The organism is Paraglaciecola sp. (assembly GCF_051252315.1).
Taxonomy (GTDB): Bacteria; Pseudomonadota; Gammaproteobacteria; order Enterobacterales; family Alteromonadaceae; genus Paraglaciecola.
This window is the reverse complement of the sequence record NZ_JBPOFP010000028.1, coordinates 1-45,640: the sequence shown is the minus strand read 5'-3', so window position 1 is coordinate 45,640 and position 45,640 is coordinate 1. Positions and strand designations below refer to the sequence as shown.

Genomic DNA, 45,640 nt, shown 5'->3' with positions numbered 1-45,640 from the left:
AAGCTCTTCCCTTAAACATGCCTCTAACATTGACATTTCAACCATATTATCCATTTTAGTCACGCCAATTCTTTGACAAAACTCTTTTATGGAATCAGGGGTGTAACCTCTTCTACGTAAACCAGAAATAGTCGGCATCCTTGGATCATCCCATCCAGAAACATGTTTTTCATCGACCAATTGAATAAGTTTACGTTTACTGAGCACTGTGTATTCTAAGTTAAGCCTTGAGAACTCATACTGATGAGGTTGTACATCTATAGTAATATTTTCAATGACCCAATCGTATAATCTACGATTGTCTTGAAACTCTAGAGTACACAAAGAATGTGTAATGCCTTCTATGGCATCAGATATACAATGCGTAAAATCGTACATTGGGTAAATGCACCATTTATCACCAGTTTGATGATGATGAGCAAAACGAACCCTATACAAAGCAGGATCACGCATACACATGAACGCTGACGTCATGTCTATCTTAGCTCGTAATAAACACTCTCCTTCTTTGAATTCACCCGACTTCATCTTTTCAAATAGAGCTAAGTTTTCTTCGGCACTTGTGTCACGGTAAGGGCTATTTACACCAGGCTTGGTCAAAGTCCCACGCATTTCACGCATTTCTTCTTGGCTTGAAAAATCGACATAAGCCAAACCTTTATTAATTAACTCAACAGCAAAGCCATGGAGCTGGTCAAAATAGTTTGAGGAATAACGTTCTTCACCCGCCCATTTAAAACCTAACCAAGCCACGTCTTGCTGAATAGCGTTAACGTAGTCAATATCTTCTCTTTCTGGGTTTGTATCATCAAATCGTAAATTACATTGCCCTTCATAGTCTTTAGCAATTCCAAAGTTTAGGCAAATAGACTTAGCATGGCCTATATGTAAATAGCCATTAGGTTCAGGTGGAAAACGAGTTTGAATATTAGTATGTTTTCCATCTTGTATGTCTTTATCAATAATTTGACGAATAAAATTGGTCGGACGACTTTCAGTCTCGGCCATTCAGAAACCCTCTTAGTTAAGCAAAATATTATTTGAAAGTATTATATCAGTATCAAGCCTGAAGCTAATATGTTTTTAGATGTAATTGACAAATTAAAGGTTAGTGAAGTTTGTTATTAAAGGTATTTTTAGACTCTTTGCTGCGTTCGTACAAATTTCCATCAATTTCCCATTCCTGATCAATATCTTCTTCCTCACCTTCCCATTCATACTTTTTTTCAACTGGCTTAGGATCAACATCCCGCCAAATTAACGCAGATATAATGCCAACTAAAGCACCAAAAAAATGATACTCAAAAGAGATTTCTTCCTCTCTTGGAAATATGCTCATGGTCATCCCGCCATACATTAAAAATGCAATCATCATGATACCTACTGAACTCTTATCGCGCCGAAATAAACTCACAACAAACAGGTAGAAAAAAAGTCCATGCGTTAAGCCACTCGCACCAATGTGTGACGCTTGTCTTGCAAATATCCAAACACCAATACCCGAGGCAACCCAAACCACCGAAACTACTTTTAACCATGTTTTTGGGTACCCGTAGTACAAAACACTTCCCAGGATTAACATAGCCAAGGTGTTATTGAATAAGTGTTCTAGTGATCCATGAATTATAGGTGCGGTAAATATGCCAATAAGTCCGTAAAAGGTATGTGGGGTAACGCCTAAAAATGATAAATCGACGGAGAATAATATTTCAGCCGATTTCAAACACCACAAACAAACTATGAAAGTAAGTGCGCCTAAAATGCCTTTGCGTAACCGTATGTTTTCGTTCATACAATTAATATGAGGGGATTAAAAATATTTTAAACAGCTAATCTAAAAAAATAAAAAAGCAGTAAACCAATGACAACTTACCGCTTTTACATTTAATGAGTCGTTTGAGGACTAGACTTTAAGATGTTTATTTATCGGCAGATCTCTAATTCGTTTGCCACACGCTCTAAAAATAGCATTACATACACTTGCAGCAACCGGTGGCACACCTGGCTCACCAACCCCAGCAGCTAACTCATCAGATTCAACAATGTACGAATATATTTCAGGACTTTGATGCATTCTTAACATAGGGTAATCATGATAATTTGATTGGACGACAGCACCTTCTTTTACATCGATTTGCCCCATTAGCGCTATCGACAAACCAAATATCATGGCTCCTTCCATTTGTGACTTAACCCTATCTGGATTAATTATTCGACCAGCATCGATCACATTGTACATCTCTAATACTTTTACCTTATCGTTAAACACACGAACTTTAGTTGCCACCGCTACGTAACTTAAAAAGCTCCTATGCACACTAATACCCCATGCTTCATTCTCTGCTGTCGTTTGATTAGCATTTGACTTTTCAACAACTAAATTTAAAACATTCTTTAATCTAGATGTATCGATTGGGTAATCTTCAATGGGCATATCATAGTTTTTATAGTCAAAACCTTGAGCCTTAACATCTAACAATTTATCTTCGCCCAGTAAATCTAACCACGTTTGCTGTGTTGATTTGCCACTGACTAAAGCTAGCTCGTCAACAAACGATCCTAACGCAAAGCCATGTTGAATGTTCGATACAGAACGGATCCAACCAATACGTAAATGTGCAGGTGCTTGATGTTTCTCACAAGACAAGTTATCGATTGTAAAAGGCATATCACCAAATCCTAGTGATAGCTCCATATCAGAGGGTTCAGTTACTTTGTCATTGAAAGTCCAAATGATACTAGGAAAAGCTGAACGTTGGATCCAAGCAGAAACTTGGTTTGATTCTGTCAAACCAGCTTCATAGTGCTGGGCACTAATGGCATGGTAATAGCCAGATTGAATGTCGTCTTCTCTGCTCCAAACTACTTTTACCGGATTACCTGTTTGTTTTGCTAAAATAGCTGCTTCAACAGAAAAATCATGTTTCGATTTTCGTCCAAAGCCACCGCCAAGTAGTGTGATATTAACTTTAACTTGTTCTTGTTTTAAGCCCAAAGCTTGAGCAACAGTTTGTTGAACTCCTTGTGGTGCTTGAGTACATGCCCAAACTTCACAGCCTTCTTGTGTGACTACAGCAGTAGCAGCAGGCGGTTCCATAGGTGCGTGAACTAAGTATGGAACTGTATAACTCGCACTGACAGTTTGTTTGGATTCTTTTATCGCTTTATAAGCGTCACCTGTGTGCCTTACGACTTTGCCTTTGGTGACTATATTTTTACTTAACTCTTCTAAATACTCCTCAGAATTATGAGATTGATTTTCTCCAAGCTCCCAATCTATTTCCAAGGCTTTACGACCTTTAAGTGCTGACCATGTGTTTTTTGCAATCACAGCTACACCATTTAAAGGTTTGAATACCACAGGGAAAGATTGTTCTGGCATAACTATAACATCTACCACTCCGGGTATTTTTAGCGCCGCACTTTTGTTAACTGATTTAACTTTCCCGCCAATCACAGGGCAGCGTTCGATACTGGCAAAAACCATATCGTCTAACAAAACATCTTGGCCAAACTCTGTTGTACCATTCACTATTTTAGGTAAATCAACTATTGGTATAGGCTGACCTATAATTTTAAAGTTTTCAGGTTTTTTAAAGCTAAGTGATTTTACGTCTGGGGAAGGTTGCTCTGAAGCTAAGTCTGCTAGGTAACCAAAACTCAATTTCTGGCCACTTACTTTGTTGATGATGTAGCCATTTTCGGCATAGACGTCTTTGATTGAGGCTTGCCAGAATTTAGCACCAGCACCTTCTAACATTGTTCTAGCTGCAGCCCCCATTTGGCGCATTGCCGAATAGAAATTACGAATAGACCGTGAACCATCGGTGTTTTGACTGCCGTAGGCACTATTCGCCAGTCCTTGAACAACATTTACCTTAGACCAGTCTGCACAAAGCTCTTCAGCTACAATTTGTGGGATACTTGTTCTAATTCCCTGCCCCATTTCACTGCGGTGACAAACAATATTAACCGTATTGTCTTTTTCTATGCTTACAAATAAGTTAAGTGTATTTGAGTCATGATTATTTTCGGCCCAAGCTAGATGGGATGGAACAACAGCGCCCAAAATTAAACCTGAACTGGCAACACCCGTATATTTAAGAAAATTACGACGACTAACGCTCTGTAAACTGTGAGAGTTTTTCATAGATTTTCTCCAACATTTACCGCCAGATCATAATTTAAATCTTGTCCAACTAAACTTAGATTAGATTTAGCTACTGATTTAATCGCCGCTTTAATTCTGGGATAAGTTCCACATCGACAAATGTTGCCTTGCATCGCATTGTCGATTGCTTGGTCATCTGGATTTGGATTCGTTTCCAACAAGGCAACTGCACTCATGATTTGTCCAGATTGGCAATACCCACATTGCGGTACATTGTGATCTATCCACGCTTGTTGAACCGCATGACTATTATCTGAACTAATTCCTTCAATAGTGGTAATCGATTTACCTTCGATAGCTGAAACAGGCATTACACAAGATCGAATTGGTTGACCATCTAGATGTACCGTGCAGGCGCCGCATTGCGCCATTCCACAACCAAACTTTGTCCCTGTTAATTGTAATATATCTCTTAATACCCATAAAAGTGGCGTATCTAATTCAGCGTCCACTTCCGTTACTTGATTGTTCAATGTAAAACGGACCATTTTACCGCTCCTGTATGCAATGCGTGTTTGAATTTATATAACCCATTAGGTCTTCCTGTGTATCAATATCCAATTTAGCTTCGGGGATATTTAAACTTATTACCTCATTAAGGTTGTTGCGGATAATACTTCGTGCACCTTTATCCCCAGACAAGCTTAGTAGTTGGTTCATATATGTCGAAGGAAATATCGCAGGTACACCTATATGTTCTCCGTATTTAGCGGCTATTATATTCGAAGGACGCTCGGATAAAGTCAACAGTAACTTGTTAACAATAGAAGTGTTAATGCCAACTTGATCAGCAAGTGCTATAAATACATGTTCGAAACCATGCTCTAACTGCTCTATTGCATCCCCTAAACTGTGACCCATTCCTTGATCCCAGTTTTTAGCCGTTATTATATTCACACCAGCCGGGACAAGAGACTTAATTTTATCTTTATTACATCCCAAAACAATATTGACCTGACTAATACCAGGCAGTGGTTGTCCGTTTGAGAAGAATGATTGAATACTTTTTAAAATTAGAGGGGTACCGTTAATATCAGCTAATTGTTTAATACCACCAAAGCGTCTCCCTTTTCCAGCGGCCAATATAACGACAGCTAAGGACATGTGTTGAATATCCCACTAATAGACTCCGCATTACCTTTCTCTATCACAGCGTGAGCCTCAGACAGCATAGACAAGGCAATAGATTCAGGCAATTCTCCACCGAGCCTCAAACCAACCGGGTTGGCTAATCTGGTAGTTAAACCTTTTAATTCTAAATTTGCTGTTTCTAGAACTCTTTGTGTTCTATGTACAGGTCCCAATAATCCAATATACTGGGCATTACTATTTTGCAAAAGTTTAAGCGCACTCGCATCAAGCTTTACGTTATGAGTTAACACAAGTGCTGCATCGATATTGAATAGAAACTCCTCATTGACCAATTCTTCAAATTCCCTTCTTTCAATTCTATCAGCACCGTTAAAATATCCTTCTTTGGCATAACCCACTCTAGGATCGACTAATAAAGTTTTCCATCCTAACTCTGCAGCAATCGCCACCACAGGTTTAGCATCTAACCCACCACCAAATATTGCTATGTATGGAGCGGGCTTTAATTTATGAATAAAACAAGCTGTTTCTGCAGTATCTGTTAGCCCAAATTCTAAGGGATCAATTTGTTCCTCGGTTAACACAAGGTTTTTAGGTACAGATAAATCTATATTTTGTTTATAAACAACTGTATGTCTTTCATTCAATGCTTGATTTAACCTGGTTAGCATAAGGTATTGGTTTTCATTATTTACAGGTTGCAATAAAATCTTAACCATTCCGCCGCAACCAATACCGAGTTTCCAAGCGAGGTCCTCCTCTTCTCGCATGTCATATTCAACAATCCTATTGAATCCATTATCCCAGCACCGCCGCGCTTGTCGCATGATGTCAGACTCTAAACATCCACCGCTCAACATACCGTAATATTGACCTAAGTCATTAATCATCATCATGGCACCAGCTTTACGATAAGATGAACCGTCTGTTTGAATAATAGTTGCCAATACCCACTGTTGAGAATCTTTGTGAAGGTTCCAATAATCTAATAATTGGTTAATTCTATTTGCCATTTTTTCTTATCTTTATTGTTACTTTGGTGGATATGTTTGTTTTTCTTTACGTATATCTATAACTAAAGTTTCTGATATTTTATCTTGTATCGCCCGCCTATTGGGATCCCAGAAAACTTGTAAAAAACCCATTAACCCTGTCGCAAATCCAGCTCCGTAACCACCATAACGGCCAAAACTTTCCCATAAATTTAATTCACTGTTATCAAGTTTTAGTACTTTAATTCCAACAAATTTTTTACCGGGTGTTTGACCTTTCCACCAGGCAGTAGAAACACTAAAATAAAATGCAGCCCACCCAAATCCTAAACCTAAATCATCCAAGGTACCTTTTATCCAATCAACTATACTTGTCGAATTCGGCTTGTCGGTACCTATATGAATTTCGGCTGATTGAGAGTTTGGGGTACTTAAGTTTACTTCTTGGCTATTTTTAGTAGTACTTTGCTGTTTTGATTTAAGTTCATATAATTCCATGAGTTTCGGTTTTAGTAGTTCCGCCTTTGTGTTTGGGTATATTTCACTTTGCATTTCAACTACAACATCCATAATACCGGTTGCTTTTTCATGCTCCATTTCAAGTTTAACTAAATCACTAGTTAACTCTTCGGCTAATTTGCCCCAACAATCTTCAGGGTTTAGACATTTCTCATCATCTATTCTTTGTTGAGTATTATTAATCTGAAAAATATACTTTCCGGTTAGGCCTATTGAGGCTATTCCTTCAACTGCACTAAATTCATTAGAGCTTTGAGCATTGCCATCTGTTCCGTAATTTATTTCATCAACAATCCCCATGACAAATACAAACAATAAAATAGCCGTTAAAAATCGTAACGTAATTCTGACGCCGTTAAATCGTTTTTTTTGTTTCAATCTATTTCCAGCACGAAAGAATGTAGCCGCAGCAACTCCCGCTAAAAAGAATCCACTTGCTTGGGTTAACATCCATAGCAACATTCCATCAATACCAATTGCCAGAGCTCTTTTAAAAGGACTCGCTAACGGTGTTCCAAATAACTCTGGGGACACATGAAAAGCATAAGGTGTAACTATTTGGCGGGTTTCTTTTGAGCTATTTGATGTGGAGGACGATTCAATAATCAGTTCATCTGATAAACTTTCAGATTCTATAATCGATTTATTTTCCAACTTATATCCCTAATACAATTTTTAGAACGACATTTATGTCTATTTTTAAAGTTTCACATAGCGGCTAACCATAAGATATAGCTAAATAACACTTTGAATTAATTTACTACGGCCTAATCTAATACAAGATTATAAGAATTAACAATGTTAACTAGTATAACCTTACTGTCTGATTAACAGGTTTTAGTATCCTAGGGATAAGAAAACATGATTAATATTTGTATATCAGTTATAAATATAAAAACTTCAACATTAAGTAAATAGAACTAATAGAAACTATTACCCCGTAGGATTAGTTTTTTAATATAAGAACAATACTTTAAAAAGGATATAAAATGCAGATTTTTGACGACAACTCTTTATCTATTGGCCAAACTCCTCTAGTAAAATTAAACCGAGTCACTTCTGGCAATGTTTACGCTAAAATCGAAGCAAGAAACCCTAGCTTCAGTGTTAAATGTCGTATCGGCGCCAATATGATTTGGGATGCTGAGAAAAAAGGCATTTTGAAACCAGGTAACGAATTAGTTGAGGCTACAAGTGGAAACACAGGTATTGCATTAGCTTTTGTTGCAGCGTCTAGAGGTTACAAATTAACGTTAACCATGCCAAGTTCAATGAGTTTAGAGCGTCGTAAATTACTTAAAGCTATGGGAGCCAACTTAGTATTAACAGAAGCGCCTAAAGGCATGAAAGGTGCAATTAATGCAGCAGAAGAAATTGTAGCTTCTGATCCAGAAAAGTATATCCCTCTGCATCAATTTGAGAATCCGGCTAACCCAGAGATCCATGAAAAAACAACAGGTCCTGAAATCTGGAATGACACAGACGGTGAAATAGATTTCTTTGTTGCTGGCGTAGGTACTGGTGGAACCATTACAGGTGTTAGCCGATACATTAAAAATACACAAGGTAAAGCAATCACTTCTGTTGCTGTAGAGCCAACTGATTCACCTGTAATTACACAAGCAAAAGCAGGTGAAGAATTAACGCCAGGACCTCATAAAATTCAAGGTATTGGTGCGGGCTTCATTCCAGGTAACTTGGATTTAGACTTAGTAGATGAAGTTGAGCAAGTTAGTAATGAAGATGCAATTGCCATGGCCCATCGTTTAATGAAAGAAGAAGGTATGCTGGTAGGTATTTCTTCTGGTGCTGCTGTTGTTGCTGCAAAACGTGTTGCTGAAAGGCCAGAGAATGCTGATAAGAAAATTGTTGTGTTACTAGCTAGTGCCGCTGAGCGTTATTTAAGTAGCCCATTATTTGCTGGTGAATTTTCCGATTCAGAAAATGTTCAGTAAATAAACCATTTATTTATACGTATATTTTGGGAAGCTTAGGCTTCCCTTTTTTGTTACATACGCATAACATATCGATCAATTTCATTTCTTGTGGGTCTTAAAATGCTTAAAAATATGTCGTGGTTGCTGCTGGTTGTAGCCATTTTTAGTGCGTGCGAAAAAGCTGAGCCTAAACGTGGTGGTGGGAAATTTGGCATGTTAGATTCTGACGTACCTGAATTTGCAGCAATTGAATTTTTTAACCAGATATACCACACAAAGGATTTGTCAGGTGCAATTAAATACAGTACACCGAAGATGGAGCGTTTGTTACGTTCTTACCACACAAATAAGGCAGTCCAAAAACACGTATTAAATATGCGTTTTGACAAGGTTAAAATACAACCAAGTACACGTAGTGCGGGTAGAAATGAGTTCGCTCAAGAAGCAAAAATATCTTTGTTTTTTGAAGGAACCCTAGATGATAATGTACTTAAAGATTTACGTATTATAAGCCTAGTTCGATTGAACAAAGAGTGGAAGGTCGATAAAGTCAGCGCCGAATAATTGATTTGTCGCTTTTTAAACTAAGAGCGGCCCACATCATCAATTTCGTAAGATTAATTGGGTGAGTAACAGCCTTTAATTTCGATATAATCACTCACCAACCGCAACCCCTTCTCTCCTCGGGTCAGCTCCTCCAATTATCGTTCCGTTATTTATTTGAAAACCATGTAAGCCACTATTTAATTCTCTTACTTTAACTTTATGCCCGCGCTTTTCTAAATCTGTTTTTAGTTGCGCTATTTGCGTATTTACTTCTAGGGCGGTGTAATCGTTACGGTTTGTAATTTTAGGTAAATTTATCGCTTGCTGGATATCTAAATCCCAATCCAACATGCCAATAATCGTTTGCGCCACATAACTAATTATTCTGCTTCCTCCTGGAGAGCCTAACGCCATGACCAACTCGCCGTCTTCGTTAAACACCATAGTTGGGCTCATAGCACTTCGTGGTCTTTTATTAGGCTCTACACGATTCAATACAGCCCGACTATTTCGATATGGATTAAAAGAAAAATCTGTCAGTTGGTTGTTGAGTAAAAATCCTTCCACCATCAGTCCAGATCCAAATGCAAATTCAACACTTGAGGTCACAGATATTGCATTACCTTGTTTATCTATAATTGAAAAGTGGCTAGTGTTTGGTAATTCATAGGAAGATGTCTTAACAAAATTCATTGAAGGAAAAGGTTTACCAGCACGGGTACGCCCCATATCCTTATTTAGATCTATCTTTTTAGATCTATCTTGTAAATATCGATAGCTCACCATTGCGCTAAAGGGTAAATGAGTAAAGTCCATATCCGCTATGTATAGATCTCTATCGGCATATGCTAACCGAGATGCTTGAGTAAATAAATGAGCAGCATCAATCGAATTAGGTTTATATTGTGCAAGGTTAAACGGCTCCAGTATACGCAGTATTTGTAATACGTTTATCCCTCCAGAACTGGGTGGAGCCATACCACATACTTGATGTTTCTTATACTTGCCACACACCGGACTACGTTTAATAGCTTTGTATTTTGCTAAATCCCTTTTTCGCAACAAACCAGGATTAACACTTGAAAACTCGACTGCTTTTACAATTTTTTCTGCTAGTGGCCCTGTATAGAAAGACTCTACGCCATTCTTAGCTATATCGGTTAACACCCTTGCCAACCCACTATTTTTTTTAACTTGACCTTCTTTTAGAGCTTGTCCTTCAGGATAAAAATACACTGAAGATGTTCTAAATTTATTTAAACCAGGATGTATTCTCTTAGCTACTAGAGCCGCTAATCTTTTGGATACGGTAAATCCCTTATGTGACATGTTAATACTGTCGTCAAACAAATCAGACCAAGCCATATTCCCAAATTCTTTGTGGGCCATATCTAAGGCTTTAAGCGTACCTGGAACACCAACAGAACGTCCTCCAACAACTGCATCCATCCACTTTATTGGTTTATTGTCTTTTAAAAATAAATCTATATTTACTTTGCTAGGCGCAGTCTCTCTACCATCATAGGTATGTAACTTCTTAGCTTTATTATCCCAGTATAAAATAAAGCTACCACCACCTATCCCGGACGATTGAGGTTCAACCAAAGTTAGCATAGCTTGTACAGCCACAGCAGCATCTATGGCACTGCCGCCATTTTTTAAAATGTTTTTACCTGCCCAAGACGCATAAGGATTAGCCGCCACCACCATATACTCATCAGCCTTAAAAGCTTTTTTATGTTGGTATCCAGTTGCCGCTTCGGGCTCACGATCTTCTCTTATATTTTTGGCATGCGCTAACTGAGTCGAGAATACGACTAAACTAATTGAAAGGTATATAAATCTAGAAACCACTAATATCTCATTCAAGAATCTTATATTTAAACTAAACACTATCTGTGAGCGCTCCAATATGCAAATACAAATAACTAATATAGAATAATTTAGTTATCATACGGTTACCGACACAAACTCTTATCTTTCATGTCCAAATTACCTTTCACTAAACAACATTGTTTTATGCCTACTATTGTAGGTCTTGTAGCAATTATTTGTTGGATTTTTGAGCCCTCTTCTCACGAGTATTTACCTTATGAACTAAACCCAATACTTGAAGGTGAATGGTGGAGAGTTATTACTGGACACTTTTTACATACTAATTCAGTTCACTTAGCTCTCAATTTGTTAGGAGTAATACTATTGTGGGCATTGCATGGACAATATTATGGTTATCAATCTTTGTGGACAGTTATCATTTTATGTTTAGGAACCAGTTTTGGCATTTTTATGTTTTCAAAACATTTGGTCTGGTATGTGGGCTTATCTGGCATTTTACATGGACTGTTTATCGTAGGAGCCTATAAAGATGTCATGTACCGTATAAAAACAGGTTGGTTATTACTCATCGCTGTTTGGTTAAAAGTAATCCATGAACAGATAATGGGTCCGAGTAAGGATGTTTCTAGCCTGATTGAAGCTAATGTTGCAATTGATGCTCATCTTTCTGGAACCGTCAGTGGTAGCGTAATTGTAATGGGACTTTTTATTTTTAAACATATCTTAAAGCGCTGGATAAATTCGCCTAATTAACTCATCCAAAATCGCATACGTATAAAATATATTTATTCCACCGGTTAGACAAATCAACTCACATTCTTCTAAATGATTATCAGGTTGCAACTTACAAGCCCATTCCACAAGATTCTTGTCACACTCTTTGGCAGGTATAATATGAATTTCAATTTCATATTTTAGGAATGATTAGCGATTTATGCCGTTGATTCTGTTATTAGCAAGGACAAAATGAGTCATTTCCACAAACAAATTAATATTTTTCATTTAAACTGCAATTTTAAATGTTAATCAATTTCGTTCTACTGCCTTTTACTCACGCACCTAATTTATTGGGCTTGCGGGCTTCTTACCGCATCCTTTGTAAATGTATTGTTACTTAAAATTCACCTGACATCTGACTGCAACAAATCATTAAAGAAGCTGCAATAAATGTCACATTTATACAACAAAAAAGAGGTTAATAAATGGTCAGACACAGTGCTAATATGTGTTTACTCGGCCTAAACAGTAGTTTTGAAAAAGCTTTAAAAACCGGGAAATTTAAAAGTTTAATCATGTAACTGGAGAAATAATCATGGCGTTTAAAAAACAATATTTAAAGTCTAAGTCTGTTTGTAAAGTGACTTTCAAACTAACTAAAGAAGAAGCACAGCAAGCTAGCAAGGTATCTTTGGTTGGCGAGTTTAACGACTGGGATCAAACATCTTTGCCAATGAAAAAGTTAAAAAATGGTGGTTTTACGACTACCGTTGATTTGCCTAAGGATTCAACATATCAATTCAGATACTTGTTGGATAATGAATTATGGGAAAACGACTGGCAAGCCGACAGCTATGCTCCATCCCCTGTTTCGCTCGAAGAGAATTCAGTAGTTACTGTTTAACACTTCTTTTGAACTACAAAACTTAGCTAACAAATTTAAACCTAAGTTTTGTAGTTCAACATATCTAGTTAATCTCAATTCAATAATTATGTGTAATCCCTCTTCACAAATATGCAATATGGCGTTAACCTTAACTTCTGTTTAATTTTAAATACAAAGCGCCAATATTAATGATAAATAAGAAATTAATGACAATCGTCTTTTCTGTTGCCTGTTTAGGGTTTAGTTTACCAACTATAGCTAAAGACGAATCACCAAACATTGTGTTAATCATTGCTGATGACCTTAGTTGGAATGACATTGGAGCATATGGACATCCAAATGTTCACACCCCTAATCTAGATAAAATGGCTAAAGAAGGTATGCGATTTGACAGCGCTTATCTCACCGCTAGCTCATGTAGTCCGAGTCGGGCAAGTATATTAACGGGTCGCTATCCACACAATACTGATGCAGAGCAACTTCATTGGGATTTACCTTTAGCGCAAACAACCTTTTCAGAAAAGCTAAAAGAAGCGGGATATTGGACTGGAGCTTCTGGTAAATGGCATATGGGCGAAGCTATTAAAGAACGTTTCGACATGGTTCGAGAAATTTATTACGGCAATGGTTCGCTGTCTGGTGCGAGTGAATGGTCAGCACTAATGGATTATCGTGATAAAGATAAGCCATTTTTTTTATGGTTAGCCTCTTGGGATGCCCACCGACCGTGGAGACCTGGTTTAAACTTACCTCATCAACACACCCAAGCTGATGTTACTCTTCCTCCCTACTATCCACCTACAGAGTTATATTATAATGACTTTGCAAACTACTATGATGAAATTAGCCGTTTTGATGCAGATGTAGGTAAAGTTATTGCAAAACTAGAACAACAAGGGGTTGCCGATAATACCCTGGTTATTGTGATCGCCGATAATGGACGACCCTACGCTCGCGATAAAACCACACTGTTTGATTCTGGCATAAAAACTCCATTTATTGTGCATTGGCCAAAAGGTATCAAGAAAAAAGGTTCCACTACTGACAGCATTGTTAGTTCGATTGATTTATCTGCAACCTTTCTTGACCTAGCAGGTGCCAAAACGCCTGACACAATTGAAGGCAAGAGTTTCAAACAATTGTTTAGCAACCCTAAAAAGTCATTTAGAAAATACGCTTTCTCAGAACGTAACTTCCATGATTTTGAAGACCATGGACGTACTGTTCGTTCACAGCGTTATCGTTACATTCGTAATAACTATAATGATTTACCAGCAACCCCTAGTGGCGATACTATGTATCATGAGACATGGGCTGAATTAGTTAGATTACATAACGCAGGTATGTTGAATAAACACCAATCACGCCCATTTATTGCTCCAAGAGCAAAGCACGAGTTATATGACCTAAAAAATGATCCCTATGAATTAAAGAATTTAGCTGCTGATCCCAAATACAAAAAAATCCTTAATGAACATAGTGCAGCACTAGAGGATTGGATTAAAGAATCTGCAGACTATATCCCAAGTTTCCGTACGCTGGATGATTTCGATCGGGTTACAGGTGAAAGAACACCTGCTCGAAAACGTCCTCGTCCCACTAAGATGGAAATGTATAAAGCTTCTGGGGCTTATTAAGTTTACTAAAGACCGTATCCTATATGGAGCAAAAATGCGTACAATAGCAACTAGTATGTTTTTATGCATTTTTGGCTCTATATATGAAAAATATTCATTATCAAATTCACTCTGACAATATCAGTAAACCTTGGATTGTATTAATTCACGGTTTATTCGGTAGCCTAGATAACCTATCGGGCTTACGTCGTTTGTTTTCTAACGACTTTCAAGTTTTATCCATTGACCTGCCTGATCATGGAAAATCTACAACCACTCAAGGTTTCAGTTTTGATGGATATGCTCAACTTATCTATCAGCAAATCACCGAGCTAAATATCGATTCACTGGTACTACTGGGACACTCTTTAGGTGGAAAAGTCGCCATGAAAATGGCTCTAGAACATCCAACACTGGTCAAACAATTAGTCGTCATTGATATTGCTCCAGTAGCTTACCCGCCAAGGCATCAACAGGTGATTATGGGGCTTACAAATATCAAGCTGGATCAAATTGTTAGTCGAAAACAAGCTGACGAAGCATTGCAACAATATGTGGCAGAACCTGGTGTTAGGATGTTTTTATTAAAGAGCCTTTATCAAGGTGAATCAGGTTGGGAGTGGCGATTTAACCTTCCTTTATTAAAGAGAGATTATTCAATTCTTTCCGGTGCTATCGAATCCAATAATACCTTTGAAAAACCGGTATTATTTATTAAAGGCGGAGACTCTGATTACTTGCTCGCAGAACATCGCTCTCTCATACTTAGTCTATTTCCTAAAAGCCAGTCAAAAGTAGTCGGAAATACCGGACATTGGTTACATGCAGAAAAACCAGACTTATGTCACAAAATAGTTTGTGATTTCTTGCGATATGGTAGTAAGGTTTGATTTACCGTTTAAAATTTAGATTACATTATGTACTTTAATAGATTCTTAATCTTAGCACTAAGCTTATTGACTAGTCTTCCATCGTATAGTCAAGAAACGATTAAGTTTGCAGTAAATAGCCCTGGCTCTCCCCCCTATCTATATTTTAATTCCAAGACCAAGCAATACCAGGGGTTTGTTGTTGATATTATGGAACAAGTGCAGATTGATTTTAACATCTCCAGCCAATTTGTTGATTCCCATAGAACAAGAATAGAATCATTAGTTCGTACAGGTAAAGCAGATGCACTTCTGTCGTCTTCAACATGGTTAACAACGCCTAAATCACTGTTAAATACTATTCCACTAAGTACTCATAAAAGTTATTTTTATAAACTAGATGCGTTTAATAAAAACTTCGATATCAACCACATTCAACCATCAACTATTTGTACTCGTACTGGTTTTGTATACCCCTCAATAAGCAAATTGCTAACTACTAAACAGTTAGACAGGTTTGATGTATCAAATCAAAAACTAATGATGCAAATGTTACGAAAAGGCCGTTGCCAGTTAGTTTTAATGAACGAATATAATGCCAACACATTATTACTTTCATCGGAATTCAAAGACTCCAACATTCATCAGTCTGCTTTGCCAAGTAACGTGGTAGATATCGTAATATTTATAACGAAACAACGTGAGGTACTTAAACCCATATTGGATAAAACAATCTCCAAAATGAAGAAAAGTGGTGAATTAATGAAATCCTTAAAACGCCATAGTCAAGCACAGAACTAAGGGTAATATTATCTTTAACTAAATTTGAACTATGACTAAGGCACGACAAAGGCTAAATTTCTGGGTCTATGCCAAGGGAATATATGGACTTTTGATGAAAATTGGTTTGCACGCTTGTAAGCCTTGATAGTAAAGTAAATTACAGTACATTAGGGTAAGGTTAAAAAGGAGTATTAATCTAATGGGAACACGTCAATCTCTAATTGGTTTCGCTTGCTTTGTGATTTGTAACGTCTGCTTGGCAAAGGAACAAATTAAGTTTGCCGTTAATAGTCCAGGTGCAAAACCTTATTTTTATACTGATAGGCAATCGACGCAATACAAAGGCTTGATAGTCGATTTATTATTCAAGGTTTCGTCCGAATTCAACATGGGCATCCAATATGTAGACTCAGACAAAAACCGAGCTGAATACCTACTTCATATGGGCGAGGTTGATGCAATAATGTCCAGTTCTGCATGGCTAAAAGGGCCGGATAAGCTACTAGCAAGTGTCCCAATCCTAAAACACAGGGACTATTTTTATCAACTTTCACCCTTTTCACAACATTTTAAAATAGAAGATCTAGAACAATCTTTAATTTGTACACGTAAAGACTTTGTTTACACATCTGTACACCGCCAATTTTTACTAAGAAAATTACAAAGAGTAGATGTGTCTAAACAAAAACTAATGTTTGATATGTTGATAAATAAAAGATGTAATTTGGCATTGTTAGGTGAGTTTAAAGCCAACGAATTAATGGATTTAGGTAAATATAAAGATACAACAATATACCGCTCTCCTTATCCTGTTGAATCTGCCGAGATCAAAATATTTTTAAGTCCAAAACTTGCTCATATAAAGAGTGCCATAGACAAAGTCATTACTAAAATGCGTAATGAAAATTTTATGCAATCTCTTATTCTTAAGCACAGCAAAATGAGATAATTAAACTAGATCCAATTTTATTGAATGTAACTCTGTGTTAGAGTACGGCCGTTTTTTTATAGGGTTTACCGAATAAATGATAAGTGATAATTTCGAATTGATTGAAGCCATAGGATTAAACCTCTGTCTGGCTGGATTGTTCATTTTAATGACTTACGCCGTGCATGATATTTTAAAAAAGAACAATGTGCCTATGATTGGTAAAATTGTAGTGTATTTTGTTTTATTTTTGGGCGCGGCTGGATTCATTTTTAAAGGTGTAATGCAGTTATTTATTGGTGAATAAACCTAAGTACAATTTATTTATAGTGTGAGGAAGTGTTAATAATGGCAAGTGTGGGGCTTTTTTTCGGCAGCGATACTGGCAATACTGAACATATTGCTAAAATGATTCAGAAAGAATTGGGCAAAAACTTAATCGCGGTCCAAGACATTGCAAAAAGCAGTAAAGAACAAATTGCAGAGTTCGACCTTTTATTGTTTGGCATTCCAACTTGGTATTATGGTGAAGCTCAATGCGACTGGGATGATTTCTTTCCAGAACTAGAACAAATCGACTTCGAAGATAAGTTAGTTGCTATATTCGGCTGCGGTGACCAAGAAGACTACGCAGAATATTTTCTGGATGCCATGGGAATGGTGCGAGACATAGTTGAAGCAAAAGGTGCAATCTTAGTTGGGCAATGGTCTACTGATGGATATGACTTTGAAGCGTCAAAAGGCATGGCCGATGACGATCATTTTGTTGGACTAGGGATTGACGAAGATCGACAACCTGAATTGACAGAAGAAAGAGTAAAAGCTTGGTGTAAACAAATACATGAGGAAATGTGTTTGGCCGAGCTGGGTTAATATTAGACAAAAAAGGGAGTTAAGCTCCCTTTTCATTTACTAATTTGTTAACTTTCCTTCCAATAGTCATTAACTCCCCTATAATGGCTTCATCAATTATTTGTAAGTAAGTCAATGGAACATAATAAAGAATTAAAAAAAGCTGGATTAAAAGTCACGTTACCGCGCTTAAAAATATTGGAAATACTTCAACTACCTGAAAATCAGCATATTAGCGCTGAAGACGTCTACAAAATCTTAATTGAACAAGATGAAGATATTGGATTGGCGACAGTTTACCGAGTATTAAACCAATTTGACGATGCGGGTATTCTTAACCGCCATCATTTCGAAGGCGGTAAATCGGTTTTTGAAATTAGTCATAAGAAACACCATGACCATTTAGTATGTTTGAACTGTGGAAAAGTGATTGAATTTGAAGATGAGATAATTGAAAAGAGACAAGAAGAAGTAGCTGAGCGTCATAATATGAGCCTCACACACCATAGTCTTTACCTATATGGTCATTGCAAAGAAAACTGTGATGAAGATTAAATATCTGAATTAGAATCATAAAACGCCGCTTACAACAGCGGCGTTTTGCTATTTAACAATATTATTTGCACTCAACCCGGCATTTTGGAATAGTCATGTAATTAGGTCCCGCTCGGTACAAACGGGGACAAATACATTATAAATTTAATAAGGTATGTATGTTAAGTCTTCATAAATATTTCCTAGTCATAGCTATTTTATCAATTCATAAATACTCCATTGCCAACACACTCGCTGTTGACGTAGTTATCGCTAACGAAAAGGCCGGTAAACTAGAAATAGAACTAAGTGGTTCAGTTAGTGCGCTAAATGATGCAAAACTGACGAGCCTAGAATCAGGGGTAGTAAAAACAATAAACTTTGAAGCCGGTGACAAAGTCATTAAGGGGCAAGAACTAATTAAATTAGATGACACATTAGCCCTTATTCAATTAGAGCAAGCGAATGCGGCCAAACTTACAGCAAATGTTGCGTACCAAGAAGATTTACGCCTATTTGAGGAAATAGTACGGCTTGCAAAACAAAAAGTGGTCGCTAAGACCTTACTTGCCGAAAGAAAAGCTAATGCAGCTAATAGTAAAGCTAAATTATCTGAAGCCTCGGCTAAAGTAAAGCTACAACAAGAGATTGTTAATCGACACATCATCATTGCGCCATTTACAGGGATTATTGCCAATAGAAACATAGACTTAGGTGAATGGGTGAACTCCCAGAGTCGAGTATTACAGTTAGTATCAGATAACGTGCTACGAATATTTATCGATATTCCACAGGAGTACTTTAAAGATATCCAAAACACATCTGACATAAAAGTATTGGTCACCCCAGACACAGCACCCACTGAATCTATGGCTCTAACCATAAACCGATATATTCAAGTTTCTAACCCAATTAGTCGTACATTCAAAGCGCAAATTGACTTACCAACGAATTCCCATTTGGTTTCTGGAATGTCTGCTCGAGTTCGCTTGTTAATGCCAATGGAAAATACCACACAAGTAAATTTACCTAAGACCTCACTGAAAAAACACCCAGATGGAAGTTACAGCGTTTATTCCGTCAACAACGGAAAAGTGAAAAGGCTCCCGATAACGTTACTTAACAGCAGCTTTAACACTGTGACAGTTGAAGGAGTTATGGACGGTACAGCCGTCATAGTGTCTGGAAATGATTTACTTATCGAAGGCCAAACAGTTACGACTAAAACTGTTGAAGGGGTAAATTAGTGTTTAAGGCAGTTATAAACAAAGGGACTTTAGTCTCGGTCGTAGTCACCATCATTTGTATTTTAGGTATTGTTGGAGCACTGAAAATACCAGTTCAAATGATTCCAGATCTGGAAGTTCGAACCATTACCGTACGAACAGGATGGTCCGGCGCCACACCACAGGATGTAGAGAAAGAAATCCTAATTGAACAAGAACGATATTTACGTAGTTTACCTAATTTAAAGCGTATGACGTCGTACGCCTCAATGGGAAGCGCTTCTATTGAGTTGGAATTTCCCTTTGGTGTAAATGTTAACGATGCCATGATAAACGTTAATAATGCACTTAGCCAAGTATCATCTTACCCAGAAAACGTCGATCAGCCTCGCTTGATATCCAGCTCCTTTTCAAGCAATGCATTTATGTATTTTTCTCTAAAACCAGAAAAAGGAAATCCTCTAAACTTAGATATGGATCTCATTAGAGATTATGCTGATGAATATGTCAGACCTAGAATGGAAAGTGTCCCTGGTGTTTCTGAGGTTTCAGTTAATGGTGGTGCGGCAAGACAAGTACAAATTAAGGTGGACCCATCTAAACTTGCTCAAAGAGGTATTAGTTTAAATGACGTCAGAAGCGCTATTCGAAACCGAAATAAAGACGCATCAGCTGGCGATATAGAAAGTGAAAAAGAACGTTATCTAATCAGAGTTATTGGCCGTTTTAAAAACGTATTTGAATTAGAAGGTTTGATAATAAAGCGCCAAAACAATGTAAATATTTACCTAAAAGATGTGGCGCAAGTTGTACTAGATCATTACGAAACCCGTAGTCTGTCCTACTCTGATGGTGAACGTACTATTCGTCTATCAGTCAGAAGAGAAAGTGGCTCCAATGTTCTGGCAATAAAAGAAAAAATGCTGGTTGCGGTTGAAAGAATAAATGACGAGTTATTAAAATATGAAGGCTTAGAATTAAACTTATTAAGTGATGATGTTGAATATGTCAGTAGCTCTTTATCTAATGTTTGGTTTAACTTAATACTAGGTGGGTTATTGGCCACCATAGTGATGTATTACTTCTTACGCTCGGCCAAAGTGACGCTCATTGGGATATTAGGAATACCCATGTGCACAATCGCAGCATTTTTATCTTTGATGTTGTTTGATCGAACTATCAATGTCATATCTCTGGCTGGAGTTGCGTTCGCTATTGGCATGACAGTAGATAACACTATTGTGGTGCTAGAGAGCATTATGCAAGCCAGCAAAAAATACAAAAACAGTTTTGAAGCAGCAATTGCCGGTGTTGTTGATGTGTGGCCTGCGGTATTAGCCTCTACAGCCACTACAATACTCGTATTTGCCCCTATTCTCTTTGTCCAAGAAGAAGCAGGGCAACTATACTCTGACATTGCCATCGCGATATCAGGGGCAATAATAGCTTCTATGTTAGTCGCGATACTTGTTGTACCTGTCGCAATCGCCAACTTTAACAGGCTCAAGCCACATAATGTTGATAAGCAACTGCAACTATCAGCTAAATGGCTCACTTTCGTTGATTATTTTATTACCACTAAGTCGAAAGCTAGGATCACTGTATTAGCATTTTCAATTTTGACTTTAGGTGCTGCTTATACTTTTATGCCTGCCGCCGAATATTTACCAGAAGGTGAAGAACCTAAAGCATTCTCATTGATGATTGCGCCACCAAGTTATAACTTGAGTGAAATGAAACGTATTGGAGAAGAATTAAGAGTACATTTTGATTCTTACCTGAATGATCAAAGTGATAGGTTTGAAAACGGCACAACAGATATGCCGCCTTTAAGTTATTACACTATGTCTGTGTCTGCAGGAAGAGTTTGGTTTTTAAGTCGCCCCGTCGACCCAAATCATATTCAAGCCATGATGGATTCTATTACCAAAAAGTTTGAAAGCTATCCAAATATGCGGGCCTTTTCTTCTCGAGGCTCCATCATCTCGAGTAATGATGGGGGAACCCGTGCGGTAGCGGTCGATATTTCGGGACCAAACTTAATAGAGTTATATCAAACAGCAGAAGCGGTTTATAAAGAAGCTGAAGTTGTGTTTGAAGATCCTCAAATAAACTCGCAACCCAGTTCATTGAGTTTGAATCAACCTCTCATAGAAGTTACCCCAAGATGGGATAGATTATCAGAACTAGGTTTAAGTAACAGTGAACTAGGGTATGCCATTTCAGCCTTTAGTGACGGAGCCTATGTTGATGAGTTTATTTTGGATGACGACAAAGTTGACATCTTTATCTTTAGCCACGCAGGTAATCAACAAAACCTCGAACAATTAGCAAACTCCCCAATCATGACTCCAACGGGGCAAGTTATGCCTTTGAATGCTTTAGCAGATATGCGTGCTAGTTATAGTAGTGATAGTTTAAGACGAGTAGATGGAAACAGAACAGTTTCTGTATACATAATTCCGCCCAAAAGTGTGGCGCTTGAAACAGCTGAAGAATTAGTGAGAACAAAGTTATTAACCAGTCTTTTGCAGCAAGGAAAAGTAGTGCAAGGCATTAACCTCACAATCAGTGGAGCAGCCGACCAACTTGAAGCGACTCAAGCTTCATTATCATCAAACTTTTTGATTTCGATTGTATTAAGTTATTTACTATTAGTGGCAATTTTTACCCACTGGCGATATCCACTTTTCATTCTGACCACTATACCTTTAGGTATGGCAGGTGGTTTATTGGGGTTAATTACGGTGAATGGTGTGAATACCACTTTACAACATATTGGTTTGTCTGAGTTTCACCAACCGTTAGACATGATCACCATGTTAGGCTTTTTAATCCTGCTAGGTACAGTGGTTAACAACCCTATTTTGATTGTTGATCAAACTCGCAAAAACATGCAGCAAAAAGGTGTTGAAGTTCTAGAAGCTGTGCGCGGAGCAGTTAAGAAAAGGCTGATGCCAATACTAATGTCAACTTCAACTACAGTGTTTGGATTAGCGCCACTGGTACTCATTCCAGGAGATGGTACAGAATTATATCGAGGCGTTGGGATTATTGTGTTGTGCGGTATTTTGTTTTCAACATTGTTAACGCTGACATTTTTACCAGCTCTGTTGGTCACAATTCTAAAAATGCCAAAGGTTAACGCTTAATTGCTTAACCTTGGCGTTTATTAATGACTAACTTTCAGTCATTTTCCTTTACCAAGTTTGGGCTTTAGAAACGTCACTTTGTTTAGCCTCAACCCAAACATCTCCCTTAGGAGAGGTTTCTTTTTTCCAAAATGGCGCTTGGGTTTTCAGGAAATCCATAATAAATTCATTGGCACTAAAAGCTGCTTGCCTATGTTGACTAGACACACCAACAAATACTATTTGATCAGACACTTCCAAATGCCCTACTCTATGAATTACAGTGACTCTGCCTATTGGCCATTTCTGTCTTGCTTGTTCAACAATGGCAAGTAAGGATTTCTCTGTCATTTCTGGGTAATGCTCTAAAAATAACCCTGAAACATTACCATCTTGATTAAAATCTCGTACTAGTCCCACAAAAGTCACAATAGCACCATCTGTAGAGTTGTTTTCTCGAAGCTGGTTATATTCAGTTGCTAAATCAAAATCTTCAGTTTGTACTACTATGGAAGTCACTAACTCCTGGTTTTTGGCTATAGATTTGGGCATAAGTTTACCCACCTGTAACCGGAGGAAAAAAAGCGACTTCGTCTGAGTCAGTTATAGGATGGTCTTCTTGGACTAACTCTTGATTGACTGCTACCAACACTTTGCCAGCCTGTAAATATTCTAGCCAATTTTCATCTTTGTTTTGTAAGAATTGTCTCAAATGACTAACTGTGTCTAATTTTGTGTCGATATCTTTAACATCAAGTTCTAAACGAACGGTTTTAAGTACTTCCTTTAACTGTCCAAAAAATAATACCCTTAACATTTTTCAGCCTCTACTTGCCAATCTCCGCTTTTTCCACCTTGTTTCTTTAGTACTCTGATGCCGTCTATTTCCATGAGAGGATCAACCGCTTTGCACATATCAAATAATGTTAATGCAGCAACACTCACGGCCGTCAATGCTTCCATCTCTACACCAGTTTGTCCGGCTAATTTACATAAAGCCTGAATTCGTACCTGGCGACTGTCATCTATGGTTTCAAAGTCTATTTGTACTTTAGACAACATCAAAGGGTGGCAAAGAGGAATTAAATCACTACACTTTTTAGCCGCTTGGATCCCTGCAATTCTTGCTATAGACAACACATCACCTTTAGCGTGCTGATTATCTCTTAGCTTTTTATAGGCTAAATCAGACATGCGAATGTACCCTTCCGCCACAGCTTGTCGTTGAGTAATCTGTTTTTCCGTTACATCCACCATGTTAGCTTTGCCATGTTCATTGATGTGGGTAAACTCAGTTTCACTTGTCATGTTTTAGCCTCTAGTTTCACAAATTTCATCAACATTTTTTAAATGTATCGCAAAGTTACATGGCTTGTGTGTTGAATTAAGTTGTTCCTTTAGAATCCCTGTCCATGCTGTTTTACACGCCCCCGTAGAACCAGGCATACAAAAGATTGCCGTACCATTCGCCATGCCACCTAACGCTCGTGACTGCACTGTAGACGTGCCAATTTCTGTATAAGAGATATGTCTAAACAACTCACCAAAACCTTCAATACTTTTGTCAAATAGAGGGAGCATAGCTTCAGGAGTTGTGTCTCTTGCGGTAAACCCGGTACCACCAGTAATGAGAACAACTTGCACATCATCAGAGGCTATCCAATTAGACACTACGGCACGTATTTTAAATTTATCGTCAATTACGATTTCTTTATGAATGACCTTGTGATCTTCTTCAATGGCCGCTGTATAAAGGTAACGTCCAGATGTATCTGTGTCTTCGTTTCTGGTATCCGATACGGTTAACACTGCAATATTTAATGCTTGTTTAGCACTTGAGTTTAATGAGCTCATTTATACCTTACCCTTTAATTATTTGTTCTTGTGGTATTTGTCGCTTTTGATTTATTGACATAAGCACAATGCTGTTGCCATTCTTGTTGCGTATTAATATTAACCAAATTAGATTGCGTTAATGGTTTGATTTGCGCAGCATCAAACTTTTGTAATACGTTACGAATAGACAAGGATTTATTCTTACCCTTCTTCTTTGTATCTCCCGCCCTTTTTAACTGAATCGCTAAATACTCGATCAAAGCAATTGATAAAGGCACATACAAAGGAAACATATGATCTTGATAACAACACAAAGTTTGATGTTTTCTGCCCTGCTCTAGCAAATGTCTTAGATCACTTTCAGTCACCCGAGGCATATCAACCGGCATAAACAAAACTTCTGTAATGGATTGCTGATTGTTTTGGAAATAACTTAATGCACTGTGAATACCAGACAAAGGACCGCAAGCCTTAAAAATATCCGGTATACCTTGATGATGTTGTTCTCCACTTACCCATACGCTCTCACCGACAAGTTTGGCCATGGTTTGTTGGCTTAATATGAGCAGACTTAACTGTTGATCAGGCGCAATAAGTAGCCCTTTATCTTGGCCCATACGACTGGAACGGCCACCCGCTAGAATCACCCCGGCTAACATCGATAAATCACTAAATTTAACATGCTAGCCACCTAACATTGCCAAATGTTTAGTGCCGCCTGTATATCCATCCTGCAACCAATGCGTGGCCTCTTTATCACCCAATAATTCGTGTAGTTGTGTTTCTAGCAATAAACTATCAACATCTTGTAACGAAGGACGAATATCTAACCCTTGATCAGCAAATAAACATAAATGTAATTTGCCCGTTGCAGAAACTCTTAAACGATTACAAGTGTTACAAAAGTCCTTGCTATAGGGCATGATCAGTCCAATACGCCCATCAAAGTCTGGGTGATAAAATTCTTGTGCAGGACCCGCCGCTTTATCACGAATGAGTTGACTCCATCCCTGATCAAGCAATTGCTCTTTAATGGGTATACCAGAGACATGATTTTGATTGAAAAATGTTTGGTTATCGCCAGTTTGCATAAGCTCTATTAAACGAAAACTAATTGGTGTTTTTTTAACCCAATTTAAAAATTGATTAAGTTCAGATGCATTATATTGTTTTAGTAAAACCGCGTTAACCTTTACCTTCACACCTAGTGCTAAGGCTTTATCGATTCCACGTAAAATTGACGTTAATTTATCATGGCCAGTAATCGCCTCAAACATTCTGGGATCTAAACTGTCGATACTAATATTGAGAGAGTTAAGGCCTGCATCTACCCATTGCTGAATATCCGATTCAAGCCTATAACCATTGGTAGTCATAGCCACATGCTCAATACCATGTGTATTGGCACAAGCAGCTAAAATCTCAGGCAGGTCTTTACGTAGAGTCGGTTCACCGCCAGTAACACGCACCTTACTGGTACCCAAAGCAGCAAAACCTTTTACTAAAGTTTGTATTTCGTTTAACGAAAGAAAGTCTCTATCACTATCACAGGTGTAACCATCTGGCAGACAATAGTCGCATTTGAAATTACACACGTCAGTAATAGACAGCCGCAAATAGTGGAAACGGCGTCCAAATTTATCTTCTAACATGTTTTAATTAACACCTTTCCAAATTTAAACACCTAATAAAAAGGTGTTTACGGGAGGCTGTTCGATTTCTCTCGCAACCCTGGCGAGTTTTACTGATTAGTATTAATCTAAAAAGTAAAATTCACGGCCACAGTAACTTGTCTTATGATTTAGCTAAAATGGCTCGGAGCTATAAATAATCATTCTTAGTTACCATCTGATATCTAAGAACAACGTATAAGTGTATTTGTACCATATTATAGGGCATGAGTAATGTTAAACACCTTAAATACACTACAAATAAACGCACATGTTATGCATATTGATAAAAACTTAACCTTAAATTGACCTATTCATTTGTTTAACGTAAATAACCTGAGTACTCGATAAGAAGTATCGACCAAGTTAACTTTAACATTATAATTCAATACCTTAGTGACACCCGACCAAATAACCTCAGCTAAATTCTTACTCGGTGACGAAATTATTCGTGTATAGCAAGGCGGATTGTCGTACGTAATAACATGTTATTGCTAGACAATCCAACGCCGATAGGCACAAAAATAGCGTTATTGAAAGGTTCGGCTTATCCAATATTCAGGTTAATTAGTCCCCTTTAGATATTCGGTTTCTGCCTTCAGCTTTAGAGGTATACAAGGCTGAATCTGCAGCACAGATCAAGGATTCCGAAGTTTGATACTTCCCCCCTTGTTCACAAGCGATACCTTGACTAACGGTGATCCTAAATGAGGCTGGCAAACCAATGTCAGCAAAGCTTAAGGAACTAATCTTTTGTTGAATAAGCCCCGCTATACCAGAGGCATTATAAATATCACAACGAGGTAAGATCACGGCAAACTCTTCACCTCCGTAGCGTGCAGCAATACATTCTCGAGTGGGTAAATAATCTTCAATAACTTTGGCAATTTTCTGTAAACACTTATCACCTTTTACATGACCAAATTCATCGTTAAAACACTTAAAATAATCAACATCAATTATAATTAGACTTAAAGGCTGTCTATCTCTAAGACTATCATGCCAGTTAGAACGGAGCTTTTTATCTAACGCATACCTATTTGATAATCCTGTTAGATGGTCGGTATAAGCTTTACGTTTTAACTCGCCATATTCTTTTTTGTGTTCAGTTAAATTATGTAATACGCCTACAATTAAATTTCCCGTAGCAGAACATAACCCTGCTAAACTCGACAAAGACAAATCCGCCTCTAACCAAGTTCCATCGGCTCGAGTAATAAGTACTTCTTTAGGCCCATTATTTACATAACCATTGGACTTATTCTGTGACCACGTAGACAAAATGTATTCATAGTCTTCACGACATCCATCATGTAGATACGAAAACCAATTGTGACCTATAAGGTTTTCCTTAGAGTCACCAAAAAATTTAGCCGCCAATGGATTTAAGGCTTCGATCACCCCTTGTTGGTTTATCACAAAAATACCCTCTGCAATAAAATTTATCATGTTCAAAATTGAACTGATATTTTTGTTGTAGATAGGTTTAGATAAAGTCTGAAACAACAAGTGTTGTTTATTTGAGAGGTTGTTATTATTTTTTACTGATGCTGGATCTGGCATTTTATATTCTCAACAAGTTAACATCGCTAATTCGATGTAAAGCAGTATATTGAGAATTATTTATTTGTACCTTCTGGTAACCTTCCGGTCGTATCTCATTGTTTTATAATAAATATCTAATTTTAAAAAAGAATAAATTTGCCCCAGTAAATTTAATTACTGAGGCATTAATAAGGCAGCTTAGTAAACTGTCTTATCTAATGAAACATATTACTCACTAAAGCTTGGAGAAATAGTTGGAGGTTTTTGATGTACAACCTTTTTATTTACGCTTTTACTTTTTTCATCGTCAAAAGCATTACCAATATGCCATGAAAAATCATAGGCAAAGTTTTGGTTAGTTAAACAACTGTTATCACGAGGAACATAACCGTTACCATAATATCCAAAACCTTGAGGCTCATTACACTTAGTAGTGACCATATTTGTATTCACGGCGCCGTTATAACTTGCTTGACCATGACAAGACATACAGTTTGAATTCAGGCCTGTTTTCGAAAAATGTCCATCAAGGGTATCAAAAGCTGTTTCTAACCATGGGTTAAAACAAATTTGAGGATAGGTATTATCATTAGTTCCGCCGTTGTCAGGCTGTACGGGATAAACTTGGCTATATGCAGTACACATCGCATAGTTTTTAGCCCAGCCTGGAATATTAGTAGAGGAAGATGTGGTATTTTGATATGGATTGTCAAATGACGAACCTGGATAATTTTCTCCTGCAACATAACTCTTTGTTTTAGGCGGAAATACAGGATAGTCAGTATTCATTTTTACCTGTTGTAAATTCGTTGGGCTCCAATACATGGTTTGCCATACCCAATCTTTACTCTCTCGCACGGTAACATGCATTCCTACTAATACAGCAACATCACCCACTTCAGCTTTAGCTGTTTCTGTATATCCCAAAGATAAAATACTCGATGCTTGCAGAGGTGAATTATTTTTGGCGTAAATCAACTCATCTAAAATTTCTTGGGTTAAAGGGATAGCCAAAAACTCAGACAGCTCAACCTGTTGCCATCCACCAATAGGAGCTGTTGCATTGGCATGCCCAACACCTGGGTTACACACTTTAGGTACTGGTGAATTTGTTTTCCCTACTGTTACTGCTACACATTGATTCCAGGTGTTTGGGGTAGGAGAGTGTCGTTTACTTGTTGTATTGGCCTGCATTCCGCCCCAATAAGGCAATAAATTGTGGGCGTTATTTTTAAGTAAGTAATAAACAGGTTTTAATGAAAACGAGACATTATCCACAGTGTTGTTTGAAAACTTGCTCCCGTTAAATGGTGGTAGATCTAATGGCTGAGGATTGTTATTTACTCTTTGTGTTAGGGTTGAGAGGTTATTGTAACTCTGGTCAATAACATATTTTGATTCAATCAAAGAGAACTTATTAAAATCCAATAAAGACCCTCCCCTACATCGTTTTATACCGTGTTTATCTGCTACTCCAGCACGATTGGATGTACATAAGTTTTTAGCATCACTATTTACACCATAAACCTCATAACTGGAATACCAAGTCATAAATGCAGGTAAGCGACTAGTGCCAATTTGCGCATTGTATGGGTTATCAATGTTGTAAGGCGTTAAGCTGGTTAGGCTACCCCATATGCTCCAACTATGGGAACGCACAGCGGCATTGTTATCTATTTCTTGTTGTATCCAACCTTGTATTTCATTCATTTGGCTTGGAAAACTAGTATCAAGCTCAGCTATCTGAAGTTTTCCTGAAGGAGCAGAGCTTTGTATGTTTGATGGTGCTACAAAATCATACTGGTACTGTGACAAAACGCTGTTTGGCTTGCTGTCACTCTCAGGTTGATGACTACAAGCACTTAACAAAAGTAAGGTTAGTGAGGTGAATCTAATGATATTCATATGGTTTTCCTTATGTGGTGTACTCTACAAATAATTTTGCACAATTCACTTACACTAAACCTCAAGATTTATAATTGCGCGTTCTCCTTAAATATTCTATTTATGCATAATCAGCACAACTTTATCGATAGCTAAAATAGAAGTACACAGCTTAGCTTTAGGTTCATAATTTTACCTTCCGGTAACCTTCTGAAGACAAAAAACTGATTTTTATGGAATATTCGCCCCTCAAATCCACACACATAGCTGAATCAGATACATTGAGTAATTCAATAGACCTGTGGGGCCAGGTTCGTCGTGACCTGTGGGGGCAGGTTCGTTGATGACCTGTGGGGGCAGGTTCGTTGAAACCAACTCCCTTTTAGCCTTTTTAAACATTAAACGTTTTAGACCTCCTATCCCCGCCTTGCGGTAATGGCTTGCATCTTCTGGATAAATTTTTCGAAACCTGTTCAATAAATTGTTCATTACCTAGTACCCAAGACTTATTTGTCGCATCTCGAATAGCTTGAATTGTATAATCGGATAAATTTGAAACAAAAAGGCTTCGATAAGCAGATTTTCTTTCTACTTCAGTATTTCCTAATCCCAAATACAATGTATGAGGAGTCAATAACGAGATAGCCCTATCTCCGGCATTAGCATGAAAGCTTGACCACGGATATTGGGCAGGATGCTCAACCATTCCAGCTCTTATACCATTCCGTAGTAATAAGTGATCTCTCAGAATGCATCCAGCGGTTTTTGAACAAGGCGTCGGTGTACAGGAATGGTTGTTCCCTTTCAAATACCGACAACGCAGGTCAAAATCCGCTGGGGCATTCCTTTTAGGCGAGTTTTAAATGAACTTACTCTGTGTTGATCGAACTCAAAAGAGCACCACTATTCTTTCATTCAAGCGTCTTGATTAAGCTCATTTAAACTCTCGCTGAGTGGCCACTTATTATTACGGATTGGTATTACAGGGTTCAATTCAATAGCGATAGAGTGTTAACAGATAAGGCTCAGTGTCTACTAATGTAGATTTAAAACGGCCTTCCCATAATGTGCCCGTTCTTTGATAAGTTTGATTGATATACCTAACGTAATACCTTCCCAAGTTCTGCATAACTTGGCTGACACCATCGATTGAATATGCGGTCATTAATAAATGAACATGATTAGTCATAAGCACAAACGCATGAATATCAACATTGTGCTTCATGGCAGATTCTTTCAGTTTATCCAAGTAAACCCTGTAATCTTGTTGTGCAAAAAAACAGGCTTGGCGATTATTACCTCGCTGAATAACGTGTTGAGGGCAACTTGCAATTGAAAGTCGAGGTAAGCGAGCCATCTTGTATTCCTTTACATTTAACCGGAATACAAAGTGTAATTGATAGTTTCATTTAATCAATTAACTCGCTTTCAACGAACCTGACCCCGCTGGTCTCGCACTGTTGACTTGTGAGTGACCCCGCAGGTTTATTTACATGGGTGAATTTCTAATCTTAGGATCAGCACTTATGATGGCATCGGTAATATTATTATCACCTTGTGGGATCAAGGTCAGTTTAATGGATATATTCTGTGCGTTTTTACAATCATTATTAAAAGAGATTATGTTACCTGCCCCATTAATAGTGAAATCCCAGTTAGTATCTGGGGCACAACCTTCTTCAGTATTTTGTACTGCCCCAAAAAAGATATAGGCGTCTTGTTCTACGTCTGTATCTAAAGTAAAAATAGCCAGGCCAGAACGGGTAAAGTCTAGAGTAACTTCCTGTTGCCAGATAGCTTGTTTGGCATCATAAAACTCGACTACCGGTTTAGCGCCAGAACAATTAACGCGGGTTTTAGTTCTTATTATTTTAGGGAACATATGTTTTCCTTTTGTGGGTTAAGATATTGATAAAATTAAAATAAACATATTAAAATCGATAGTTAGTGATTTGCATATTTTCTAATCGTTGTACAAAATTTTCAACTTCATTAATCTTGCCCAAACAATCATAAGCTTTTACATAGGGCTGCGATAATTCATAACTCGTTTGAATATTTATGTTGGGTTGCAAGATATTGATAGCTTTCGCACAGTTAGAAACAGTTTGGTTATCCTTGGTTTGATTAAGTTTCCCTTGTTTGGCTTTTGTAAGGTAAATATTACTCAAAGACGAAACTAAAATACTGTTATCAGGTTGTTGTTTGACTAAGTTTTCTAATATGGGCTTAGCCAAATTAAGCGCTTTTTCAGCTAACCCCCAATTTCCAGAATGTTGATATGTATTTATTATAAATACCAAAGAAAATGGAAATTTTTCAGCCCTATCTAATAACTTGTTAAAATCGTCAAGACTTACAATTGACTGAGAATCACCATTTTCGATAATCGTTAGCATTAAGTAGTGAAAAGCTTGCGCACTGAGTAACTCCAACTGCCATATTTTATTTGATGAATCTTGAGCTAACATATCGTTAAAATGTTTTATTGAGACTAAGATTGCTTGACTAGCCGCCTTATACTCACTCAAATAATATAAAACATTTGCTGCATTAAAGTATGAATAAGCGAGATTTTCTAATAAATCAGCACTACCTTTATGGGCAATAAGTAAGTCATTGACTATATCTTGGGCTTTTATTCTGGTTTTCACAGCGTCCTGTAAATCGCCAAGTTGCTCTTGGCTTTCAGCTAACCATTCTAAGGTATCTGCAAGATCTATAATTGAAACATAATCTTTGGAAAGATTTTCAACCAGCATAATTTGAATATCAAGTGCTCGCTCAAAAGCGTCTCTAGCCAATAGGTTTTGTTGTGATTTAATATAAACACTGCCCTTAGCCATATAGGCATACGAAAGTTCTCTTTTGGCCTCAATGTCACTCGGAGAAAATTCAACCATTATTTGGCTGTACTTAAGATATGATTCAAAAAACACTTTAGCCTTTGGAAACTCAGCGTTATCCATAGCCAATTGCCCCAACCAAAAGGCATTCGCCCCTAAAGTAGTTAATAATTCTAAATTAAACGGCTGGCTTATATACAATTTGTCTAATATTTGTTTAGCCGCGGCAAATGCTCTTTGCGCTTCATCCAATTTATTGCGAGAGCGAGCCACCTCACCCATAGCCCCTAAGGTTTGGGCATGTTGAAAACTTGCTTTGAAATTTTGGCTCGAGTCTCCAAAACTAAAAATACTATTATTTTGTTGCTCTTGCTGGCTAAAATATTCTAGGGCTTTATTGCTAATGCCATCGAGTAAATCCATACGTTTTACGCTGCGTAGTTTGTCGGCAAACTCGCCAACCATAAAACCCAATAAACTTTCTGCTTCGGCGCGTTTTTGCTGGGCTAGGTTTTCAGATTGATAACTTTTATAACTCATAGTTACTGATGTAATTGTTAACAAACACAAAACCACCATTACCGAGCGGGTTAACCATTTTCGTAATTTAAAACGTTTTTCTGAGGCTGTAATTAGCGCAATTTCTTCTGGCTCAAGACTAAATATAGGATTATGTTTTAATTGTTTGGCTTCTAATAAGGGTTTACCCGAGGCCAGTAAAAAGGAAGTACTTTTACCTTCGGCAATCCAGCGCTGACTGACTACGCGTAACCGGCTCTTAATCGTGATACTTTCTTGATGTGCTGTAATCCATTGACTTGCACGAGGCCAGCGCCTCAATAACGCTTCGTGAGCCAAACTAAAACAAGCTTGCTGATTGTTAAGGTGAGATACAAATAATCGACTATCTACCATGGCTTGCACCAAGGATTTTTGATTAACGTTAGCTAACTGAGACCATCTCGCCGCTTTACTGGTGATATTGTCATTTGAGCCGTCGCTGTCACCATTAACGGTTACCAGTTGTGAAAACAAAAATGCTAACTCGCCTTGTTGTTCTGTAGGTAAGTGAATAAATATTTCTTCGGCTTTTTTACCTATGGCCCCTTCAATGCCACCTAAAGATTGATAAACACTTACCTGCATTTCGTTGTTGTCACTTCGTTGTAAATACAACTCTTGTAGTGTGTATTGCAACATAGGTAAAGAATCTGGATTGCGGGCGGCGTGATCACACAATATTTCATCTAGGCTGATATTGGTGTTTGGATCGACCGCCCAACTTAAACCCGCTATTTGCGCTGGCATGCGGATCATTTGCATTAACTCATTACGACTTGGCGGTAATAAATCAAAGTGGGCACCACTATCTTTGCCCTGCATTAAGGTTTTGTATTGTGCTAACAGAGGATAGAAATCATTACGACAAGCGCTAATAACCATGACATGACCAGACGATGCCAACAAGTCGATTAAACCGATAAACTGCCGACGTTCAAAGTCATCAAAAATTGTCGATGCCAAAATAACTTCTATGCGATCGACAAATAACAATAAGTAATCTTTGGTATGTCCAGTTTGGTTGGCCTGCATAAAGGCTGAAATAATAGCTAATACTTCGGCTATATTAGTGCGTAGCTTTTCGGCTAGGGTTTCTGCACTTAAATCAACAAACACTAAGTTGTCATTAATGTCCCAATCCAACATAGTTGAGGCTAAATCGATAAATAAACGGTTTTTAGTGACATCAGCTAAATCTAAAGAGCTATGTGATAATACCCGTATGCCATCGAAACCACCTTCAAATAAAAGGCGGGGTAATACACCAGCATTTACCAGTGATGATTTACCTGTACCACTAGGGCCTAACAATAAACAAAATGCTCGGCCTTGGTTAATTTGAGCGGATAAGCGTTCTAAAAAACTGACTATTTGCGCGTTTCGACCAAAAAACACCGACGCTTGTTTAGGTTCAAAGGCACTTAAGCCTGGAAATGGTGACTGCCCTGACCAACTATTGCTAGTGGCAGTGGTAGTGGGCGTATCACTTAAATTATCACCTAACGGAAAATCAACATGGGCTATAACCCGATAACCTCGTTTGCGGATAGTTTCTATGAACGTTGGATCACTTGCTTTATCACCTAAGGCTTTGCGCAACTGAGTGATGACTTTGTGAATAGGGTTGTCGCCAATGTCGTTGTTGCCCCAACATTGACTGATAATTTTATCAGCGCTTAATACTTCGCCTTGTTGATGGCAAAGTAAGACTAATACATCCATAGCTTTAGGCTCTAGAGGAATGACCAACTGCCCTTTTCGAACAGTATTGTTCGAAGGGGTGACTTGCCACTCGCCTACAAAAAACAGCTTGGAATTCATTGTTTTTATTATATTTCCGTTAACGTTTGCTGAATATCTTTACCCAACTATTGAAAGGTTAATTAATTTTGTGACCAAACACAATGGTCTACTAATTAAGGAATATACGAAGTACTTGGCACATTAGTTGTAATCACCTACAACACATAAGGAAATACATTTGTTGTACACAATAGTTTATCAGCATATAAGGGCCATAAAATTTAATGATTATAGATACCTTTGTCAGTACACATAAGCTCCCCAGCAGTTTTAAAACAATTGTTACAGAGCACTTTATTCCACTGGCAAGCCAGATTAAATCGCACCACAATGGTGCAAACGCTCCCTATTTTGTAGGTATTAACGGCTGCCAAGGCTCAGGGAAATCAACTTTATCTGAATTCTTAAAAGTTTATATAGAAGACCAATATGACTTGTCTGTAATAGTCATGTCATTAGATGACTTCTATTACAAACAAAGTTTCAGAGCCAAATTAGCAAATGATGTACACCCATTATTTAAAACCCGCGGCGTGCCGGGTACTCATGACACAACTCTAGCTAAGTCAGCCCTTCAAGGGCTTAAAGACAAGACTGGTAATGTAACTATACCTAGATTTAATAAAGCTACAGATAACCCCTACCCTGTTGAAGAATGGAGCCAATTAACTTCTAGCGTTGACATTATTATTTTTGAAGGTTGGTGTTGGGGTGTCGAAGCACAAACCCAAAGTACGCTGCAAAGTCCAGTTAACGATTTAGAAAGTAAACAAGACCAAGATAGTTTATGGCGAAACTATGTCAACAATCAGTTGGCAACCAACTATCAACCTTTATATGATTTTATGGACATGTGGGTGATGTTTAAAGCCCCTTCGTTTGACGATGTGTACACTTGGCGTTTAGAACAAGAACAAAAACTAGCGGCTAAGTTAAAGCAAAGTAATGAGGCCCAAAATAATAAGGGGGTTATGTCAGCGCCAGAAATACTCGCCTTTATCCAACATTACCAAAGGCTCACCGAACATTGTTTAAACACGCTACCAGCAAAATGTGACCACGTTTTTGAACTAGACTCACAACGCAACATAATCGCTCATATTCAAAATACCACAAAGGGTAAACATGAATAAACAATACGTAATTTTTACAGATTTAGATGGCACGTTATTGGATCATTATAATTATAGTTTTGCCCCTGCATTAAAAACGCTAGAAAAATTAAAACAACAGAACATTCCTGTTATTGCCAACACAAGTAAGACCTTCGCAGAGCTAGTTGAAATCAGAGGAGCCTTGCAGCTAAACACTCCCTTCATTGTTGAAAATGGCGCTGCAGTTTATATTCCAACAACCTTTTTTAAGCACCAACCAATAGGTACAAAATTACAATCTGGGTATTGGGTTAAAGAGTTCTCAAAGCCCGTCTCTCATTGGCTTGAGTTGCTGGAAAATATTAAGACTGGTTTTGAAGGAGAATTCGATCATTTCTCCAACATGAGCATTGAACAAATAAGTCAAGCGACAGGATTGTCCCCTCATGATGCTCAACTGGCGTCCCAAAGAGAATACTGTGAACCTGTACTTTGGTTAGGTGACGAGCCGAGTAAACAGTTATTTGTACAAGCATCACAAGAGTTAGGTGCATCTCCTTTGCAAGGAGGAAGGTTCCTGCATATAACCGGTGAGTGCAATAAAGGCCAAGCCTTGTCTTGGTTATTTAACGAATATAAAAAGTGTAATGGTCAAGCAGATTGCTACTCAATCGCCTTAGGTGATGGACATAACGATATTCATATGCTCGAAGTAGCAGACATTGCCATTCGAATATTGTCGCCTACCAATCCACCACCAAAATTGAAACGAACAAAAGGTGTGATGACCAGTAGTCAATGCGGTCCCAGTGGCTGGGCTGAATGTATTGATTCATTAATTTTTTCTTAATTTTATTATTTTATTTTTAACAATATTTAGGAGTTAACATGGCTGATTTTTATCAAAACGGAATAGTGACGACATTACATAATTTAGATGATCGTCCTGTAGAAGATTTAGAAAATGAACTAATGGAATTTTCTAAAAAACGACCCATGGCGCTTATCTTACCATCTTTATTTTCTGAATTAGAAGGTACCGCTTTACCCAATATAATTGACCATATTTGTGACGTACCATATTTGTCCCAAATTGTTATAGGTCTAGATAGAGCAAACCAAGATCAATACAAACATGCCCTAAAATTCTTTGGAAAACTACCACAAAACCATAGAGTACTTTGGAACGAAGGTCCTAGATTGAAAGCGTTAGACGCTAAATTAGAAGCCTTAGGTTTAGCACCAAAAGAATTAGGTAAAGGTAGAAACGTTTGGTACTGCATGGGGTATGTCCTAGCTACAGGAACAGCTGAATCTGTTGCCTTGCATGATTGTGACATTCTAACCTACGACCGTGGTCTTCTTGCACGACTAATATATCCTGTTGCCAACCCACAATTTAACTATGAGTTTTGTAAAGGTTATTACGCTCGTGTAGCAGATGGAAAAATTAATGGACGAGTATCGCGCTTGTTGGTTACCCCTTTGATAAGAGCTTTGCAAAAAGTGGTGGGACATAATGAATACCTTGAATATATGGACAGCTTTAGATACCCACTTGCTGGAGAGTTTTCATTTAGACGGGACGTACTAAACGACATTCGTATTCCAAGTGACTGGGGATTAGAAATTGGTGTGTTATCTGAAATGCAGCGCAACTATTCAAATAATAGATTGTGCCAAGCGGATATTGCAAAAACGTACGACCATAAACACCAGGATTTGTCGGCAAATAATGATCAAGGTGGGTTATCAAAAATGTCGATTGATATCACTAAAGCCTTAATCCGTAAGTTAGCTACCCAAGGTGAAACCTTCAATACAGAAACCTTTAGATCCCTAAAGGCCACTTATTACAGAATCGCCTTAGACTTCATCGAAACCTATAACAATGATGCCATCATGAATGGCCTTAAACTCGACATTCATAGTGAAGAAAAAGCCGTTGAGTTATTTGCGCAAAATATCATGAAAGCTGGCGAAAGTTTCTTAGACAATCCTATGGAAACTCCTTTCATTCCAAGTTGGAACCGAGTAGTGAGCGCAATTCCAGATGTATTGGATCAGTTAAAAGAAGCCGTAGAGTTAGACTTCGAAGAATTTTCAAAAGGCTAAGGGAGCAATATGTTATCTATATTTGAACAATTAACTGAACGTGTGGAACATCATCTTAATGTTATTTATGACGATGTAGATTTAAGCATTTCAATTTCAGATTTGTGTCACCAATTATTAACCACTATGAGGATTAGCCAAGCTAATTCCATAGTGGAGCCTAAACAACACCACAATAATTGGGATCAAAATGATGTCTTACTCATTACTTACGGAGACAGCATTGAAAAGTCGGGAGAAAAACCGCTACACACATTACATACTTTTTTGAAGAGTTATTGCGCTGATTCTATCAATAGCGTGCATATTCTACCGTTTTTCCCATATAGTTCTGACGATGGGTTTTCGGTCATCGATTATAGTACCGTTAATGAATCATTAGGTAACTGGGATGATATAGAGGCCATTACTCAAGATTATCGTTTGATGTCTGATGTAGTAATTAACCATTGTTCTTCTAGGAGTGCCTGGTTTACTAATTTCATTAAAGGTGAAGGTCCAGGGCATGACTTCTTTTATACAGCCGCCCCTGATACCGACGTTTCTAATGTCGTACGACCAAGAACTTCGGACCTATTACGTTTAACCGAAACCGAAAACGGAGAAAAGTACGTTTGGTGTACGTTTAGCCACGATCAAGTTGATTTTGATTTCACTAATCCAAATGTTCTAGATGCCTTTGTTTCGATTATTCGACAGTATCTAGATACAGGTATACGCCTATTCAGATTAGATGCCGTAGCGTTTTTATGGAAAACCATTGGCACTAGCTGTATCAATCTAGAACAAACTCACGAAACCGTGCGTCTGCTTAGAACGCTTATCGAACACGCTGTTGATGACGCGGTCATTATTACCGAAACCAACATTCCTAATCGTCAAAACTTAACCTATTTTGGCAATGCAAATGAAGCTCATGGAATTTACAATTTTTCTTTGCCACCATTATTAGTCAACTCTTTAGTCACAGGATCTTGTAAACATCTAAAAGCTTGGTTATGTAGCATGCCTCCAGCCCAAAATGGTACGTTTTTCTTTAACTTTATCGCTTCCCACGACGGTATTGGATTACGTCCGGCAGAGGGGCTTTTAGATGATAAAGAATTAACTACGTTAGTGAACACCATGCAAAATTTTGGTGGTCGTATATCTTGGCGTAAATCTGAAAACGGAGAACAAAAAGCCTACGAAATTAATATTGCTCTTTACGATGCTCTCCAGGGCACTACAAAAGGCGAAGATAAGTGGGGCTTAGAACGTTTCGTGTGTGCCCACGCTGTTATGTTTGGTTTAGAAGGAATTCCAGGTGTTTATATTCATAGTTTACTAGGCACCGGAAACGATTATGAAAAAGTCAGAAACACTAGTCAAAATCGCTCAATTAATCGTCATAAGTGGGACTTTGACAACCTTGAAACGCAGTTAGCAGATCCCAACAGCCAACACGCTAAAGTTCACTCACGAATGGTTGAACTCTTAAACATAAGGCGTTCACAGCCCGCTTTCCATCCGAATGCTACACAATTCACATTGCAGTTAGGAGAACAACTATTTGGATTTTGGCGTCAAAGTTTAAATAGAACTCAAAGTATTTTTTGTGTGCACAATATGTCGAGTGAGCCTCAAGATTTACGTCTAAGCGATTTAAACTTAATCGGAACCGATACTTGGTTGGACTTAATTAGTAATCAACCCATTAATTTGGAAGATCTAGAATACCAACTACAACCTTATCAAAGCCTTTGGATATCTAATACACCTTAACGTCGGTATCATTCCTCAGCATAGCTGGGGAATGACTTATGTCTTTAACGTTAAAGTTGTAAAGACATCACTTTCGCTATGTGTCTGTCAGTTACATCAACGTAAACCACTGATTATTATATCAATTACTATAATTACAATAAAACAGTCTGCACACAGGTACAGATTGAGAACAATTCTTCACTCACTACTACTTTAAAATATCACCCCACCACGTAACCCATTGATTTAACTACACAAATAAACTTTGGCACAAGCTTTGATATAACCTGCTTGCAGTTGATGTATTTAGTTCGAATATATAGCCTGCTTGGAGTTGATGTATTGAGTTCGAATATATAGACAACTTAAATACACTAACTATGAAACCAATATACGTAGAGACTTCTATTCCACTAGAGCAATAGTGTGACAAAATTAATTAAATGGAGAATTAACAATGACAAAAGCACTCATAATACTAACGGGTAGTTTATTATCACTGGCTACTATGGCTCAAAAACCAAGTATTGAATTTAACGTATTAGATGCCAATAAAGATGGTTTAATCAGTAAGGGAGAAGCTCAAGCTGAAGCTAAATTAAGCGCAGATTTTGACAAATTAGATTTAAACAAAGATGGACTCCTTTCTAAGGCTGAACTAGCTGCGTTTAATGACTTAGAAAAAACAATTAAAAACTAACACCATAATCGAACACTAAATCAAGAGTTCATCAATAACCTATTCTGAAGTATCCTTTTGTAATTAGGGACTTCAGAATGTTCCCTTGTTAAAATCCTTCCCAGTAGAATTTTTGTTCATTTTAAGTGCATTTTATGACTTTTCGTTGATCACTCTTGGTGCACATGAAATAATAACTTTAGCAAATTTTACTAAGACCCAATTGGTAAAAGACGAATATATACAATAATTTCAATAAGTTAAGGGCAAACACTTAAAGTAGACCGAATGGACAGGAATTTGGCACCGTTCATGCAGCATCACTTTTGATTTAAAACCTAATAAAATACATTCTCGGGAAACACAATGACAAAAAGTAAGTTTAGAAGTACACCTTTAGCACAAGCAGTCGCGCTAAGTTTAGCGGTAATGATACCAAACCAACTTTTTGCTCAAGAATCTGAGCAGTCAGCTGACGAAGAAAGTGTAGAACGTATTCAAGTTACTGGTTCACTAGGCAGTTTACCAGGACAAGATGTTGAAGCCGTTTTTGGATTTGGAAAATCTATCTTAGAAACCCCAAGATCTGCATCAACTATTAGTGATGAACAACTTGAACGTTTTAGCGTGACAGACATTGATGAATTGGTCGCATTCGCACCGGGTACTTTTACTCAATCTTTTTTCGGTGTAGCCGGTTCACTAGACGTGCGTGGAACACCAGGTGAAACTTATTTTCGAGGTGTTAAACGTTTAGATAACCCTGGTAACTACCCTACTCCTATTGGGGCTTCTAGCCGAATAGATATCGTACGTGGTCCAGCATCCCCTATTTATGGCCCAGCAAAAATAGGTGGTTACCTTAACTTTAATCCTAAGTCTGCTCGCGCAAGTGGCGGACAATATTTAGATAACAATGAAGGCGCGTTTTCATACACTGCCGGTAGTTGGGATAAAAGCGTATTAACCGCTGAAGTTGGCGGCCCAGCAACAATTGGTGGGAAAGAAGCTGGATTTTATATATACGGTGAAGTTGAAAACTCAGGAAGTTACTATCAAAACTCAGGAACCGATCAAACGGTTTTACAAGCATCTTTTAACGTAGATATTACTGATAATTTGAGATTTGAATTTGGTGGTATGCATCATGATTATGATGGTAACCAAGTGGCCGGTTGGAACAGACTTAGTCAAGAATTAATTGACAACGGCACTTATGTCACTGGTACAGCGAAACCACTAGATACAGATGGTGATGGCTCTATTTCTCACCAAGAATACAATGAAGTTAGAGACGGAATAAATCCATTTATTTTTAATAATGCTGAATTTGGATTGTTTCCTGATCGTATAACCAATGCTGACTTTGATCCAGTACTTGCACTAGACAACCCAGGCACAGTTAAGTTGCGTGGTGATCAAGTTATGGTTGCTACTGATGATGTCTTGGAAAACACAGTAGACACCCTTTACTTTGACGTTTTCTATTACACAGATAATGGTTGGGAAATTAAAAACCAAATGTTTTATGAGTCATATGAGAACCTAAATGAAAACGCCTATGGTTTCTCACAGTTTCATGATAGCTGGGTGTTTGAAAACAAACTTGTATTCTCTACTGAGTATCAAAACGATTCGTTATTGGCTCAATTCCAATTATCGCCATCCATTCGTCATACTGACTTTTTACATGGAGATGATTTTACAAACGAATATTTTAATCGTCGTGACTTAACAGGGCCTTCAAATGCACTTGACCGTCGTTTGCTGGCAACACGTATAGGTAAAGATTTTGATAATTACGACATTGGTAATTACACCGACTTAGGCTTTGCTGCCATGACCGATATCACTTGGGAAATGGGGCTAAACTTTGTGTTAGGTGTGCGCTATGACACTATTGATGTTGAATCAACCAGTCGTGGAGATTTATTATTAACGCCCGGTGAAATCACTACAGTTGAAGAAACCTTTGATGGCGTATCTTGGAATGCGAGTGTCTCCTTTAAAACTGAGATGGGGTTAATTCCTTATATTACAGCTGCTGAGCAAGCTACATTAGTTGCTGGTCAAGGGGCAGAAATAGGTGTTGGTCAAGTAGCAGATGGGGCATTTGATACATCTGAATTGTTTGAATATGGGGTTAAAGGTTCATTCATTGATGATTCCCTATATTTTGCTCTATCAGTTTACGAACAAGAACGTACTGATTTTAGTGCTCAAGCAATTGTGACTAACTCTACAACTGAAAACAAAGGAACAGAGCTTGAATTACGTTGGGTTGTTAATGATAACCTCGTTATCGGCGCTGGGTACACAAATGTAAAAGTTTATAATTTGACCGCATTAGAAAATGGTAATCAGTTTGGATTCTTTGGTGTAGAGGATTTACCAAATGTAACCGATGCATCGCTTCTATATGGCGGTGCTGTTATTGGCTTTAATTTAGTAGATGATAAAGAGAGTGCCCGTAAGGCTGGTATTCCTGAAAATATCTACACATTAAACGCGACATATGATTTTCAAAACGGCTATGCGTTAAATGCAAGTGTGGTTAAAGCAGATGAGACATACTCAGGCTTCTCACAGGTCGTAACGTTACCATCATATACATTAGTTAATGCCGGTGTTTACTATGAAGCTGATACTTGGTCAGCAAGTGTGAATGTTAAAAACTTAACAGATGAAAAATACTTCAGAGCGAACTTCCCTGATTTATTTGGTGCACAAATTGTGTTACCTGAATTACCTCGTCACTTCCAAGCGACAGTTAATTATAAGTTCTAATACACACGCGTTTTTATCTAGGGTAAATGTGTGAAAACATATTTACCCTTTTTTATTTGGGAAGAATAATGAAAAAGTTATATTCAATCTTGTTTGGTTTAAGTTTACTAATTGGCTGTGGCGATAGCGATAAACAAGCGCCTCAAACTGACTCAGCAAAAGATATTCGAACCAAAATTAAAGTAGTTGTGGTAACCATGTTTGAAATTGGTGAAGACCAAGGGGATAAACCGGGTGAATTTCAACTTTGGAAAGCGGGTCAGAAACTTAATGACTGTGTACCTTTCGACGCTTCGTTTCATGACATTTGCATCAACCATGAAACTGGCGTGATGGGCATTGTCACAGGTATGGGAATTTCCAGAGCGACAGCCGCAATAATGGCATTGGGTTTAGATCCTAGATTTGATCTAACACAGGCTTATTGGTTAGTAGCAGGCATTGCTGGTGTCGATCCTGCAGACGCGTCAATTGGCTCAGCAGCTTGGGCTACTTATCTAGTCGATGGTGATTTAGCCCATGAAATAGATGCACGAGAAATTCCAAATGATTGGCAAAGTGGTTATTTTCCCCTATTTGCTAATGCGCCTGTTAGTACAGGTGAAACAGCTAAAGCGGGTAAACTTTCACCTAACGGTGAAGTTTTTAAGCTTAACGAATCATTAGTAAACTGGGCTTTTCAGCTAACAAAAGACATAAAATTAAATGATTATCCCGCTATGCAAACAATGCGTAATCATTATACCCAACATGCCAATGCTCGAAAGCCTCCTTTTGTGTTAAAGGGCGATCAAATGTCAGCGTCTACATTTTGGCATGGCGACAAGTTGAATCAATGGGCAAACGATTGGACGTTTTATTGGAGCCAGGGCCAGGGCAATTTTGTTATGTCAGGCATGGAAGATACCGGTACGTTTCAAGCAATGACTTATTTACATAATGCTAATAAGGCTGATAAAAACAGATTCTTAGTGTTACGTACAGCAAGTAACTACGCGACTCCGCCAACAGGAGTTACGGCTGCACAAAATCTGGCTAACGAAAGTGGTGAAGAAGGATTTGCCGGCATGCGCTCTTCTTTAGAATCCGCATATATGGTCGGCAGTAAAATAGTCGATACGATTGTTGCTAACTGGAAAAATACCCAACATACACTACCCTACGACATAACCAATCTAGAGGTTGCACCTAGCCAATCTGTGCCAAATCAAGTTATTAATAATAGTAATGAACCTAAGCAGATTACTCGATCTGAACTAATTGAGGCACTGGGTTTAGAAGGTCATGTTGAAGGTGGGTATTTTAAACAAACGTTTAAAGCGAGTCATCGACCACAGATAGAAACACAAAATGGTCCTAGAACAACTATGACCAGTATTTTCTATTTGCTTACAGCTGACTCCCCTATTGGGCATTTTCATATGAACCAATCGGATATCATGCATTATTTTCACAAAGGTGATCCCATCACTTACTATTTAATAGATAAGACTGGGAATTTAACCACAACAGTTTTAGGGCCAGTTCCTCGTAAAGGTCATCAAATGCAGATGATGGTAAAAGGCGGGACGTGGAAAGCATCGATTATTCCAACAGACAACACCTTTGGTTATGGGTTAATTGGAGAAGCTGTATCTCCTGGATTTGAATATGCCGACATGCAACTAGGTAAAACTTCAGAATTAATTAGTTTATATCCACAACATGAAAAGCTGATTAAAACATTAAGCCGCTAACTAATATTGATTAAAGGTCGGTTTCAAACCGATCTTGATTAATCAATCCAAAATATACAGCGAATTTATGTGTTTTTAAGTGCACCAAAACAAAACAAACAACACTTTTATTAGTGCACGTTTTTAATATAAAGTAGTGTCTAATTAAAAACTCAAAACCAACATATAGTAATGGGTTATTGTTTTTAAAGGGAATAACTAGAGATAGTGCTGAAACCAATAAAATCATGACCAATTGGTCGAGATTTTGCAGGGCATTAAATATTAATAATAACAATCAAAAATATGAGTCGTAATTATGTCCAAATTTTTAGAGCAAGTTTTTAAACTTCAGCAACATGGTACCAATCTTAAGACTGAATTTATCGCTGGTTTAACAACCTTTGCGGCTATGTCTTATGTATTAGTGGTTAACCCGAGTATTTTAAGTGCAGGTGGCGTGCCGATAGAAGGGTTGATAACGGTAACTGCCATCGCTGCTTGTCTAGGCACTTTATTGATGGCGGTTATGACCAACTACCCGGTTGCTATGGCACCGGGTATGGGACTAAATGCATTTTTTGCTTTCACTATTTGTTTAACGCGAGAGATCCCTTGGGATGCGGCTTTAGGCATAGTATTTTGGAACGGCATCATCTTCTTAATCCTCTCACTGACAGGTGTTAGGACAAAAATTGCCGAAGCCATTCCCGCAGCGCTAAAG

General features: G+C 37.9%; 40 protein-coding genes, 1 pseudogene and 1 riboswitch. Of the genes and pseudogenes, 21 read left to right on the top strand and 20 right to left on the bottom strand.

Annotated elements, in window-relative coordinates:
* The 7 genes from glnS to ACSHXM_RS07670 form a co-directional block, all read right to left on the bottom strand.
* On the bottom strand, positions 1-1,008 hold a 1,008-nt coding region (glnS, locus tag ACSHXM_RS07700), incomplete at its 3' end, for a glutamine--tRNA ligase (protein ID WP_435688170.1).
* Positions 1,009-1,108: 100 nt separating this feature from the next.
* Positions 1,109-1,792: a rhomboid family intramembrane serine protease gene (locus ACSHXM_RS07695; protein ID WP_435688169.1), complete on the bottom strand. Its 684-nt coding sequence runs from the start codon at positions 1,790-1,792 to the stop codon at positions 1,109-1,111.
* 111 nt (positions 1,793-1,903) lie between these two features.
* Complete coding sequence (locus ACSHXM_RS07690; protein WP_435688168.1) at positions 1,904-4,150, bottom strand: molybdopterin cofactor-binding domain-containing protein; 2,247 nt, start codon at positions 4,148-4,150, stop codon at positions 1,904-1,906.
* A complete protein-coding gene (locus ACSHXM_RS07685) occupies positions 4,147-4,659 on the bottom strand; it encodes a (2Fe-2S)-binding protein (RefSeq protein ID WP_435688167.1) in 513 nt (170 codons plus the stop codon). The genes ACSHXM_RS07690 and ACSHXM_RS07685 overlap by 4 nt, the downstream gene beginning before the upstream one ends.
* Before the next feature lies 1 nt (position 4,660).
* Entirely contained in the window at positions 4,661-5,275 is a 615-nt protein-coding gene (locus ACSHXM_RS07680) for a nucleotidyltransferase family protein (RefSeq protein WP_435688166.1), read from the bottom strand.
* Positions 5,266-6,276: an XdhC family protein gene (locus ACSHXM_RS07675; RefSeq protein WP_435688165.1), complete on the bottom strand. Its 1,011-nt coding sequence runs from the start codon at positions 6,274-6,276 to the stop codon at positions 5,266-5,268. The genes ACSHXM_RS07680 and ACSHXM_RS07675 overlap by 10 nt, the downstream gene beginning before the upstream one ends.
* A gap of 18 nt (positions 6,277-6,294) precedes the next feature.
* Positions 6,295-7,428: an RDD family protein gene (locus tag ACSHXM_RS07670; RefSeq protein WP_435688164.1), complete on the bottom strand. Its 1,134-nt coding sequence runs from the start codon at positions 7,426-7,428 to the stop codon at positions 6,295-6,297.
* A 335-nt stretch (positions 7,429-7,763) separates the two neighbouring features.
* On the opposite strand from ACSHXM_RS07670, the gene cysK reads away from it, so the two are divergent.
* Positions 7,764-8,729: a cysteine synthase A gene (gene cysK, locus ACSHXM_RS07665; RefSeq protein WP_435688163.1), complete on the top strand. Its 966-nt coding sequence runs from the start codon at positions 7,764-7,766 to the stop codon at positions 8,727-8,729.
* A 102-nt stretch (positions 8,730-8,831) separates the two neighbouring features.
* Positions 8,832-9,275 carry a hypothetical protein gene (locus tag ACSHXM_RS07660; RefSeq protein ID WP_435688162.1) on the top strand — a complete coding sequence of 148 codons (444 nt, stop codon included), beginning with the start codon at positions 8,832-8,834 and terminating at the stop codon, positions 9,273-9,275.
* A gap of 90 nt (positions 9,276-9,365) precedes the next feature.
* Here the strand turns inward: ACSHXM_RS07660 and ggt are convergent, their stop codons facing one another.
* On the bottom strand, positions 9,366-11,111 hold the full coding sequence (gene ggt, locus ACSHXM_RS07655) for a gamma-glutamyltransferase (RefSeq protein WP_435688161.1): 1,746 nt from the start codon (positions 11,109-11,111) through the stop codon (positions 9,366-9,368).
* Positions 11,112-11,276: 165 nt separating this feature from the next.
* Here ggt and rrtA point away from each other — a divergent pair, with 165 nt between their 5' ends.
* The 11 genes from rrtA (at position 11,277) to ACSHXM_RS07600 (ending at position 22,656) form a co-directional block, all read left to right on the top strand.
* Positions 11,277-11,846, top strand: coding sequence for a rhombosortase (rrtA, locus tag ACSHXM_RS07650; protein WP_435688160.1), 570 nt, complete (start codon positions 11,277-11,279; stop codon positions 11,844-11,846).
* 559 nt (positions 11,847-12,405) lie between these two features.
* Positions 12,406-12,714, top strand: a complete 309-nt coding sequence (locus ACSHXM_RS07645) for an isoamylase early set domain-containing protein (RefSeq protein ID WP_435688159.1) — start codon at positions 12,406-12,408, stop codon at positions 12,712-12,714.
* A 188-nt stretch (positions 12,715-12,902) separates the two neighbouring features.
* On the top strand, positions 12,903-14,333 hold the full coding sequence (locus ACSHXM_RS07640) for a sulfatase family protein (RefSeq protein WP_435688158.1): 1,431 nt from the start codon (positions 12,903-12,905) through the stop codon (positions 14,331-14,333).
* A gap of 83 nt (positions 14,334-14,416) precedes the next feature.
* Complete coding sequence (locus ACSHXM_RS07635) at positions 14,417-15,202, top strand: alpha/beta fold hydrolase (protein WP_435688157.1); 786 nt, start codon at positions 14,417-14,419, stop codon at positions 15,200-15,202.
* A 27-nt stretch (positions 15,203-15,229) separates the two neighbouring features.
* Positions 15,230-15,982: a substrate-binding periplasmic protein gene (locus ACSHXM_RS07630; protein ID WP_435688156.1), complete on the top strand. Its 753-nt coding sequence runs from the start codon at positions 15,230-15,232 to the stop codon at positions 15,980-15,982.
* 181 nt (positions 15,983-16,163) lie between these two features.
* Positions 16,164-16,913 (top strand): substrate-binding periplasmic protein, encoded by a 750-nt coding sequence (locus ACSHXM_RS07625; RefSeq protein WP_435688155.1) that lies wholly within the window; start codon positions 16,164-16,166, stop codon positions 16,911-16,913.
* 76 nt (positions 16,914-16,989) lie between these two features.
* Positions 16,990-17,199, top strand: coding sequence for a DUF2788 domain-containing protein (locus tag ACSHXM_RS07620; RefSeq protein ID WP_435688154.1), 210 nt, complete (start codon positions 16,990-16,992; stop codon positions 17,197-17,199).
* Positions 17,200-17,240: 41 nt separating this feature from the next.
* Complete coding sequence (gene fldA, locus ACSHXM_RS07615) at positions 17,241-17,765, top strand: flavodoxin FldA (RefSeq protein WP_435688153.1); 525 nt, start codon at positions 17,241-17,243, stop codon at positions 17,763-17,765.
* A gap of 114 nt (positions 17,766-17,879) precedes the next feature.
* Positions 17,880-18,299 (top strand): ferric iron uptake transcriptional regulator, encoded by a 420-nt coding sequence (gene fur / locus ACSHXM_RS07610; RefSeq protein ID WP_435688152.1) that lies wholly within the window; start codon positions 17,880-17,882, stop codon positions 18,297-18,299.
* A gap of 158 nt (positions 18,300-18,457) precedes the next feature.
* Complete coding sequence (locus tag ACSHXM_RS07605; protein WP_435688151.1) at positions 18,458-19,525, top strand: efflux RND transporter periplasmic adaptor subunit; 1,068 nt, start codon at positions 18,458-18,460, stop codon at positions 19,523-19,525.
* Positions 19,525-22,656, top strand: coding sequence for an efflux RND transporter permease subunit (locus ACSHXM_RS07600; RefSeq protein ID WP_435688150.1), 3,132 nt, complete (start codon positions 19,525-19,527; stop codon positions 22,654-22,656). Before ACSHXM_RS07605 ends, ACSHXM_RS07600 begins: the two co-directional genes overlap by 1 nt.
* A gap of 48 nt (positions 22,657-22,704) precedes the next feature.
* Here the strand turns inward: ACSHXM_RS07600 and moaE are convergent, their stop codons facing one another.
* The 12 genes and pseudogenes from moaE to ACSHXM_RS07540 form a co-directional block, all read right to left on the bottom strand.
* On the bottom strand, positions 22,705-23,187 hold the full coding sequence (gene moaE / locus ACSHXM_RS07595) for a molybdopterin synthase catalytic subunit MoaE (protein WP_435688149.1): 483 nt from the start codon (positions 23,185-23,187) through the stop codon (positions 22,705-22,707).
* A gap of 4 nt (positions 23,188-23,191) precedes the next feature.
* A complete protein-coding gene (moaD, locus tag ACSHXM_RS07590) occupies positions 23,192-23,452 on the bottom strand; it encodes a molybdopterin converting factor subunit 1 (protein ID WP_435688148.1) in 261 nt (86 codons plus the stop codon).
* A complete protein-coding gene (gene moaC / locus ACSHXM_RS07585) occupies positions 23,446-23,943 on the bottom strand; it encodes a cyclic pyranopterin monophosphate synthase MoaC (RefSeq protein ID WP_435688147.1) in 498 nt (165 codons plus the stop codon). The genes moaD and moaC overlap by 7 nt, the downstream gene beginning before the upstream one ends.
* Before the next feature lie 3 nt (positions 23,944-23,946).
* On the bottom strand, positions 23,947-24,489 hold the full coding sequence (gene moaB, locus ACSHXM_RS07580; RefSeq protein WP_435688146.1) for a molybdenum cofactor biosynthesis protein B: 543 nt from the start codon (positions 24,487-24,489) through the stop codon (positions 23,947-23,949).
* Positions 24,490-24,503: 14 nt separating this feature from the next.
* Positions 24,504-25,130, bottom strand: coding sequence for a molybdenum cofactor guanylyltransferase (gene mobA / locus ACSHXM_RS07575; protein ID WP_435688145.1), 627 nt, complete (start codon positions 25,128-25,130; stop codon positions 24,504-24,506).
* A 24-nt stretch (positions 25,131-25,154) separates the two neighbouring features.
* On the bottom strand, positions 25,155-26,123 hold the full coding sequence (gene moaA, locus ACSHXM_RS07570; protein ID WP_435688144.1) for a GTP 3',8-cyclase MoaA: 969 nt from the start codon (positions 26,121-26,123) through the stop codon (positions 25,155-25,157).
* A riboswitch (molybdenum cofactor riboswitch) is annotated at positions 26,119-26,304 on the bottom strand. (Overlaps the previous gene by 5 nt.)
* A 404-nt stretch (positions 26,305-26,708) precedes the next feature.
* Complete coding sequence (locus tag ACSHXM_RS07565; RefSeq protein WP_435688143.1) at positions 26,709-27,704, bottom strand: diguanylate cyclase; 996 nt, start codon at positions 27,702-27,704, stop codon at positions 26,709-26,711.
* A gap of 210 nt (positions 27,705-27,914) precedes the next feature.
* The gene (locus ACSHXM_RS07560; protein ID WP_435688142.1) at positions 27,915-29,591 is read right to left on the bottom strand and encodes a hypothetical protein; all 1,677 of its coding nucleotides are present in this window, start codon (positions 29,589-29,591) and stop codon (positions 27,915-27,917) included.
* A 370-nt stretch (positions 29,592-29,961) separates the two neighbouring features.
* Entirely contained in the window at positions 29,962-30,276 is a 315-nt protein-coding gene (locus ACSHXM_RS07555; protein ID WP_435688141.1) for a hypothetical protein, read from the bottom strand.
* 275 nt (positions 30,277-30,551) lie between these two features.
* Positions 30,552-30,927: pseudogene (locus ACSHXM_RS07550) on the bottom strand (transposase); the annotation flags it as partial.
* Between the two features lie 132 nt (positions 30,928-31,059).
* Positions 31,060-31,452, bottom strand: coding sequence for a DP-EP family protein (locus ACSHXM_RS07545; protein WP_435688140.1), 393 nt, complete (start codon positions 31,450-31,452; stop codon positions 31,060-31,062).
* A gap of 49 nt (positions 31,453-31,501) precedes the next feature.
* Positions 31,502-34,798 carry an nSTAND1 domain-containing NTPase gene (locus tag ACSHXM_RS07540; RefSeq protein ID WP_435688139.1) on the bottom strand — a complete coding sequence of 1,099 codons (3,297 nt, stop codon included), beginning with the start codon at positions 34,796-34,798 and terminating at the stop codon, positions 31,502-31,504.
* 209 nt (positions 34,799-35,007) lie between these two features.
* Between ACSHXM_RS07540 and ACSHXM_RS07535 the strand changes: the two genes are divergently transcribed.
* The 8 genes from ACSHXM_RS07535 to ACSHXM_RS07500 form a co-directional block, all read left to right on the top strand.
* Positions 35,008-35,913 (top strand): kinase, encoded by a 906-nt coding sequence (locus tag ACSHXM_RS07535; protein WP_435688171.1) that lies wholly within the window; start codon positions 35,008-35,010, stop codon positions 35,911-35,913.
* On the top strand, positions 35,906-36,724 hold the full coding sequence (locus ACSHXM_RS07530) for an HAD-IIB family hydrolase (RefSeq protein ID WP_435688138.1): 819 nt from the start codon (positions 35,906-35,908) through the stop codon (positions 36,722-36,724). Before ACSHXM_RS07535 ends, ACSHXM_RS07530 begins: the two co-directional genes overlap by 8 nt.
* Before the next feature lie 38 nt (positions 36,725-36,762).
* Positions 36,763-37,989, top strand: a complete 1,227-nt coding sequence (locus tag ACSHXM_RS07525; protein WP_435688137.1) for a glycosyl transferase — start codon at positions 36,763-36,765, stop codon at positions 37,987-37,989.
* A 9-nt stretch (positions 37,990-37,998) separates the two neighbouring features.
* Positions 37,999-39,753, top strand: a complete 1,755-nt coding sequence (locus ACSHXM_RS07520; protein WP_435688136.1) for a sugar phosphorylase — start codon at positions 37,999-38,001, stop codon at positions 39,751-39,753.
* Positions 39,754-40,192: 439 nt separating this feature from the next.
* On the top strand, positions 40,193-40,435 hold the full coding sequence (locus ACSHXM_RS07515) for a hypothetical protein (protein WP_435688135.1): 243 nt from the start codon (positions 40,193-40,195) through the stop codon (positions 40,433-40,435).
* A gap of 345 nt (positions 40,436-40,780) precedes the next feature.
* Entirely contained in the window at positions 40,781-43,201 is a 2,421-nt protein-coding gene (locus tag ACSHXM_RS07510; RefSeq protein WP_435688134.1) for a TonB-dependent siderophore receptor, read from the top strand.
* Positions 43,202-43,269: 68 nt separating this feature from the next.
* Entirely contained in the window at positions 43,270-44,937 is a 1,668-nt protein-coding gene (locus tag ACSHXM_RS07505; RefSeq protein ID WP_435688133.1) for a cupin domain-containing protein, read from the top strand.
* Between the two features lie 298 nt (positions 44,938-45,235).
* On the top strand, positions 45,236-45,640 hold a 405-nt coding region (locus ACSHXM_RS07500; protein WP_435688132.1), incomplete at its 3' end, for a solute carrier family 23 protein.

Bases quoted from the DNA above. Each gene is read 5' to 3' on its own strand.
- ACSHXM_RS07695 (WP_435688169.1), bottom strand. From the start codon at position 1,792: ATGAACGAAAACATACGGTTACGCAAAGGCATTTTAGGCGCACTTACT.
- ACSHXM_RS07690 (WP_435688168.1), bottom strand. From the start codon at position 4,150: ATGAAAAACTCTCACAGTTTACAGAGCGTTAGTCGTCGTAATTTTCTT.
- ACSHXM_RS07685 (WP_435688167.1), bottom strand. From the start codon at position 4,659: ATGGTCCGTTTTACATTGAACAATCAAGTAACGGAAGTGGACGCTGAA.
- ACSHXM_RS07680 (WP_435688166.1), bottom strand. From the start codon at position 5,275: ATGTCCTTAGCTGTCGTTATATTGGCCGCTGGAAAAGGGAGACGCTTT.
- ACSHXM_RS07675 (WP_435688165.1), bottom strand. From the start codon at position 6,276: ATGGCAAATAGAATTAACCAATTATTAGATTATTGGAACCTTCACAAA.
- cysK (WP_435688163.1), top strand. From the start codon at position 7,764: ATGCAGATTTTTGACGACAACTCTTTATCTATTGGCCAAACTCCTCTA.
- ACSHXM_RS07660 (WP_435688162.1), top strand. From the start codon at position 8,832: ATGCTTAAAAATATGTCGTGGTTGCTGCTGGTTGTAGCCATTTTTAGT.
- rrtA (WP_435688160.1), top strand. From the start codon at position 11,277: ATGCCTACTATTGTAGGTCTTGTAGCAATTATTTGTTGGATTTTTGAG.
- ACSHXM_RS07645 (WP_435688159.1), top strand. From the start codon at position 12,406: ATGGCGTTTAAAAAACAATATTTAAAGTCTAAGTCTGTTTGTAAAGTG.
- ACSHXM_RS07640 (WP_435688158.1), top strand. From the start codon at position 12,903: ATGACAATCGTCTTTTCTGTTGCCTGTTTAGGGTTTAGTTTACCAACT.
- ACSHXM_RS07635 (WP_435688157.1), top strand. From the start codon at position 14,417: ATGAAAAATATTCATTATCAAATTCACTCTGACAATATCAGTAAACCT.
- ACSHXM_RS07630 (WP_435688156.1), top strand. From the start codon at position 15,230: ATGTACTTTAATAGATTCTTAATCTTAGCACTAAGCTTATTGACTAGT.
- ACSHXM_RS07625 (WP_435688155.1), top strand. From the start codon at position 16,164: ATGGGAACACGTCAATCTCTAATTGGTTTCGCTTGCTTTGTGATTTGT.
- ACSHXM_RS07620 (WP_435688154.1), top strand. From the start codon at position 16,990: ATGATAAGTGATAATTTCGAATTGATTGAAGCCATAGGATTAAACCTC.
- fldA (WP_435688153.1), top strand. From the start codon at position 17,241: ATGGCAAGTGTGGGGCTTTTTTTCGGCAGCGATACTGGCAATACTGAA.
- fur (WP_435688152.1), top strand. From the start codon at position 17,880: ATGGAACATAATAAAGAATTAAAAAAAGCTGGATTAAAAGTCACGTTA.
- ACSHXM_RS07605 (WP_435688151.1), top strand. From the start codon at position 18,458: ATGTTAAGTCTTCATAAATATTTCCTAGTCATAGCTATTTTATCAATT.
- moaE (WP_435688149.1), bottom strand. From the start codon at position 23,187: ATGCCCAAATCTATAGCCAAAAACCAGGAGTTAGTGACTTCCATAGTA.
- moaD (WP_435688148.1), bottom strand. From the start codon at position 23,452: ATGTTAAGGGTATTATTTTTTGGACAGTTAAAGGAAGTACTTAAAACC.
- moaC (WP_435688147.1), bottom strand. From the start codon at position 23,943: ATGACAAGTGAAACTGAGTTTACCCACATCAATGAACATGGCAAAGCT.
- moaB (WP_435688146.1), bottom strand. From the start codon at position 24,489: ATGAGCTCATTAAACTCAAGTGCTAAACAAGCATTAAATATTGCAGTG.
- mobA (WP_435688145.1), bottom strand. From the start codon at position 25,130: ATGTTAGCCGGGGTGATTCTAGCGGGTGGCCGTTCCAGTCGTATGGGC.
- moaA (WP_435688144.1), bottom strand. From the start codon at position 26,123: ATGTTAGAAGATAAATTTGGACGCCGTTTCCACTATTTGCGGCTGTCT.
- ACSHXM_RS07565 (WP_435688143.1), bottom strand. From the start codon at position 27,704: ATGCCAGATCCAGCATCAGTAAAAAATAATAACAACCTCTCAAATAAA.
- ACSHXM_RS07560 (WP_435688142.1), bottom strand. From the start codon at position 29,591: ATGAATATCATTAGATTCACCTCACTAACCTTACTTTTGTTAAGTGCT.
- ACSHXM_RS07555 (WP_435688141.1), bottom strand. From the start codon at position 30,276: ATGGTTGAGCATCCTGCCCAATATCCGTGGTCAAGCTTTCATGCTAAT.
- ACSHXM_RS07545 (WP_435688140.1), bottom strand. From the start codon at position 31,452: ATGTTCCCTAAAATAATAAGAACTAAAACCCGCGTTAATTGTTCTGGC.
- ACSHXM_RS07540 (WP_435688139.1), bottom strand. From the start codon at position 34,798: ATGAATTCCAAGCTGTTTTTTGTAGGCGAGTGGCAAGTCACCCCTTCG.
- ACSHXM_RS07530 (WP_435688138.1), top strand. From the start codon at position 35,906: ATGAATAAACAATACGTAATTTTTACAGATTTAGATGGCACGTTATTG.
- ACSHXM_RS07525 (WP_435688137.1), top strand. From the start codon at position 36,763: ATGGCTGATTTTTATCAAAACGGAATAGTGACGACATTACATAATTTA.
- ACSHXM_RS07520 (WP_435688136.1), top strand. From the start codon at position 37,999: ATGTTATCTATATTTGAACAATTAACTGAACGTGTGGAACATCATCTT.
- ACSHXM_RS07515 (WP_435688135.1), top strand. From the start codon at position 40,193: ATGACAAAAGCACTCATAATACTAACGGGTAGTTTATTATCACTGGCT.
- ACSHXM_RS07510 (WP_435688134.1), top strand. From the start codon at position 40,781: ATGACAAAAAGTAAGTTTAGAAGTACACCTTTAGCACAAGCAGTCGCG.
- ACSHXM_RS07505 (WP_435688133.1), top strand. From the start codon at position 43,270: ATGAAAAAGTTATATTCAATCTTGTTTGGTTTAAGTTTACTAATTGGC.